The 41,975-nt window shown below is 40.3% G+C and carries 27 protein-coding genes; 7 read left to right on the top strand and 20 right to left on the bottom strand.

What is annotated here, in order from left to right; genetic code table 11:
* The 9 genes from RM368_RS29740 to RM368_RS38875 all read right to left on the bottom strand — a co-directional run.
* A partial coding sequence (locus tag RM368_RS29740) for a condensation domain-containing protein (protein WP_322697391.1) occupies positions 1-1,621 on the bottom strand: 1,621 nt, incomplete at its 3' end.
* A gap of 26 nt (positions 1,622-1,647) precedes the next feature.
* Positions 1,648-2,718, bottom strand: coding sequence for an HAD-IIIC family phosphatase (locus RM368_RS29735; protein WP_322697390.1), 1,071 nt, complete (start codon positions 2,716-2,718; stop codon positions 1,648-1,650).
* 3 nt (positions 2,719-2,721) lie between these two features.
* Positions 2,722-3,906 (bottom strand): acyl-CoA dehydrogenase family protein, encoded by a 1,185-nt coding sequence (locus tag RM368_RS29730; RefSeq protein WP_322697389.1) that lies wholly within the window; start codon positions 3,904-3,906, stop codon positions 2,722-2,724.
* Positions 3,903-4,154 (bottom strand): acyl carrier protein, encoded by a 252-nt coding sequence (locus tag RM368_RS29725; protein WP_322697388.1) that lies wholly within the window; start codon positions 4,152-4,154, stop codon positions 3,903-3,905. The genes RM368_RS29730 and RM368_RS29725 overlap by 4 nt, the downstream gene beginning before the upstream one ends.
* 17 nt (positions 4,155-4,171) lie before the next feature.
* Positions 4,172-5,026: a 3-hydroxyacyl-CoA dehydrogenase family protein gene (locus tag RM368_RS29720; protein ID WP_322697387.1), complete on the bottom strand. Its 855-nt coding sequence runs from the start codon at positions 5,024-5,026 to the stop codon at positions 4,172-4,174.
* Positions 5,027-5,090: 64 nt separating this feature from the next.
* The gene (locus tag RM368_RS29715; protein WP_322697386.1) at positions 5,091-10,955 is read right to left on the bottom strand and encodes a polyketide synthase; all 5,865 of its coding nucleotides are present in this window, start codon (positions 10,953-10,955) and stop codon (positions 5,091-5,093) included.
* Positions 10,948-16,296 (bottom strand): non-ribosomal peptide synthetase, encoded by a 5,349-nt coding sequence (locus RM368_RS29710; RefSeq protein ID WP_322697385.1) that lies wholly within the window; start codon positions 16,294-16,296, stop codon positions 10,948-10,950. Before RM368_RS29710 ends, RM368_RS29715 begins: the two co-directional genes overlap by 8 nt.
* Positions 16,297-17,437: 1,141 nt before the next feature.
* Entirely contained in the window at positions 17,438-17,653 is a 216-nt protein-coding gene (locus RM368_RS29705) for a hypothetical protein (protein ID WP_322697384.1), read from the bottom strand.
* Between the two features lie 481 nt (positions 17,654-18,134).
* Positions 18,135-18,359, bottom strand: a complete 225-nt coding sequence (locus RM368_RS38875) for a hypothetical protein (protein ID WP_416212264.1) — start codon at positions 18,357-18,359, stop codon at positions 18,135-18,137.
* A gap of 415 nt (positions 18,360-18,774) precedes the next feature.
* Between RM368_RS38875 and RM368_RS29695 the strand changes: the two genes are divergently transcribed.
* Both RM368_RS29695 and RM368_RS29690 read left to right on the top strand, forming a co-directional pair.
* Positions 18,775-19,002, top strand: a complete 228-nt coding sequence (locus RM368_RS29695) for an MbtH family protein (protein ID WP_322696199.1) — start codon at positions 18,775-18,777, stop codon at positions 19,000-19,002.
* Positions 19,003-19,277: 275 nt separating this feature from the next.
* Positions 19,278-20,084: a thioesterase II family protein gene (locus RM368_RS29690; protein ID WP_322697383.1), complete on the top strand. Its 807-nt coding sequence runs from the start codon at positions 19,278-19,280 to the stop codon at positions 20,082-20,084.
* A gap of 56 nt (positions 20,085-20,140) precedes the next feature.
* Here RM368_RS29690 and RM368_RS29685 read toward each other — a convergent pair whose 3' ends face one another.
* The 6 genes from RM368_RS29685 to RM368_RS29660 form a co-directional block, all read right to left on the bottom strand.
* Positions 20,141-20,659 carry a transposase gene (locus RM368_RS29685; RefSeq protein ID WP_322697382.1) on the bottom strand — a complete coding sequence of 173 codons (519 nt, stop codon included), beginning with the start codon at positions 20,657-20,659 and terminating at the stop codon, positions 20,141-20,143.
* Positions 20,660-21,276: 617 nt separating this feature from the next.
* Positions 21,277-23,088: an ABC transporter ATP-binding protein gene (locus RM368_RS29680; protein ID WP_322697381.1), complete on the bottom strand. Its 1,812-nt coding sequence runs from the start codon at positions 23,086-23,088 to the stop codon at positions 21,277-21,279.
* Positions 23,089-23,166: 78 nt separating this feature from the next.
* On the bottom strand, positions 23,167-23,967 hold the full coding sequence (locus RM368_RS29675; RefSeq protein WP_322697380.1) for an ABC transporter ATP-binding protein: 801 nt from the start codon (positions 23,965-23,967) through the stop codon (positions 23,167-23,169).
* Between the two features lie 18 nt (positions 23,968-23,985).
* Positions 23,986-25,026 carry an iron ABC transporter permease gene (locus tag RM368_RS29670; RefSeq protein ID WP_322697379.1) on the bottom strand — a complete coding sequence of 347 codons (1,041 nt, stop codon included), beginning with the start codon at positions 25,024-25,026 and terminating at the stop codon, positions 23,986-23,988.
* On the bottom strand, positions 25,023-26,054 hold the full coding sequence (locus RM368_RS29665; RefSeq protein WP_322697378.1) for an iron ABC transporter permease: 1,032 nt from the start codon (positions 26,052-26,054) through the stop codon (positions 25,023-25,025). Before RM368_RS29665 ends, RM368_RS29670 begins: the two co-directional genes overlap by 4 nt.
* A gap of 430 nt (positions 26,055-26,484) precedes the next feature.
* Positions 26,485-32,220 carry a PAS domain S-box protein gene (locus RM368_RS29660; RefSeq protein WP_322697392.1) on the bottom strand — a complete coding sequence of 1,912 codons (5,736 nt, stop codon included), beginning with the start codon at positions 32,218-32,220 and terminating at the stop codon, positions 26,485-26,487.
* An 877-nt stretch (positions 32,221-33,097) separates the two neighbouring features.
* On the opposite strand from RM368_RS29660, the gene RM368_RS29655 reads away from it, so the two are divergent.
* The 3 genes from RM368_RS29655 (at position 33,098) to RM368_RS29645 (ending at position 34,734) form a co-directional block, all read left to right on the top strand.
* A complete protein-coding gene (locus RM368_RS29655; protein WP_322697377.1) occupies positions 33,098-33,382 on the top strand; it encodes a hypothetical protein in 285 nt (94 codons plus the stop codon).
* 121 nt (positions 33,383-33,503) lie between these two features.
* Complete coding sequence (locus tag RM368_RS29650; RefSeq protein WP_322697376.1) at positions 33,504-33,899, top strand: hypothetical protein; 396 nt, start codon at positions 33,504-33,506, stop codon at positions 33,897-33,899.
* A 241-nt stretch (positions 33,900-34,140) separates the two neighbouring features.
* Entirely contained in the window at positions 34,141-34,734 is a 594-nt protein-coding gene (locus tag RM368_RS29645; RefSeq protein ID WP_322697375.1) for a Uma2 family endonuclease, read from the top strand.
* An 88-nt stretch (positions 34,735-34,822) separates the two neighbouring features.
* Here RM368_RS29645 and RM368_RS29640 read toward each other — a convergent pair whose 3' ends face one another.
* The gene (locus RM368_RS29640; protein WP_322697374.1) at positions 34,823-35,359 is read right to left on the bottom strand and encodes a methylglyoxal synthase; all 537 of its coding nucleotides are present in this window, start codon (positions 35,357-35,359) and stop codon (positions 34,823-34,825) included.
* 114 nt (positions 35,360-35,473) lie between these two features.
* Here RM368_RS29640 and RM368_RS29635 point away from each other — a divergent pair, with 114 nt between their 5' ends.
* Both RM368_RS29635 and RM368_RS29630 read left to right on the top strand, forming a co-directional pair.
* Positions 35,474-35,965, top strand: coding sequence for a hypothetical protein (locus tag RM368_RS29635; protein WP_322697373.1), 492 nt, complete (start codon positions 35,474-35,476; stop codon positions 35,963-35,965).
* A 508-nt stretch (positions 35,966-36,473) separates the two neighbouring features.
* Positions 36,474-36,887, top strand: coding sequence for an Imm1 family immunity protein (locus RM368_RS29630; protein WP_322697372.1), 414 nt, complete (start codon positions 36,474-36,476; stop codon positions 36,885-36,887).
* Between the two features lie 21 nt (positions 36,888-36,908).
* On the opposite strand, the gene urtD is transcribed toward RM368_RS29630, so the two are convergent.
* From urtD to urtA, 4 genes are all read right to left on the bottom strand, one after another.
* On the bottom strand, positions 36,909-37,655 hold the full coding sequence (gene urtD / locus RM368_RS29625; protein WP_322697371.1) for an urea ABC transporter ATP-binding protein UrtD: 747 nt from the start codon (positions 37,653-37,655) through the stop codon (positions 36,909-36,911).
* Entirely contained in the window at positions 37,630-38,751 is a 1,122-nt protein-coding gene (urtC, locus tag RM368_RS29620; RefSeq protein WP_322697370.1) for an urea ABC transporter permease subunit UrtC, read from the bottom strand. Before urtC ends, urtD begins: the two co-directional genes overlap by 26 nt.
* A gap of 82 nt (positions 38,752-38,833) precedes the next feature.
* Positions 38,834-39,994, bottom strand: a complete 1,161-nt coding sequence (locus RM368_RS29615; protein WP_322697369.1) for an ABC transporter permease subunit — start codon at positions 39,992-39,994, stop codon at positions 38,834-38,836.
* Positions 39,995-40,082: 88 nt separating this feature from the next.
* On the bottom strand, positions 40,083-41,399 hold the full coding sequence (urtA, locus tag RM368_RS29610) for an urea ABC transporter substrate-binding protein (protein ID WP_322697368.1): 1,317 nt from the start codon (positions 41,397-41,399) through the stop codon (positions 40,083-40,085).
* Positions 41,400-41,975: the final 576 nt, after the last annotated feature.

Genomic DNA, 41,975 nt, shown 5'->3' with positions numbered 1-41,975 from the left:
TGGCTCTGGTGTTGAGTTCACAATAGGTTAACTGTTCATGTTCAAATACTACTGCTACGGCGTTCGGCGTTCTTTCTACCTGCGCTTCAAACAATTCATGGATGCATTTATTCTCAGAATAATTGGTAGTGGTATCATTCCACTTAACTAACAGAGTCTGCTGCTCTGCAATTGTCAACAGTGGCAAATCTGATAAGCGCTGATCTGGATCGGTAACAATACCTTCTAGCAAATTAGTAAAATGCCCGATCATTCGGTCAATAGTGGCAGCATCAAACAGGTCGGTATTGTACTCCCAAAACCCCCAAAGTTGTGACTTGGCGTCCACCACAGACAGCGTTAAATCAAACTTAGCTGTTTCACTGTGGTTGTGAAGCCATTTGAGAGTCAAACCAGGCAGTTCCAAATCTTTTTTGCTATCTTCCTGCAAAACAAACATGACTTGAAACAGGGGTGTATGACTGAGATTCCGCTCAGGATGCAGTTCTCCCACCACTCGCTCGAAAGGTATATCAGTATGAGCATAAGCACCCACGCATACTTCACGCACTCGACCAAGCAATTCTAGAAAACTTGGGTTCCCAGAAAGGTCAGTACGCAGTACAAGGGTGTTGACAAAAAAACCAATTAATCCTTGAATATCAGGATGGTTGCGGTTAGCTATTGGGGAGCCAACGCAAATGTCTTCTTGATTTGTATAACGGTATAGTTGCGCCTGAAATGCCGTTAATAGGGTCATAAACAGGGTGACACCTTGCTGGTTGCTTAAAGACTTAAGCATACTAGTCAAGGGTGCTGATAGCTGAAAAGAGGCGATCGCTCCTCTGAAGCTTTGTACTGGCGATCGAGGACGTTCTGTAGGAAGGGACAAAGTGCTTGGAACATTTGCAAGTTGCTGCTTCCAATAGGAAAGTTGAGTTTTTTCTCGCTCACCTTGCAGCCACTGACGTTGCCAAATAGAAAAGTCTACATACTGGATGGGCAATTCTGAGAGTGGGGAGGGTTTTCCGGCAGAAAAAGCTGTGTATAATGTTGTTAATTCCTGGGTAAAAATTTGTACTGACCAACCATCACAGACAATATGGTGGATGGCGAATAAAAGTAGATGTTCCTCTTCGCTTGTCTGCAATAACGCCCCTCGCAGTAAAGGGCCCGATGCTAAGTCAAAGGGTTTTTTGACTATATCAGTAGTCAGTCGTTTAAGCTCAGATGCTTGCAATGCTGTTGGTAGTTCGCTCAAGTTCACCACTGGCAGGGTTACAGTTAAAGTGGAATTAATCACTTGAACTGGTTGCCCTTCCAACAATTCAAAGGTGGTACGCAGAGATTCATGCCGTCTGACAATCTCATTGATACTCTCCCTTAGCGCCACCAAATTCAACACACCTTTTAGGTGTATATTTACTAATTCGTTATAAGCAGAACTTTCTGGTTCTAGCTGCTGAAAAAGCCATAACCGTTGTTGAGGAAAGGAGAGAGAAACAGGATTCTGTTGAGAACGTTGAGCAATAACTATTGATGGAGTATCAGATTCACCCCGTAAACGCTTTTCTAAAATTGCTTGTTTAGCTGGTGAAAGCTGAGAACGTCGTTTAGATATATCATCTTTTTTGATATTCATAAAAATTAAAATTAAAACTAATTTACTTAATCAATTGCCTGAAATTTCACATATAAAGGTACTGGTTGAATTCGAGTTAAATCATTTTCAAAAGTTACTAAATCATCACTCTTTGCAATTTCCTTAAAATTTGCAAATTTATAAGCAATGTACATCATCCGATTGCGATTATTTGGCACAAACTCTGCAAGAAGCCGGACATTGTTGTTTTGTGCTAAACTCATAACATAGTTCAACATGATTGTGCCGACTCCTCTAGACATGACGCGACAAGACATCAGTAAGAGTTTTATTGTCCATAGGTTTGTTTGGCGCTCAATCAGAACTAGCCCTATTTGACCATAGCTTCCATACTTATCTTCTAAACTTGCAATTAGCAGTTTGTGGTTTTCCGACTGACAAAAATGACTTAGTTCGTTATAAGAGTAGGTGTAACCAGTTGTATTTAATTGATTAGTTCGGAGAGTTAATTCTTCTGCTCGCTGCAAATCCTCTTCTTTTGCAGAAGATATAGTGAAATTCATATTGAGAGTAGCTAAAAATTCCTCTGTTGTTCCTACAAAGTCTTTTTCTGCTTGCTGACGATTGATATCGCTAATATACATTAACCTTCTTATGCTAGAATCTTCCGTAATAAAACGGGGATTCATCACTGGCATATCTAAAATATGTGCTATTTTATCTGCGTTGATACAAAGGATATCTGGCAAAGAAAACTCGACTTCTTCTAGCTCAAATCTCTGATCGTCAATAAAGGCGATCGCATCAATACCAATATTAAGTGATTTAGCAATTTCTTGCAGAGAACTAACTTTAGAATTCCAATTAATCTGGGGATATAAAAAATACTCTTTTAAACCCAATTCTTCTAGTTTAGCTATAGCTGTAAACTCGTCATTTTTACTAGCGATAGATTGTAAAATACCACGACTATCTAAACTATAAATAATATTAGTTATCCCTTCTCGCAAACAAACTTTTTCATCCTCCAATAAAATTCCATGCCATAGTGTATTATCTAGATCCCAAACTACACATTTGATAATTTTTTTATCTTCTTGTTGGAGATTTGTAAGTTGGCTTGTACTACTAATCATATTTTAAATCCTCTCTGCCAATTTCTTGACCATGATATTAGGTAAGGTTGATACAAAATACTCCTGATAACCTGACTCAGCGATAGTAATTTCTTGAATTTGAGTGCTACCTTCGATGATTTCCATAATTTTAGAATCTCGTAAGTACCTTTCAACTGGGTACTCACTACTACATCCATTACCACCATGAATTTGTACAGCATCATTTGCTACTTTTGTAGCTGTTATGGAAGCAAAGTATTTAGCAATTGAAGTCTCTATAATAGAGTTAGGATCGTTAATATCTTTGAGATAACCAGCTTGATAACATAGCAATCTTGCTGCTTTCACATTGGCTATCATCTGAGTGATCATTTGCCGAATTAATTGATGCTCTTTCAGATAAACACCAAACTGTTTTCGCTCGCTTGTGTACTTAATACAAGCTTCTAGACAAGCTTGGGTAATACCGACACAACCCCAGGCCACACTATATCTACCGTAATCAAGTGCGGTGGCAGCAACGTAAGAAAACCCAAAGCCTAATTTACCAACTAAATTTTCTTGAGGAATTTGACAATTATTAAACTGCAATTCTGCTGACATTGAAGCCCTAACACCTAAAATGCCAGACATTGGTTTAATTGAAAATCCTGGACTATTTTTTTCAACTAAAAAGGCAGTAGGTTTATCTTCACATTTGGCAAATACCAAAAATACATCTGCTATTTGTCCATAGGTAATCCATTTCTTTTGCCCGTTTAAGATATAAGCATCTCCAGTAAGTGTTGCTGTTGTTTCTACACTTTTAGCGTCGCTACCTACATTCGGTTCACTTAATGCAAAAGCGGCTATAATTTCACCAGATGCTAACTTGGGAAGCCAATATTCTTTCTGAGACTTACTACCCCATTTACATAAAGCATGAGCAACCATGTTATGAACTGTCAGCAAACTCCGTACAGAAGAACATCCCCGGCCAATTTCTTCGTTGAGAATACCATAGGTAATCATGTCCATTCCCTGACCACCAAATGCTTCGGGTAATATGGCACCTAAAAAGCCATGTTGAGCTAATTTTTTAATAATTTCTGGCGGGGTAAATTCATTGCGATCGCATTCACTTGCATGAGGGCATATTTCCTCATTGGCAAATGCTCTAAATTCAGATTGATATTTTTTTTGTTGAGCAGATAATTCTAGTTTCATCTCGGCGCTAGCACAGGATTTTTTCGTTCAATTAAGTTGCCAATAGAGTTGATAGTTTTAAAATTATCAAACTCCAAATCTTCATTTTCAACAGTAATTTGAAACTCTTGCTCTATAAATAAAACAAGTTGCATGGCAAACATTGAATTCACAAAACCCAGAGCAAAAATATCTTCGTCTGACTGTAAGTCGTGATTACCAAAAAACCGCGAAAGGAATGTTTTTATTTTAGTTTTTATTTCGTTCATTTTTGTACATCTCCTATTTATTGATAAACGTAAAATCCTTTCCCACTTTTCTTACCATGCAATCCTGCATCCACCATTTTCTTCAGTAAAGTACATGGTCTGTATTTGCTATCATTAAAGCTTTCATACAAAACTTCAATTGAAAATAAAATGGTATCTAGTCCAATCAAATCTGCTGTTTCCAAAGGTCCCATTTTGTGACCAAAGCAAGTTTTAAATATTTTGTCAATATCTTCTGCTGTCGAAACTTGGTCTTGCAACAGAAAAACAGCTTCGTTAATGGTTAACATCAACACACGATTAGAAACAAAACCCGGTGAATCATTGACGATTATGCATTCTTTACCAATCTGAGCCAGAAATTTTTTGCCTATTTCAATTGTTTCCTCAGAAGTATGAAACCCACGAATCATCTCCACCATCGACTTCATAGGTACAGGATTCATAAAGTGCATACCGATAACTTTCTCGGCACGTTTAGTAACTGAAGCAATACGGGTGATGGGAATCGCTGATGTGTTAGCCGCAAATACACTATCTGCTGGACAAATAGAATCTAGCAGTGAGTACACCTGTTTTTTAATATCCCACTTTTCAGTGACATTTTCAAGTACAAAATCTGCCTTTTCTAGAAATTTATAGTTTGTCGAAAACTCAATTCGCTTGAGGACAGTATCTGGAGTTTCTGTAGTTTCACTTTTTTTGAAAAAACCCTGAAAGCGGATATTATTCCTAATTTCATGTTTAGCCTTATCCAGGATATATTCAGAAATATCTACTAGAATGACTTGATGACCTGTTTGAGCGAGGTTTTGTGCAACCCCTACTCCCATAACTCCTGCTCCAACTACGCCTACTGTTTGAATGTTCATAAATAATCCTGAAAGCGAATATTTTTTCTGGTTTTACGTTAAGCTTTTCAAAATTAAAATTAGCTTAAGCTTCAGATAATTTTTCTAATTCCTCTATGATGGTTTCTTCAATAACTACAGCCAATTCAGATACAGAGGGTGCTTCAAAGAGGGAACGAACAGATAGTTCTACCTGAAAGTTTTTACGAAGCTGAGAAATTAGTACGGTTCCTATTAAGGAGTCTCCTCCCAACTCAAAGAAGTTGTCATAAATGCCTATCTGCTCAATCCCTAGTAATTCTTGATAGATATCAGCAATCCTAGACTCACTCTCATTGGTAGGAGCAACATAAGCATTTCTCAGTTGGGGTCTTTGGTATATTGATTTAGATATGTTGGTCTTCTCTAGAACTTCTAAAGAAAATTTCTGCTCAACCTCAGTTAATAAATCCTGCGTTGATACAACTATCTGAGGCACCGTGCTACTGAACAGAATCCGTCTAAATGCTTCAATACCATCTTCTGATGTCATTGCTGGCGCAATCTCTTTTCCTGTTATAGCTCTATACTGTGTTTCAACAGCCACCGCTGTTCCTAAATTGCTCCATCTATCCCAGTCAATGGCTCTGGTAAATTTGCCGTATTTAGAGACACTGTAGTGAGCAAAGGCGTCAAGAAAGGCATTTTCAGCAATGTAGTCTACCATACCCGCTACAGGTTGAAATGTACTACTTGATGAACAGAGTACAAAGAAATCCAGTTTAGCATCCTTAAAGAGAGTATCGAGGATTCGTGTTCCCTTGACTTTCGGTGCAAAAGCATTTGCTGCTGCTGCTTTTGTTTTTAGTTGAATAAAACCTCCCCCTGGAACTACTGCGGCATGAATCACCCCATGAATCTCACCAAATCGATTATTGGCCTGAGCGATCGCTGCTGACATTTGTTCAAGGTTGGCAACATCGGCGCTGACTACCAATACCTCTGCACCCAATGCCTCGAGCGCTTGTAATTTTCGGATTTTATCGCTGATACTGTCGGATTCATCATGAGTGGATAGCCATTGCAACCACTCGTTGCGATCGGGAAAAGCTGAACGCCCAGTCAGTATCAGTTTTGCTTTTACGGTCTGTGCCAGATATTCAGCCAGCACTAGACCAATGCCTCCTAATCCACCTGTAATCAGATAGACTCCCCCTTCCCTTAAGCGTGGTTTTCCTTCAACAGTTTCATGCAGTCGGACTGGTTCAAAGGTCTGTACCCAGCGATGATTGCCACGGTAGGCGATAATCTGATCGGATGATTCAGTAGTGAGTTCTGTCAGTAACTGGTCTACTAGTTTATCCCCTTGCCAACTTTCTAGTTCGGGAATAACAACATCAATACTACGACAGTTTATATTTGGGTACTCTAGCGGAATAGTTTTACAGGGCCCAAGAACTAGTGCTTTCTCTGGAGACAGCACCTCTTCGCCTGTTAATTCCTGCATATTATTTGAAACAATGCCAATTTCAAGGGAATCTGCAAGATTTTGTTCTCCAATTGCCTGAGCTAGAAACAGCAGACTGTAAAAGTCTAAATCTTGAGAGTCTACCGATTCAAGTCCTAATTCTGTGCGATCCGGCGGTGTCACGCTCCATAAATAAACAATTGTTTTTGGGGTCAACTCCAGGGCACAAAGTTCTTTGAGCAGCGTATCGTAGTCATCCCGTTGTTGAGGATTGATCGTGTATACGTGTTGATCGAGTCCATCTGTAGAAGATTGGCTCTCGCTACTAAATTGCTCTCCCATCTTGACAGTAATAACATTCTGCTTCTCAAGTTTGAGTCGCTTCACTACTTGAGAACCCAAGCCACACTCATCGACAAAGACTAACCAACAACTGGCCTGAGTCAGTTTCAAAGGCTGGGGCGGCATTGAACGTTTCCAGGATGGGATATAGAACCAGTCAGCAATGTCCCGCTTTTCATGCGACAAGACTTGAGGCATCTTGTTAACATCTTTTTGATCGACTAAAGCTGTAAATGCTGCTGGTGCTGATAATGCTACTGACGAAGAAGCCTGAGCAACAAAGACATGTTCCCCAAAGGCTTCAAATTCAGAGAAAGCTGCCACCTGAATAAAACCAGAGGAGTTTAGTTCTTCCTGCCACTGCTCTTTTGATAAAAATGGATTAGCCATGTTACGGCTGCCTTTTTCATCTTCTATGGGATTCATGATTAGAGCATCAATCATGTCCGACTCTGGTCTAGGTTGAGTGATCTCCCATAGGAGTAAGAAGCCTCCAGGAGCTAATAAAGATTGAACATGTTGAAGGGTTTCTTTGATGTTGCGGGCTATATGCAATACATTGACAGCTACGACAACATCAAAACTGTGGCTATTGTATCCCTGCTCTTGAGGCGATCGCTCAATGTCTAGTAAGCCATATTGGACAAAAGGATAGGCACTAAACTTATTTTTGGCTTCTTTGACAAAAAAACCACCCACATCGGTAAAAGTATAGTTTGTTTGCTGGGATGCTAACACAGGTAATAATTCCACCGTGGCGATCCCAGTTCCACCGCCGATTTCTAAAATTTTTAGGTTCACGTCTGGTGGTAAAGTCATTGCCAGCTTTTCCACCATTGCCCGCATAATCCCTCTTAAATAAACCTCAGAGGGCAAGTATTGTCGAGAAATTTCTCCTTGCTTAACTAATGTAGCAACATGCAACTCTAATGGTTCTTTTTGACCAGTAAGCACAGCTACCAGATTTTCACCAAATATCTGGATCAGATTTATATTTTGAGGTGTATCTGTCCATCTGATTCTGACTTCTTCTAGAAGAGTGTCGATCTGATCTGTTGACGATGGTAAAAAGTTTGTAAATAGACCCTCCTCTTGCTGCAACTGACCTTGCTCTACCAGTACTTCCAGCCATCTACACAACAATTCACGATATTTAGGAATAATAGAACATTGCTCAAATAATTCCTCAATAGAATACTTTTTGGTTAAATTGCTAAATGCACCTAAACGCTTCAGGGCAAGACTCATGTAAGCAGTACATAAACGATCTAACCATTGTTTGTTTGCTCGATAAGCTCGATCGTCAAATTTTAAGCTGCCTTGAATCGCTTGCATCTGAGCAGCGTCTACCAGAGATATCCAAAGCTCAGATGCTGTTGGTCTTGGGTCGAACTGTCTGGGTAAGGGTGATGGTTTTTGTGGTTCAATCCAGTAACTTTGGCGCTCAAAGGGATAAGTTGGTAAGGGAAGGCGGTGACGGCGCTCCGCAGCATAAAAGCCTGACCAATCAATTTGGACTCCTGAGAGCCACAACTGACCTAATGTCTTAAGCAAGAAAGCCAAATCTGACTGTCGCTCGTAGGAATGCCGGAGTGAGGGTAGTACAACTCGATCTATATAAGAGCCGTTATCCAAACACTGTAAAGCTAAACTGCTCAATGTCTGTCCCGATCCAACCTCTAAAAGAATCGGATTTTGTTTTTTCCACAATTGTTGAACTCCATCTGCAAAACGCACAGTTTCGCATAGATGCCTTGTCCAGTATGTGGGATCTGTAGCTTCGGCTACTGTAATCCAAGTTCCAGTGACATTAGATAAATAGGGAATTTTGGGTGGATGGAGGGTGACAGTTTTTACCAAGTCGATGAAGGGTTGTGCGATCGCATCCATCATTTTTGAATGAAAGGCATGGGAAGTTTGCAAACGCCGACAGGCTAATCCCCTTTGAGCTAACTTGCTTTCTAATTCATCCACAGCTTCTATGACTCCAGCAACCACACACTGTTGTGAACTGTTGATTGCTGACAAAGAAAGGTTCTCACTCAACAGAGGATACACCTCTTCTTCCGAAAGGGGCATAGCCAACATTGCCCCAATTGGTAATTCCTGAATCATTTGCGCTCTTTTGGCGACGAGAGTCAGAGCGTCTTCAATAGACAACACCCCTGCTAGCGTAGCCGCGACATATTCACCAATGCTGTAGCCAATCATTGCCGCAGGACGAATTCCCCATTTTATCCACAACTGGGCCAAGGCGTACTCAATCACAAAAACAGCTGGCTGAGTGAGATGAGTTTGATTGAGTTTTTCAGTAGCTACATCTGCTTGTTCTGCCCCACGACCTAACATTTTTCGCAAATCTAGCCCAGCAGCAAGAGGGTTTTGTTTTTGCTGAGTGTCATTCTCACTGTTTCTATTGGGATATATGACATCTCGCAAATCTTGACCAAGAAGCGGTTTGAGAAATTCACAACAGTAGTCAATTTGTTGCTGAAATATCGGTTCAACGTGGTAAAGTTCACCAGCCATGTTGACATATTGAGTACCAAGCCCTGGAAACATGAAGGCTAGAGGACGTTCTTCAGTTTCTGGAACACTGGTAAGTAAGCGCTTTGGATCTTCAAGTGCAGCGATCGCATCTGCAATATCTTGACAAACAACTGTCTGCCGATGCTCAAAAGCTTGTCGTCCACACTGTAATGTATAAGCAACATCTGCAAGCTTTAAATCAGGGTGCTGTTTGAGGAAATCTGCAAGATTGACAGTAGCACTTTTTAATGCTGAGTCTGTTTTGGCTGAAAGTACTAATAATTGCCACGGACGAGAAGGGCTAGATTCTGGAAGTGTCGGGGCTTCTTCCAAAATTACGTGAGCATTAGTTCCACCTATACCCAAAGAACTCACACCAGCACGGCGAGGAGTATGAGTAGTTTTCCATTCTCTCAGCTTGGTGTTGACGTAAAAAGGACTGTTGGCAAAATCAATTTCAGGATTGGGTTCTTCAAAATTTAAGCTGGGGGGTATTTGTTGATGTTTGAGAGCCAAAACAGTTTTGATTAAACTTGTAACCCCTGCTGCTGCGTCCAAATGACCAATATTCGTTTTGACTGAACCAATTGCACAAAATCCCTTTTTATCGGTACTTTCACGAAAAACGTTAGTTAAAGCAGATATTTCAATGGGATCGCCTAAGACAGTGCCCGAACCGTGAGTTTCTATATAGCTAATGGTTTCAGGTTCCATGCCAGCCAAAGCCAGTGCTTCCGCTACTACATTTGCTTGTCCGTTAACGCTTGGGGCTGTATAACCAACTTTACCAAAACCATCATTATTGATGGCACTACCTTTAATCACAGCATAGATATTGTCACCATCTGCGATCGCGTCAGCTAACCGCTTTAAAACCACTATTCCGACACCATTACCAATAATCGTTCCTTTTGCTTTGGCATCAAAGGCGCGACAGTGACCGTCAGGTGATAAGATTCCCCCTTCTTGATACAAATACCCTGTTTTTTGGGGAATGCGAACAGATACTCCACCAGCCAAAGCCATATCGCATTGATAATTCAATAAGCTTTGACAAGCTAAAGAAGTTGCAACCAAAGAAGTAGAACAAGCTGTTTGTACCGTCAAACTTGGGCCAGTGAGATTTAATTTATAGGAAACACGAGTAGCAAGGAAATCTTTATCATTACCGATCATTTTTTGGAACGTGTTCACTGCCCCAATTTGATCGCGGTTTAAATTAAATGATTGATAATTATTTAAACTAGCACCAGCATAAACACCAATTCTACTTTCACAGCGTTGGGAAGCATAACCAGCATTTTCTAATGCTTCCCAAGCACACTCTAAAAACAACCGATGCTGCGGATCTGTAATTTCTGCTTCTTTAGGATTAAAGCCAAAGAATGAGGCATCAAATAAATCGATATTTTCTAATATTGCTCCAACTTTTAAATAATTAGGATTTTTGAGCAGTTCCGGTGAAACTCCAAAGGCAATTAACTCTTCATTTGTAAACGCAGAAGTTGACTCAACTCCATCACATAAATTCTGCCAAAAACTGGAAATATTCTTTGCACCAGGAAAGCGCCCAGTCATCCCAATAACAGCAATACCTTCTTCTAAGATATGATAATTTGTAGTGTTATTCATAATTTTTTTTCCCTTGTTTGCTCAATAACTGCCTTTGGCGGTTGATAGCCTCAATTTGCTTTTGAGCGCGATCGCGTGTTCCTGCAAAAGAAAGCTGTCGCTGTTGACTTAGATATTGCGCCAGTGAGTAAATAGTTGGGTTCTGAAACATGGTGACAACTGAGATATCTCGCTGCAAAATTGCACGCAGTTTATGATTAAGCTGAATCATCAGTAGTGAATGCCCACCAAGGTCAAAGAAATTATCATGAATACCCACTTTATCTAGATGTAGAACCTCTTGCCAAAGCTTTGCTATCTGCTGTTCCATTTCCGACTGAGGTACTTCATAGGTAGTCGTCAATGTTGGACGCAAGGCTTCTGGTACAGGTAAAGCACGGCGATCTACTTTTCCGTTAGGCAAAAGTGGTAAGGTATCTAAAAAGATAAAAACACCAGGAACCATATATTCAGGTAACAGTTCTTTGAGATAGCTTCGCAGTTCAGTAATTGTGGGTGTTTGGTCTATTAAAAGAACTATATAAGCCACCAATTGTTGAACACGTGGTTTATCTTCTCGCGCCAAAACTACAATTTCCCGCACTGCTGGATTTTTGAGAAATGCATTCTCAATTTCACCTAACTCAATCCGAAATCCTCTAATCTTGACCTGATGATCGATTCGCCCCAAGTACTCTAAATTCCTATCTGGTAGATAACGAGCTAAATCTCCAGTTTTATATAGTCGTGATTCAAGTTTATTATTGAACGGATTAGATATAAACCGCTCTTTTGTTAACTCTGGTCTGTTTAAATAGCCTCTAGCTAAACCAGCACCACCGATATAAATTTCTCCTGGTACACCAATTGGTACTGGTTGCAACTTAGTATCAAGCAGATAAATTTGTGTATTGGCAATGGGACTACCGATAGTTACATTGCTATCCCTATTTACTTGAGCAAATGTGGAATAGGTTGTATCTTCAGAGGGACCGTAAAGATTCAAAACTTTCTGAATCTGATCGTTTTGATAAATCTGCTGTACAAGTTGATTTTGCAGTGGTTCACCAGCAAGATTAACCGTCCTGACTGAAGGAGGTAAACCATCTACTTGCAGTAATTCTGCAATGATGCTTGGGACTGTATTAACCAAGCTGACGTCAGCAACCAACGAGGGTAAGTGCAAAGCATTCTCTACGAGAATCACTCTACCACCCCAACTGAGGGGAGCAAACAGTTCAAATACTGACAAATCAAAGCAAATGGAGGTTGATGCTAAAACTCCTGCAAGGTCATCATCTGTAAATACCTCTCTTGACCATGTTAAGAAAGCAACACAACTTTGATGCTCTATAGCAACACCTTTTGGTATACCTGTAGAACCAGAAGTATAAATGACATAAGCTAGGCTATTAGGTTGTACTTTACTAAACAGATTGTCTCTACTCTGTTGGCTAAGTAATTGTGAATCTCTATCGATACAGACAATATGCACATTCGATTTAGCAAACAATTCAACTAGATGGCTTTGAGTCAGCAGTACCTTGGTTTGACTGTCTTCTACCATGAAAGTTAAGCGTTCCTGGGGATAGGCTGGGTCTAGGGGTACATAAGCCCCGCCAGCTTTTAAAATAGCCAACAATGCAATCAACATTTCTGGGCTGCGCTTCATGCAGACACCTACAATTACTTCTGGCTTCACCCCTAGTTTTTGTAAATAATGTGCTAATTTATTCGCTTGGTCGTTTAACTCCTGGTAGGTTAATTTTTGATTTTCAAATATGACGGCAATGTCAGATGGTGTTTTCTCTACCTGTGCCTCAAACAATTCATGAATGCATTTATCTTGTGGGTAGTCTGTCTTGGTATTATTCCACTCAACTAATAACTGCTCTAGTTCCGATGGTGTGAGTAATTGCAAGTCTGAAATGCGTTGTTGGGGATCGCTAACTATGCTTCCCAATAAAGTCTGGAAATGCTCCAGCATTCGAGTAACAGTATCTGCATTAAATAAATCGGTGTTGTACTCGCAAGTTGCAACCAAACCTTGCTCAGAATCCTCCATGAACAATGTCAAATCAAACTTAGATGTCCCGTTGTAATCTTCTTTATAAGTAACTGATACATCCGATAGGTTTAGACTGGGTTTTGGAACATTTTGGAGAACAAACATCACTTGAAACAGGGGATTGTAACTCAAATCTCTATTTGGCTGGAGTTCTTCTACTAACTTCTCAAAAGGTAAGTCTTGATGAATGTATGCTTCTAAAGCTGTTGACTTCACCCGCGCTAGTAACTTCTGAAAACTCAGGTCGCCAGATAAGTCTGTACGCAACACCAAAACATTGACAAAAAATCCGATTAATGATTCAACTTCTGCTCTATTCCGATTGGCGATTGGCGAACCTACTACAATATCAGTCTGACCTGTATAGCGATACAGCAAGGTTTTGAAGGCTGTCAGCAAGGTCATAAACAGAGTTACTCCCGAATGACGGCTCAAATTCTTTAACTCTTTTGTCAGAGTTTGAGAAAGAATTAATTTTGCTTGAGCGCCTTTGAATGTTTGAACTGGCGATCGCGCCCGGTCTATTGGTAAATTCAGTACAGGTAGCTCACCTTGCAACTTTTGTTTCCAATAAGTCAATAAGGGTTGAATGCGTTCAAAACCGAGCCATTGTCGTTGCCAATTGACAAAATCTCTATACTGAATGGGTAATTCAGGAAGTGGTGATTTGTCCCTGGAGAATGCTTCATATAATGCAGCTAGTTCTTTAATGAGAATACCGATAGACCAACCATCTGCAATTATATGATGCAGAGTGACTAACAATTGATAATTTTTATCATTTAATTTTAAAATTTTAATCCGCAAAAGCGATTGAGCAGATAAGTCAAATGGCTGTTGTGCAAATTCTATAGTTAAACGTTGTGCTTCTTGAGCGCGTTCCTTATCAGAAAGAGAACGCAAATCTTCAACCGCCAAAGTTAAAGGTGGCGCTTGATTTATAACTTGGGCTGGTTGTCCATCAACCACTACAAAGCTTGTCCGTAATACTTCGTGTCGTCTGATAATTTCGTTAAGACTATCTTGTAAGACTGTTAAATCAATGCAACCTTTGAAGTTAATAACTATAGGAATGTTATATATAGGACTATCGGGAGTTAACTGATTGATAAACCATAATCCTTGCTGGGCAAAAGATAGAGGCTGAATGGATGTATTTTTCTCTGGTTGGGTAAGAGATATTGATGGTAGTGCATCTGTTGTCATTTGAGCGACGATCTTTGTAGCTAGCGCGAGCGTACTCATCCCTTCAAACAAGTCTGCTACCGATACTTCTACTTCTAAATCAACCTCAATCCGGTTTTTCAACTCAAATACTTTTAAAGAATCAAGTCCTAGAGTGCTTAATGGTTCTTCAGAACTGATATCATCGGGTGCAATTGAAAGTAATCCTGCCAAGAGTTCAATTAAATAAGATTCTAGAAGCGGTTGACACTCCCTTGGGGAAAGTGCCAAAAGTTCAGAACGCTGTAATTGAATTTCATTTCTGGTAATATCAATAATCTTGAGAATATCACTGACAACTACATTCAGTTCGCCATTGTGAAATTGAGTGCGAGTTGTACGTCGTTGAATCTTACCGCTGGAAGTTTTGGGGATACTACCTGGTTTTATCAAAACCACTGCATAAACTTGTACTTCATGCTCTTCAGTCACCGCTTGACGAATTGCAGAGATTACTTCTTCTAAATTTGGCTTGGCGCGAAACTCTAATTCTTGTACAACTACTAGTTTTTCTTCGTTATTAACTTCTATTGTAAATGCTGCATTCCCACCATAACGCAAGGATGGATGACTAGATTCTGCGGTTAATTCGATATCTTGGGGGTAAAGATTGCGACCACGAATAATAATTAAATCTTTAGCTCGACCTGTAATGAAGACTTCTCCATTGTGCAAAAAGCCTAAGTCCCCAGTCCGTAAAAAATGATCCGAACCTCGTCCCGCTTTGCTATTTTGATGCGTGGATTGCTGTAATATTGTGTCTTTGAGATAAGCGTGGAATGTTTGCTCTGTTTCTTCTTTCCGATTCCAATAACCCTGACCAACACTCGGCCCAGATACCCAGATTTCGCCAACTTCTGCTGATGAACAGGGAATTAATGTTTCCGGATTGACAATGAGAATCTGCTGTTGAGGAATGCTTTCACCGCAACTGACAAAGCTTTGGATATCTTGACTCTGGGCAGTTGCTTCAACTATCTGGTTCTGTGAAAGTGCAGATTTCTCTACAGTTGTTATTTGGGCTAAGGCTGTTTTGACCCCACCAGAAACGATCAAAGTTGCTTCTGCCATACCGTAACAGGGGTAAAATGCTTCTGAACGGAAGCCACACTCTGCAAAGGTGGTTGCAAATTGCTCAAGAGTATCTTGTCGGACTGGTTCAGCACCGTTAAACGCGACACTCCAACTACTTAAGTCAAGAGTTTCTTTTTGTTCTTTAGTAATCCTTTGAACACACAGTTCATAAGCAAAGTTGGGGCCACCGCTCGTTGTACCTTTGTAGCGGGAAATCGCCTGTAACCAGCGGTAAGGTCGTTGCAGAAAAGATGTTGGCGACATTAAGATGCAGCTAAACCCGCCATATAAAGGTTGCAAAATCCCACCAATCAATCCCATATCATGGTAAACAGGTAGCCACGAAACAAACTTACTGCTGGGTGAATGTTCCATCATTTGGTAAGTTACAGCAGCATTGTGCAGCAGGTTACCATGACTGAGCATGACTCCCTTTGGTGTGCCTGTAGAACCTGATGTGTATTGCAGAAAGGCTAGGGTATCGGCATTTATTGTCGGTTCTTGCCAAGAATCTTCTATACCTTGGGCGATGTTGTCAGTTGTCAGCCAGTGAAAATTCCCCTGTTTTGTTGCGGGTGTAAGTATTGATTCTAATGTGGGGAGCATTGCTGTGGTGGTGAGAGCAATACTTGCCTGTGCATCTATACTAATAGCTTGTATTCTGGGCGTTTTACGTTGATTGCGAGGTGGATAAGCTGGAACTGCCACTACTCCAGCATATAGACAACCAAAAAATGCTATTAGGTAATCGAGTCCTGGAGGATACAGTAATATGGCACGTTCTCCACTCAAACCAAGAGCTTGGAGTTGAGCTGCTACAGCCCGACTGCGCCGATCTAATTCATGGTAAGTCAGCGTTAATTCCTCAGTCTCTCCATCTTCAAGGAAAGTGAACGCTTGTGTGTGCTGCATCTTGAAACTGCGATCGCGCAGAATATCAACGATAGTCGCATACTGAGGGGGAATTTGTTGAAAATTATTGAGAATTTCAGTCATTATTATGCCTTAGTTAATCAGATGCAGGCAAACAATAGTTGCAAAATTAATATTACACTCACTCCGGCTGAACAGGCGTTGGAGTCAGTTTTTGTGGGTATCTTAGTTTAAAAATCCACTTAAATACAGCAAAGCTTAAACTGACATACCTCTTTCTGGCTCAAGGTGCTGCCTTTACAGGATTATTTAATTGAATTTGTAAAACTCAAAGAACAGACCTCAATGCTGCTCTAGGGAAGATAGGGCGAAATTAGTAAGTCAGTCATCTAAGCTTCTATATTGCTAATAATTTTCATTTAGACTTTCTTACATTACTAGTGATTGTAGCGTTTAGCAATACTTTACTTAATAAGTAATTATTATCAATAATCTAATATGTGTAACTCTAGACTATTACCAAAATATTCTATGACTTTCGATAGATGTCAAAACCTGGAAACAGTCCACGTCTTTCAAAAGCCTGATTCGATCTGAAGATGAAATTACATAGTTTAAGCCCACATTCCGCACTTCAATAAGTAGCACAAGTAAACTACATAAACAGAAAATGCAAAATTATAATTTCAGGACTTACGCAACTGGCACAGGGCGATCGCAAATTAGTAGTATTAATATATTGCATCAAACATAGTCCAGCAAAGAGTTTACATACAGCACTTTACTCTATTATTCTCTCATAAGAGTGGTGGAAGAGCGCTATCCCTGTTCTGTCACTCTCCGAAAACTTTTGCCATTTCTGAATTCTAGAGCTTTTGTATAGCAGGCGATTGCGCAATTATTTTCTAATAACAAATATAAGACCGATTTTTTTCTAATAGTATAGCTTGTATTGATTGCCTCATGGGGCTTTTAGCGATCGCCCTTCCGGAACGTGACAGAAGAGGGATAGCACATCGACTATTCCAGTCAGTAGCCAAGCTAAAATCTCTGTTAGATAGATTGCTAAATGATGGAGAACTCATTATTAAGTGGGGGCGAAAGATAAAAATAAGGGAAATGCTATTTGTGCAATTTAAAAGCGCGACAGCTTATTGTCCGCGATCAATCTTTTTCTAATCCATTTGCCTGATCGTGGATACCTGAATAACCGCCTACCCCGAATTATTGAGGGGATATGTGAGTAGCTTGATCTATTTCAAAATTAATGATAATCTTTTTTATTAAGTAAATTCAGTAGATCACAAAGTTTTCCAAAGGTCTTAACAAGCCTTGATTTGGGATGGGAAATACAATTCTCTAAAATCACCTTATAATCTACCTGTTGGCTAACTTTATTATGGATTGACTGAGGAGCGATCGCATATTGCGGGTGCTTTGCGCCATCGCAACCACTGATGATTGCCAGTTTTCCAAACATGGGCGCAAACCCTGATTCTTTTTTTAGTTTGCAAAATTTTTGGATCTAGTCAACTGACTTTATTGACAATGACAAAAAGTAAAAACTAGCTTCTAATACCAAAATTATGCATAGTTTAGAAGGAAAGGGACACCTTGAACCAGTGGAATCGTGAGAGTTCCCCATGCAGATTATTAAGGTTTATGGACTAGCATACATTGAGGAAAATAAGCCACCCATGTGAAATGCCTGAAACCCTTGCCACAAACTTAATTACTTAGTTTCCTTCTCCCCTTCACACGAGTATTAGGAATTACAGGCAGTTAGCATTAGTAATCTCCCAAGTGTGATTATGACAAGTTAAAACAAGTCGCAAATCGCAAGTCGCAAGTCGCAAGTAAGTTTTGTGACGGGGATTTAGACCCCGACACAAAACTTGCCGGTTATAGAACCGGGGGACTTAAACCCGCCGAATTTGTTAAACGAGTTAGTAGTAAGCACTTTATTGGCTTAAATGACGACTAGAGTCACCGACTGCCCAATAAATCAAGATAATCTTACTTTCTTGAGTTTGGACTAATTTGCATTTAGCAGCAATAGATAGAAAGTAAAAGAAAGTTAGATCCTCTAATACAGGCATTGTCTGACCCAACCAAGCCAGCCATAAGGGTTGGAACTTACGATTACATCCTACTGGTTTGATGACCTCGACGCGAATGATTTCCATTGCCCGGTTTGGGTATTGAAGGAAATGAAACCCACTCCAACGCATTACCCTAACTCGACCAACTTTCGGGTCTTCAACTTCTAAAGTTTCAGTTGCCTCTGGCCAAGTTTGGGGGTCATTGAGCTTAAACTTATGACCATGCTTACATGGTGCGCCTCGTCCTTTGTAAGCACCGGGTGTACCCCATACGCATCGGTTAGAAGTTAACTCGTGTACTGAAATTATGGGTTAAGAATAAATGATGCGTATCAAGATGACGCGATCACCCGATCAAAAATTCTGTTTCTAACTCCGATTTCAGCAATCCCTAAGTACTATTGCTTATTGACAAATGATATCTGATATATGTTGTAGTAAAATACTGGATTATCAAATCATTAGAAAGCATAGCCAATTAAATAGAAGGATACAAATTATGTACCAAGACGACAAAGAAGACACAACAATTTACAAAGTTGTAGTCAATCATGAAGAACAGTATTCGATTTGGCCTGCTAACCGAGAAAACGCACTCGGCTGGAAGGATGCTGGTAAAAGTGGTTTAAAACAAGAATGTCTAGATTACATCAAAGAAGTTTGGACTGATATGAGACCACTTAGCCTTCGCAAGAAAATGGAAGAAGCTGCCGGGGGGAAATCATAACGCATTTAATTTTTCGTAAAGGTTGTCTAAGGTCAAGAGTCAAAGATCAAAAAACTCTGGACTCTTGACCAGAGCAACGGAAACGTCTCCCGCTCCGCACGAGAATATCAAGTTCGCATAATCTACTTATTATTCAAAACTCTCCGCGTAAGAATGTCTCCGTGTCAGTCCTAATGATAAGTCTTCAACCGAACTTGATATGACAGTCTTCTCCTGTACGTAGCTTGCTTAAGAGGAGGAGTAAACGGAAAAAAGTGCAATTTCGACATGAAAATATGACAACCACACAAACATTTAACTCTTGGTTAACATATACCAAACCTAATCCTCAGGCTTCAGTGCGTTTATTCTGCTTCCCCTATGCAGGTGGTAGTTCTATCATTTTTCGCACATGGGCTGAGAGTCTACCTAAAACTGTCGAAGTTTGCTCTATTGAACTTCCTGGACGAGGAACCCAAATGAAGTCAGCCCCATTTTCGCGGCTAAAACCTCTTGTGGGTGCGATCGCCCAAGCGCTGACAAGGAATCAGTTTGCTCCCGCCTTGCTTCCACATTTAAACAAGCCATTCGCCTTCTTTGGTCACAGCATGGGAGCAGTTGTCAGTTTTGAGCTAGCCCGTTTACTCCGCAAACAGTATGGTCTTGAACCAGTACATATGTTTGTTTCCGGCCACCGTGCTCCACAAATTCCTGATCCAGATCCACCTATCCATGCTCTAAGTGAGCCTGAGTTCATAGAAGAACTACGCCGTCTCAATGGTACTCCTGAAGCACTGCTGGAAAATGCCGAATTAATGCAACTTCTTGTCCCAATTCTACGAGCAGACTTTGAAGTTCTAGAAACCTATGTATATACTACTGAGCCACCACTTGATTGTACTATTACTGCTTTCGGTGGCTTACAAGATCGGGAGGTCAATTGTGATGAACTTCAAGCTTGGCGCGAGCAGACAAATACTGCATTCTCACTACAGATGTTTAGGGGCGATCATTTCTTTTTACACTCAGCCCAATCACTCTTGCTACAGTCACTTTCTCAAGAACTACGGCAAATTACCAATAAAATAGACAGTCGACAGTAGGATTTCAATTCATGCTGAATGATGATTCCTGAATTCTGTTTTAATCGACCAAGAACCTATCCCACTAATAAAATTCTTTGAATCCAGATATGAATAGTAGCAAGGTCGATGAATGCATCAAAATATACTTTTTTACGTTCCCAGCGAACAACTAGGCGACGATATTTACGTTGATACCAAGCAAAACAACGTTCTTGCTGATATCTAGGAACAGAGATTTTAACAGGCCTACCTCTATTTTTCTTGGTTTTCCAAACTCGTTTTGGTATTTGGGGTCGAATGCCTCGCTTGCGTAGGGCAGCACGTTTTTCCTTTGAATCATAACCTTTATCAGTAGCCAGCACCTTAAGTTTTTTACGTGGTCTACCTCGTTTCAAAGTTTTCAGTTTTACTTTATCAAGTAGTGGTAATACCTGTTCTCTCTTGTTACCATTGGCGGCAGTTGTGAAGTTAGCTAGCGGCATTCCATTGCCTTCAGTCAGTGTATGAATAAGAACACCTTTACCCTTGCCACCATAAGCAATTTCCTCACCCCCTCCCTTTCCAGAGGGAAAAAGAGCTATCAACAGCTCCAAAATCCCAGTTTATAAGACCTTTCTCATTAGCGATCGCTAATATACGTGCTTGCAAATATTCAAATGTTCCATTTGAGCGCCATCGCTTTAACCATCGGTGGGACGAGCTTTTCGATGCCCACATATCACCACGAGGTAGGTCACACTATCGACACCCAGTAATTAGAATGTACAACAGACTATTTAATACATGACGATATGGCGCATGAGGCATTCCTTTGCCACGTTTAGATACCTCCTCAGAAAATATATCTTCAAACAACTTCCATTTCTTCGTCACTCAATCCTTCAAAACGTCCAGCCATAAAGTGATACACCCTTCTCAGATGAGAAGTAGATTACCACATTTTTATATTAGTGGGATAGGTTCATATAAATCTCTTGCATGAATCAGATTAGTTTTATTTCACTCTATAGGAATCCGATTTGATTCCTGAAACACTCGTAGAGACAGGGAACAGGGAACAGGTAATATCATGTTCGCTTGATCGCTTACAATATGTCATTGCGAGTGCAACGAAGTGGAACGAAGCAACCGCAAGGATTCGGAGATTGCTTCACTTCGTACCCTGCGGGAACGCCAAGGGCGGTACGCAATGACAACTAATCAGCCGTTTTTATTTCACCCCTGACTGCACGTTCCATAAACCAGCATAAATCCCATTCTTCTTCAACAATTTTTCATGTGTTCCCGACTCAACGAATTCTCCATATTCCATCACATAAATACAATCAGCATTGCGGATAGTGGAAAGACGATGGGCTATGGCTATTGTCGTTCGATTAACAGTAATCCGTTCCAAGGAACGTTGAATAGCAGCTTCAGTTTCATTATCCACCGCTGAAGTGGCTTCATCTAAAATCAAAATTGGCGGATTCTTTAAAACAGCTCTAGCGATCGCAATTCTTTGGCGTTGTCCACCAGATAATTTTTGACCCCGTTCTCCAACTATTGTCTCATAAGCTTGGGGTAGCCTCAAAATAAAATCATCAGCTTCAGCAATTTTTGCAGCTTCAATTATTTGTTCATCAATAGCATTAAAAGTACCATAGGCGATATTTTCAGCAATCGTACCATGAAATAAGAATACATCTTGGCTGACCAAGCCGATACTGCGACGCAAATCACCTAAATTTAATTTTTGGATATTTATACCATCAATTGCGATTATTCCAGAAGAAATATCATACAATCGCAATAATAATTTAACTAAAGTGCTTTTGCCAGAACCTGTAGAACCAACAATAGCAATAGTTTTACCTGCGGGGATATGTAAGGATAGTTTTTTAATTACTGGCTCTCTATCTTGATAAGCAAAAGTAACTTGTTTAAAGTCAATTTTACCACGGACTTGATCGATAGATAAAAATTTGTCTCCTGTAACAATGTTGATGGGAGTATCTAATAAATTCATCACACGCTTGGTAGAAGCCATTGACCTTTGATATTTGTCAAATATTTCTCCTAATGTTACTAAAGGCCACAACAATCTCTGTAATAAAACGAGTAAAACACTGTAACTCCCAATAGATATTTTTCCAGCATATGTCGCCATACCTCCCCAAAACAATAAAGCTGTAAACCCCACTAAAACTAGCATTCTAATTAAAGGATTGAATGCAGCAGAAAGTTTAATTGCTTTGGTATTACTTTTTCTATATGCTTCGCTTTCTCCTGCCAATCTAGCGCTTTCATAATTTTCAGCGGTAAAACTTTTAATTGTGGTAATACCACTGATGTTATTTGCTAGCCGTGAGTTCAGAAAGCCTACTTTTTCCCGCACCTCAGCATAACGAGCTTCCAGACGCTTTTGATAAGTAAAGGAACCCCAAATAATAAATGGTATTGGCAACATTGCTGCCAAGGTTATAGAAGGGGGTAAAATCAAGAATGCACCACTAGTTAAAATGATGAGTGAGGTGATAAGATTGATAATCTCATTAGCTCCATAATTTAAAAAATCTTCTAACTGGTTGATATCATCATTCAAAATTGATATCAAACCGCCAGTGCTACTTTCTTCAAAGTAAGCTGAATCTAATTTTTGTACATGATTGTAGGCATCTAAACGTAAATTATTCTGGATATTTTGGGCTAAATTACGCCAAAGTCTACTATATGAGTACTCAGAAATTGATTCTACTATCCAGATAATAATAGTGATAAATGTAAGCAGTAAAAATTGCCAAAATATATCTTTGATACCCAACTTGGAAAAGAAAGAATTTTGCTGTTCTACGAGAATATCTACCGCAATACCAATTAACCACGGTGGTGCTAAATCTAAAATCGTATTGATGATAGAACATGATGTTGCCTGCCAAATTTGTTGGCGATATTGGTTGCCATAGTTGAGCAAGCGTTGTAAAGGAGAGGCTGAATTTATAGGATTTTTAGATACTCTAGGAGATTTTGATGTGGTTGTCACGACTGTTTATTGTTTGTAGTTAGGTGATTGATAAGAGCGATATCTTTAGTAGAAATCTAATTAGGAATTTAAGTAAATTTATTTTGTATTTACTTTTCCCTTGCGTCCTATCGGTACACACATTGGCGTCTCCATCACTGGGTCAGGAATAATCCGACACTCCAACCCAAAAACCTCTTGAACCATTTCTTGAGTCATCACTCGCTTTGGTTCCCCAGCAGCAAAAATTCGACCATCTTTGACTGCAACTAAGTAATCAGCATAACGACACGCTTGATTTAAATCATGTAGCACCATCACAATTGTTCGTCCCTGATTTTGGTTCAACTCATACAACAAATCCAAAATCTCTATCTGGTGAGCCAAATCTAAAAAAGTAGTCGGTTCATCTAAAAGTAAAATATCTGTATCTTGCGCCAACGCCATTGCAATCCAAGCTCTTTGTCGTTGTCCACCAGACAAAGTATCTAATGCTCTATCTGCTAATTTCAACAAATCTGTAATTAAGAGTGCCTGCTGCACGATTTTTTCATCTTTTACTGACCATTGCTGTAACCAATTTTGATAAGGATAACGTCCTTGTGCTACTAAATCTTGCACTGTTAACCCTTCTGGTGCTACTGGTGCTTGGGGCAAAATACCTAACTGCTGTGCTACTTCTTTGGTAGAAAGATTGAAAATAGACGTTCCATCAAGATAGACTGTACCGCTACGGGGTTGAAGCAATCTTGCCAGACCTCGTAACAAAGTTGATTTCCCACAACCATTAGCACCAACTAAAGCACTAATTTGTCCAGCGGGGATTGCCAAATTTAGGTCACGGATAATCAGCGCCCCATCATAAGCTAAAGACAGACTTTTAGTTGAGAGTCCTTTCATAGGTGATATTTACCAGCTTTATTTTTTGCGATTACGAATTAATAAATAAAGAAAATAAGGAGCGCCAATAGCAGCAGTTACAATTCCACAAGGAAGTTCGATAGGTGCAAATAGTGTTCTTCCTAGCAAGTCTGCCATCACAACAATCACTCCCCCCAAGAGTGCGGAAGTAGGAATCAAGCCTTCATGGGTTGCACCTACCAACTGTCGTCCTAAATGGGGTGCGATTAAACCAATAAAACCAATATTTCCGGCGGTGGCGACTCCTGCACCTGCTAAGGCTACACCTACCAGCACGAGTAAACCACGTTGCCATTCCACTTGACTACCTAAACTTTTGGCAACATCATCTCCTAAATTTAAAGCGTTCAAATGCCTTGCTAGTGTCAAAGCCATAGGGATAAAAACAATTAACCAAGGTAACAAAGAAAAAACTTGTTCCCAAGTTCGGCCGTAAACGCTCCCAGCTAACCAAACCAAAGCATTACTAACATCAGAAATTTCGCCAAAGGTAATCATCAAGCTGGTTATGGCACTGGCGATCGCAGACAAGCCAACACCCATTAAAATTAATAAAATCGGAGAACTACCGTTATTCCAAGCCAGCGAGTAAATTAAAATCGCCATCAGCAATGCACCAGCAAAGGCTGATAGAGGTAATATATAAATCGCTGCTGATGGAAATAGTACAATTACTGTAACTGCCGCCAAGCTTGCCCCAGCATTGATGCCGATAATACCTGGGTCAGCCAATGGATTGCGTGTCAATCCTTGGAAGATAGTGCCAGAAATTGCCAGCGCCACTCCCACCATAAAAGCTACAAGGGTGCGGGGTAAACGCAGATTCTGAATCACGAATCGATGGTCTGGGTTTCCTGTATCTAAACCCAATATAGTTTTCACGATATCCAAAGGCGAGATTGGATATTCACCCCGCCCTATATTCATCACCATCGCCACTACAATCGCTACTGCCAAACATAACAGTATGACTGGTACACGTCGGTCGGTGCGGAAAGATATCGCTTGGGAACGAATGACTAGCCAATCAAAACTCATTTTTTCACCTTTGACTTAGCTAGGTAGACAAAAAAAGGAGCGCCAACTATTGCTGTCATTACACCTACAGGTAACTCCTGTGGTTTAAACAATATACGGGCAGCAATATCTGCAACCAACAGTAAAATAGCACCCAAAACTGCACAATAAGGTAAGATCCAACGATAATCGGTTTTAATGTAAAATCTCACTATATGGGGAACGACTAAACCAATGAAGCCGATTGGCCCTGCAAGGGCAACGGAACTTCCTGCTAGTAAAACTACGCTGATAGCGGTAAATATTTTGATCCAAGCTGTTTGTTGACCCAAGCCTTTAGCGACATCTTCACCTAAACTCATAGTGGTAATTTGTCTACCGAGGGTAAAAGCTAATACTAATCCCATACTGACGAAAGGCAGTAGTAGTAAGAATAAATTAAAATCTCGACCAGATAGTGAACCTGCTAACCAAAATCTCACTTGTTCGAGTGTTTGTTGACTGACAATCAGGATACCAGTGGTGAAGGAAGAAATCAGAGCAGTTAACGCCGCTCCCGCTACCGTCAAATTCAGTGGGGTGGCTCCTCCCCGTCCCAGAGAACCAAGAATGTAAACTAACACTGCTGTTAATCCCGCACCCAAAAAGGCCACAAGAGCGTAAATACTTGGCGATGAACTGCCAAAAACAAAAGTTGACACAACGACAAACAGGGCGGCTCCTGACTCAATACCTAAAATACCTGGGTCTGCTAAGGGGTTTCTTGTCAAACCCTGCATCAATGCTCCCGATACCGCAAGGGCTGAACCTACAACAATAGCAATTAGCGATCGCGGTAATCTCACGGTCTGAATAACTAAGCGATCGTAGGAACCATCAGAAGCTATAAAAGATGTCAAAATTTTGTCTAAAGGTATTTCTGTTGCACCTAGCGTCACACTGTACACCAAGCAAATTAGCAGCATACATAGCCCTAAAACCAGACCAAATAAGGCTGATGTTTGTGGCTGTTTCAATCCTCTAGGTGAGACTGTAGTCGCTTTTATCATGATCCTGCCGTAATTTGAAAATATTACGCTCTGCTTGGCTAGTTGTTTTTTCAATAGATAATATCAATATTTCACAGTATTTTAATCATCAAATTGATAATCTTTCTTGATAAATATATAGATTACATGATTGTGTAGCCTTTTAGCCATTTTTTAAACGGAATAAAGGATACTGTCACAATTTTGACATTATTTCTCAATAAAATGTTATTGTTAGATCGACTTAAATCTGCTATAACTCTCTTTATCTAGTAGTCTGCCAACCCAAAAATGCCTTGTGAGGACTGGGGAAAGGGGCAGAGGGAAAGAAAAAACCTTTAACCTAAACCCAGTAACTTTTTCCCCAAACCCAATTCCGAGTTAAAAATGCACAAAGCGAGCAGTATTGACTAAAGTCCTGATTACGAACTTACTAGTAAATCAATTTGTATTAATTGGATAATACTCCTGCAATACTCGTCAATTCCATAATTTTCTCAAACTGAAAATCATGAGCTAAATTTTTGATAAAATTTTGTAGTACAGCATTTTCTGAAGGGATTTGCTCAATTAATTCTAAAATCAGGTCATCACTACATTGAGCTGCGGCAGTATATAACTGTTTCACCCATTCAGGGGACATTTCAGATAATAGATTCACTAAATCCGTGAGCGTCAATATTGATTTTTGCTTTTGTTGCTTTAGGTTTGTTAGCTGATAGCTTTCTTTTTGATAAATATATTGAACTCCCAAATATTCGCTCAACTTTTCTAGTAATTCTTCCTCGCGGAAAGGCTTATTAATATAATCATCGCAACCCGCTTTGATTATTGCCTCTCGTTGTTCCTCAAAAGCATTAGCAGTTAAGGCAATAATAATTGTTTTCCAATTTGGAATTTGGGATTCGGTATGGTTTGAGGTTTCTTCTCTAGTTTTAATCAGGTTTGTGGCTTCGTAGCCGTCCATAATTGGCATCCGCATATCCATTAAGATTAGATGTGGTTGCCATGTTTGCCAAAGTGCGATCGCTTCAATGCCATTTATTGCTTCTTGGACTGCAAAACCGATAGATGTCAGAATTTTCTTTAACACTAAACGGCTGTCTGTGGAATCATCAACCACTAAAATACGGTATTCACTTTGAGCAGGCGCTAAACTAATAACTTGGGGTTTAGTTTGTTCAATCTGGATTTCGCTGGCTATGGCTAGACTAATTTGAATATCAAAAGTAAATTTACTTCCCTCGCCAATAATGCTGGTGACGCTAATATCTCCTCCCATTAGTTGCACATATTTGCGGCTAATTGCTAAACCTAGCCCTGTTCCCTGTTGCGATTTTCTTCCGGTTTCAGTTTGCCCAAAAGCTTCAAAGAGCAAGTCAATTTCTTGTGGGGCAATACCGCGGCCAGTATCTTGTACCTCGAAGGTTAGGAATTGGGCAGAAGAGGCAGAGGGGCAAGGAGCAGGGGGCAAGGGGGAGAATGAAAAATTACCTCTTTCCTCTTTGCTCCCCGCTCCCTGCTCGCCTGCTCCCCCTGCTCCCCCTGCTCCCCAGTCCCCACTCCCCATCCCCACCCGCAGCGTCACCCTGCCAGTATCGGTAAATTTGATTGCATTTCCCAGGAGGTTAAGTAAAACTTGACGCAGCTTACTTTCGTCAACTTGGATGTATTGGGGAAGGTGAGATGTATATTCAAAGATTAATTCCAATCCTTTGGAGGTGGCGCGGAAACGCAACATCTCTTCGAGGTTTTCTAAGAGGCGAATTAAGTCAAAGCTGTTGAGATTTAAGGTTATTCTGCCAGCTTCGATTTTAGACATTTCCAAAATGTCGTTGATTAAATTCAGGAGATGTTCGCCAGCACGATTGATGATTGCTAGATTTTGCTGATGTTCAGTTGATAAATCGCGATCGTGGCTCATGACTTGGGTAAAACCGAGGATGGCGTTAAGTGGAGTACGCAGTTCGTGACTCATGTTGGCCAGGAATTCGCTTTTGGCACGATTAGCAGCATCAGCAACGATCACAGCTTCTTGCAATGCTTGTGACTGCCTTTGAGTTTGTGCTAGCAATTGTGCCTGCTGTAAAGCAACACCCAACTGATTGCCAATTTGAACTACGATATTGATTTCTTCTGGTTTCCATTGGCGGGGATCGGAATTTTGATAACTCGCCAGCAACCCCCAAAGCTGACTACCGTGTAAAATCGGAACAATAATGTAGGCTTTAGCCTGAAAGCGCTCTAAAAGATTGATATAAGCAGGATGAAAATCAGCGTTGTAAATGTCTGGGACACAGATGAAACTTGCACCTGGGGTTACTTGCAGATCGGGATATTCCATCTGATTATTGGCGCTATCCAAAATTTTCGCTAGACAACGCCCATCTTGTAAAACACCTTCTGTGAGATGAGGATCGTTGTTGTGTTCTTCTATGAGAGAAATCCAACCGTTACCCACCGATTCCGAAACAAATTCGCCATTCCAGTTGGGATTGAAACGATAGACAACAACCCGATCGCAGTTTAGTACTTGGCGTAATTCTTCGGTTGTCGCTGCAAATATCGTTTCTAAATCCAGTGTTTGGCGCATTCTTTGAATCACTTGCGCGATCGCTCTTTCTCGCTCTGCACTCTCACGCAAGGCTTCTTCTGCCAATTTTCTATCGGTAATATCAGTAATTGTACCGATGTAGCCTTTAATTTCTCCATCATCTCTAAATTCTGGCAAAGCATGACAAATTACCCAGACAACTGTACTATCATCATGCAAAAAACGATGTTCGTATTTATAGGTTGACTTAGCAGCTGTTGCTTGATTCCATGCCAACAATAGCTGTTCGCGGTCGTCTGGATGTACGGCATTTGCCCAATGTGTTCCCAGAGAGCTTTCTAAGCTATATCCAGTAATTTCACTCCAGCGTTGATTAAAATATAAAACATTGCCATCTACATCAGTATGGAAGATACAAGCTGGTGAGGCTTCTGCGAGAAGTTGATATCGTTGCTGACCTGATTGCAAAGCTAGTTCTGCCAATTTGCGATCGTTTATGTCAGCCCAATAACCAACCCATTCGATCGGGGAATTTGCTTCGTCACGAATTAACTTCATCTCTTCGTAGAACCAGTGATAAGTTCCGTCAGCGTGTAACCAACGGTATTCGTAAGAAATGTACTCCTGCTTAATAAGGTGGGAAAATTTTTCCGAGATCGGTTCAATATCTTGTGGATGGACGCGATCGAGCCAAAAACTGGAGTTACCGATAAATTTTTGCGCTTCATAGCCTACCATTTCTTTAATGTTTTCACTGATAAAAGTGATGCTAAAATTCTCTGAGGTTTTGCTGCTATAAATGACTACAGGGCTAGAGGTGAGCAGATATTGTAGGCGTTCGTTGACTAAACGCAGTTCTTGTTCGACGTGTTTGCGTTCGCGTAGGGCTGCATGTAGTTCGCTAATTTCTACTAAAACTGTGCCAACACCAGAGGGGCGATCGCCTTCACCAACAATTGGAAAATAAGAAGCTAAGAAGTGGCGGATAATATTTGGTTGCTTGATTGATGCGCTGCTTAATTCTTGATTAATAATCGGTTGACCAGTTATCAGAACTTGTTGATAAATTGGTTCTACTAAAGGGGCGATGTCGGGTAAAACTTCATGGATAGTCTTACCAATATGAGCTTGTTGGGGTAGTCCATTAATCTCCGCTAACAGTTGGTTAATTTGCACAAATCGCAGCTGTTTATCTACAATATTCATGCCGACGGGAGCGCTGCTAAAAAAGGCATTGAGACGAGCTTCTCTGAGCGCTAATTCTTGTTCTAAAGTTTTGCGCTCAATCAACCCACCCAATTGAGCCGCAACAGCACTGACTAGCAACAGCAAACGCCGATCTACCAATACTGAGCTACGTTTAAAAAATACTAAAACAGCTAATACTTGGTTCCCAGCCAGTATGGGAACACCAAAGCCAGCTTTTAATCCCACCTTTGCGGCTTGTGGCGATCGCAAGAAAACTGGTTGTGTAACTTTAGAAACATCTTCTATCCATTCTGGTTTTTGAGTCTGCCAAACTCTTCCTGGTAATCCCACTCCCAGAGCAAATTTCAAAGTTTGGCTTTGCTGGCAGAATTCTTTTAAGCTGCTCTGTTCTCCGTACCAGCTTAAACTGTGTTTTAAAAGAGTCCCATCTTCATTAGGTATCCAGGCTTCACCAAAATCCCAGCCAATGGTGTGACAAATTAAGCGCAAGACCACTGCTAAGGCGCTGTTGACATCGCTAGCGCGAGTGATAGCTTGGGTTGTCAACAGCAACAAACGGCTTTCATTTTCTGCCTGCTTGCGTTCAGTAATATCTTTGGCGGTTCCCAGTACGTACCATTGCCCATCAATATCGCTCATTTCTGCACTCAACAGTGTTGTCCTGATTTCTCCTGTTGAGGTGCAGACATCAATTTCATAGTTGCGGATGGCTTTTGCTTGTTGCAGAATGTGGATGAGAAAATTATATTCTTCTGGATTCACCCAAATATGCAATTCTTCATCGGTGCGATCGAGCACTTGAGAGCGAGAATAACCAAAAAACCGACAAAAGCTGTCGTTTACTTCGATATAGCGTTTATTGGGAACAGTAATTAAGGCAATAGGATCGGGAGATGACCGGAAAGCTGATGCTAACTTTTCTTCAGAAGCTCGTCGTGCTGCTTCTGCGCGTTGGCGTTCTTTTGCTTCCAATACCAAGGATACTAAATTACCCAGAGAGCGAGCGAAATTTTGGTCTTCTAACGTCCAATGATGAGTAACTTCCACTGCCTCCAAACATAAAACTCCTACGGTCTTTCCCTCCAGCCTAATGGGTGTATTGAGGATAGAGGTGATGTTTAATTTTGAGTAAAAGCCAGAAAATTCTTTAATTCTGGGATCGTTATGAGCATCATCTGCGGCGATTGATTGGTTTTGCTGCAAAGCTGCAAAATAAATTGGATAGTCTGCCACTGATAAAGAAAGTCCTTCGCTATGTTGATTGCGACTGCCCTCAAATAGATCGAAACACTGGATTTTTATACCTGTTGCGTCATACAGCCAGACACTAGCTCGTTCCATGCCAATATTTTTGACAGCTGTTTCTGTGATTTTACTCAAGGCTGCTTTCAAATCACCTTGATAAAGTATTTGATTTTGTGCCAATTGTGTGAGTACGAGATTATGATTGCGGAGCTTAATCGCGCTTTCTTGGAGTAATTTTTCTACACCTCGACGCTGCGTAATATTACTAGCAGTGCCCGTCATGCCTATAACTTGACCCTCTTCATTGCATAATGCGATCGCATTCAACATGAGATAAAGTAAAGTACCATCTTTAGCTACACAAGTAGTTTCATGCTGAAAGATAGACTTTCCCTGAAGAACACGCTCAAAGGCTACTTTATCTTGAGCAACTTGTGTAGGTGAAATGAAATCAATTAAGGCACGCCCGATCATTTCTTGCGGTTCGTAACCATAAATCTGCTTCACTGCTGGATTGACAAAGGTAATTAATCCATCAATATCTACCGACCAGATCATGTCCTGGGATGTCTCCACTAAAAGCCGATACTGACTTTCACTCTTCTTCAGGGCGGCTTCCACTACCAGGCGTTCGCTTTGATAAACTTCTCTACAAAAGGCTTTGCTAATGCTAACAGGAATTTCTTTAAAAATATCTTCTATTTGTCTGTTGCAAATATTTAACTCAACTGTAAGCCGTTGACGCTCTTTAATTTCCTGTTGCAGTTGGGCATTTTTTTCTTTTAACTGTTTTTTCAGTCTTTGGACATTGAGTTGATTTTGGACGCGTAATAAAACTTCCTTAGTTTGGAATGGTTGAGTAATATAGTCAACATTGCCTAAATTTAAGAAGCTTATTTTTTCAAAAAAATCATCGGAAATTCCAAAAAAAATTATTGGAATATCTTGAGTTTTTTCGTTAGCTTTCAAATATTGACATACTTGATAATCATCTTTATCAATAATAAGAACATTTAGCAAAAGCAAATCCGGGGGAGAAACTAGTGCTGTCTTGATTGCCAATTGCCCAGAAATCACACTTTCTACCTGATAACCTTGGTGTTGAAGGATGTCTGATAAAAAATGTAAATTCTCTAAGTTGTCATCAACTAATAAAATTTTTATTTTTTGAGCATCCATATCAGTTACTAAGTTAATTTTCAATCAGAAAGAATTTCTGGAATAAAACTGAACATGAAATCAGAAAGCAAAACTCTGTCACCAGATTGTAAATAAAATCATCGTCGCTTACAAGCATACTTCAGCGCTTGGTGTATAGAAAAGTTGCAGATAAACCAGGATAACTGTTTATATCATGTCCGCTTCATTACTTAATTAAATCCGAATAATCTCAAACAGCCAATAGCAACGGTGTACATACAAGTCCTAAAAATCTGGATTGATGAGGCTTGAGTCGTTCCCAGTCTCCGACCATTCGTGACAAGTTAAGGCGAAACTAGTTTTGTCAATAGTAGTTATGCGATAAATAAGCCACTTAAGAAAGTATCAAATTAAGTCTTGTACTGAGTTTTTCGGGTAAGGATGAACGATGCTTTTAAATATGGCACGCTTGCTGACTTAGAAGTAGTGTTTTCTACCCTGATTTTCGGCAAAATTTTAAGCACTATTACTTATTGACAAATGCTTGATGACCTTAAGTTGTCACCAATGGTCTCCGACTGGGAATGCATTCATTGAATCTCTGACTTAATGTCTAACTGGAGACAGCAGCCGCTAATCAGCCATTGCCATGCTCTGTATGGGAACGAGATAAATCTGAGAACAATGGGAAATCGAGCTTTTTTCTACTTGTGTCCACACCGTACCCCTTCGCCTTGGGAGACGCCAAAAGCGTTAGCAAGTCTTAATACGGCAAGCTACGTCATTCTTGGTTTAATATCTGACTTATTTCTTCAGACAAGGACATCAGCATCCGCCTCAACCCTACTAGCTCAGGATCGGAGTATCGCTTCAAGTTTCCTACGATCTCCCGTAATTGGTGATCGGCGTAAAGCTCATGGGTACAGTCCTGGAGCAATCCGGTGATGGACTTGTTGAAAAAGCTAGCGGCTCGTCACTGTGTCGAATTAGCCTCTGGCAGTACGTCTTAACCGGCGTGGAAACTGGGAGACTACCAAACAATGACCTGACCGGGGAGTTGATTAACTACCGCGACTCACTCAAAGCTAACGTCACTGAACAAGGTGAGAAACTACTAAGTGGTAAGCACATCCAAGGAAAGCTGATGAGTAAAGTAGTAAACCTACTGTTTCAGGAATTGTGTAAAATTCCTTTGACCTGATGCGATCGCCCTTCATCTGCATGAAGGGTTTTTAAATCTAAACTTTTACTTATTACCCTGAACCGGAATCGGGTTTAATTGAGGCAAGCTGGTTTTAGAAATATCTTAAAAGAGAAAATTTATGTCTCGTCAAAAACGTACATCCCGCGTTTTAGAAAAAGCTGAATTAAGAGCATCTGGGATGAAATCGATTATTCCCAGCATTAAATTTGAAGAAGATTATACTTTAGAAAAACTGATTGATTCAATCGAACAGTTACGTAATAAAATTGATGTTCATAATAGCGCTCTGGCTATAGTTGACTCTACTTTAACAGAAGTTGAAGAGATGGAAAAAAATTTGAAGCAACTTTCTGAGAAAATGTTAATGGTGGTTGCTATCAAGTACGGCAAAGACAGCGCTGAATATGAAATGGCGGGTGGTGTTCGTAATAGCGATCGCCTCCGCAAAATGAGATCGAGCCGTTTAAAAAATATTGCAGAACAAGCATCAGATAAAAATGGGAAAACTGCATAGAAAATGAGGTAATTTGACTTGTGCATACATCGCAGCATTAGCAAGTCTTGTCTGCGACACCCTACACGAACGACCGTCACAGCCCCTTGTAGACATCGCTATGCAATATCCAAGCTGTGCATCAACTCATAAGCGCAAGAATGGAAAAAAATGTAGAGTTTCTTTTTCCAATCATTATGATGTACTTCTTCACCACACTATCATTTAGTGGTAGTCTATGTATGGTAAGAAGGCAAAGCAAATGACCCAAAGGACGAAAACTCAAAAACTGCTGACCTTTGAGGAATATCTTACCTATGACGATGGTACAGACACGCGCTATGAGTTGGTGGATGGAGAATTAGTCGAGATGCCACCAGAAAGTCAGGAAAATAGCAATCTGGGAAGATTTTTATTCGTTGAACTACTGAAACATTTCCCCTTTTATTTAGTTGCTTACAAGGATACAGAAATTGAGGTGGCGGGGCGACGGGCGAGATGTCGTTTACCTGACTTAATGATTCACACAGAAGAATCTTATGCTGCCCTTATCGGTGCTACTCGTGCTACCCTCACCCGTGATATGCCGCCGCCTGCGCTGGTGATAGAAATTGTTTCTCCGGGAACAGCAAACAGTGTTCGTGATTATCGCTATAAGCGGACGGAGTATGCTGCTAGGGAAATATTAGAGTATTGGATTGTTGACCCACAGATACAACAAATTACAATTTGCCAGTGGGTGGAGGGACAGTATGAGGATCGGGTATTTACAGGTGCGACTTGTATGGAATCAGTAGTAATTGCTGATTGGACGCTAACAGTAGAGCAGGTGTTTAACAGCGCAAACCGACCATAATTACTAGGGAAATAGGAAATGCGATCGCGCAGCTTAATGCACCCCTACATCCCCTAGAATTTAAAAATTCCCTAGCGACTTACTTGTTTTATGCTACGGCAGTAATTACTTGAGACTGCCCTAGTTTATACTTATTAACAATTGAATTTTCATCCGACTCCATTTGCCAATTAAGCCCCAATTCCTTCAGTGCCATAAGTAAACCAATTGCACTAGCTCGATTAGTAGCATAAGGAATTTGATGAACATCGCATAAACGCGTGAGTGCTTCAATATCTGCCGCGTGAGCATGGGAACTTAGCGGGTCTTTGAAAAAGAAAATTGCACTAATTCTATTCTCTGAAATTATACCTCCAATAGCCTGATCGCCTCCTAGCGGACCACTAGCAACGAGTTTTTCTACAGGTATCCCTAATCGCTGTTCTAAAGATTTTCCTGTACTTCCGGTTGTCACCAAGGGGACTTGTGAAAAGAAGTCATGTTGTTCTTCTACAAATTTGAGCAAAATACTCTTCATCTCATTGTGAGCAACCAGCGAAACAAAACGTGTACTTTCGTCTACAGGAATTGCATCTACTTTGTCATACTTGACCTTTTTTTTGGCAACCTGACTGATTTGAAGCATCTTATCCTCAAATTCTTTCACCATCCGTGACAGGTTAGGAAAAAGTATATTTTGTCAATCAGCTATCTAGATTCCATAAACTGGAACCTAATTCTGTTTAAAAGCTTTGTTGCAATGCCTCTTGAGTTACACAACTTTGAGTGGGAAGGAGAGCGTTTAGTCCAGAGAGAAACTGAACCTCATCATATTGTTGGTGTATTAACTGAAATTCGATGGGTGCTAGAAAACTCAGATTGCGATTGGGAAGATGTTTACTCAGCTTATTATGAGTGCGAAGAAGATGGAACGGTTACTTTTTATGAGGGTGAAAGTGCTGAAGCCGGTAATCCAGGAATATGGACTTATGTAGTTTATAGGTGTCCTGTTGGCTCAGAAGAGGTAGTAAAAAATCCAGATATAAACACTTTAGCTCCAGCATTGGAGATGCAACAGCTTAAATATAAGCTTATTTTTGAAGAATTAGCAGAGTATAGGCAACAGCTTGGTCTGACTCCAGCAGGTAGTGAGGACGATCGCGCTACAATCGCAAAGTTAGAGATAGGTGGTAACGTATTTTTTGGTATCAGTGCAGGCAGTAATCCCAATCGCAGTAAAGATTACACTTAAAGTAAATCCAATTAGTCGCACACACGCTGAAGCTGATGCTTTCCAACAAGCCTTTGATGCAGGATTAAGAGGAGAGAAAGCGCGTTTAATAGTTGACCGGGATCAATGCATGAGCGTGTGGTCAAAACGGAGGTGTGAAAGGAATGGCTAGACAGCTTGGCTTAGAAGAAATAGAAGTTATCCCTCTTTTGTCACTCTGGGGAAATAAAAATTGGAGCTAAATGATCAAACCTAGATTTAGTGGAAAGATTAGCGATCGCAAGCTAATAAGAACCTTCAAACAAGGCTCTACAATTAAAGTCTTATCTGGGCAAGGGTTATAAATTATTCTCTCCCTGAAGTAACAAAAGAGGGGTTATACCAATTTTAAAAAAGAATGCGACAGATACATACTCCCAAACCTTTGTTCTGTCTAGCTTCCCTAATTTTGAATTTTGAATTTTGAATTTTGAATTGGTATTATTAGCCCTAACGGTCGTCAGACAATTACATTGAAGTGAGGTTAATTATGTTCATAACAAAATTTTCAGTTGAAGATTGGATTGGAAATCAGAACAAGGGTTGTGTAGAGCAAGCGCATAGTTGGAAAGAAATAGAATCAGCTATTAGAGAGTTAGACGGGCATCACAAAACACTTGTAACCTTAGAAACAGATAGCGAAACTCACATGGCTATAGGTGGTGGCTTAGGAAAATATGTAGTGTATTTGACATTCGACAATGAAAGTTTTCATTATTTTGTTGACCCATCTAAATCAGATATAGATGAATTTGTGATAGTTGGGGGGCAAGAAGGTGTTTATCCGGCTTCGTCCTGCGTTGACTTGAATACAACCCTTAAAGCTGCCAAAGCTTTCGTGGAGCTTGGGACAATGGAAGAATCTGTTATTTGGGAAAAAGATGAAGTTGTTGAACGGGTATAAAAATGCATATTGCGAATTGTTTCATTCTTCCTGTTTTCCCAAATATACTTCAATCACACGAGAGTCATTTTGCACTTCTTCAAAATTTCCTTCACACAGTACCGAACCTTCATGTAATACTGTTACTTTCTTGGCAATTTGACGTACAAATTCCATATCATGTTCAATTACTAAAATTGAATGACTCTGCGCTAGTGCTAAAAGTAGTTCGCCAATGTTGTATGTTTCTTCATCTGTTAAACCAGCAACGGGTTCATCAACAAGTAATAAGTCAGGTGACTGTGCTACTAACATCCCAATCTCTAAACGTTGCTTTTCTCCATGAGAAAGTAAAGCTGCTTTGATATCGGCTTTGGACGTTAACCCGATAGTTTCTAATAATCCTTTAATATGATTCCTTTCCACAGCATGAGAACGTTCAAACAAAGTAGAAAAGACATTTTTCTTCTTATGACTGGTAATTTCTAAATTTTCACGGGGTGTTAAGTTTAAGTAAATTCGAGGTGTTTGAAACTTGCGTCCAATTCCCAATCGGGCAATTTTATATTCAGGTAAAGAACGCAGGTTTCTTCCTTTGAATAAAACTCGCCCCACGGTTGGCTGAACTTTCCCCGTAATCACATCTAGAAACGTTGTCTTTCCCGCACCATTGGGGCCAATTACGACTCGTAATTCCCCCACATCCATACTAAAGTTAAGCTGGTTTAAAGCCTTAAAACCGTCAAAGCTAACAGTTACATTTTCAGTTTCCAATATTTTCGCGTTCATGTTGCACTTCGGGGTCTTCTTCTAAGGTGGGATATGTAGCAATTTCTTGACGACGCTTGAAAAGAGAAATATTCTGACTGCGCAACCATCCCACAATGCCGTCAGGAAGGACTGTGACGACTATCAAAAATAGTGCGCCTTGGAAAAATAGCCAGATTTCAGCAAATTGTTCGCTTAAAAAAGTGCGGGCATAATTTACTAACAAAGTTCCGACAATCGCGCCAATTAAAGTAGCGCGTCCGCCTACTGCTACCCAAATCACCATTTCAATCGAAAAGGCAATATCCATTGCTCTGGGTGATACAGAACCACTTTGAATGGTGTAAAATGCTCCTGCTATACCTGCGATCGCACCGGAAACTGCAAACACCAACACCTTAAAATCTGTAGGGTCGTAGCCAGAAAATCTTACCCGACTTTCATCATCACGAATTGCTATCAACAACTTCCCAAAGCGTCCAGTTGTCAACCAGCGACAAATTCCGTAAGTGATTGCGAGAAACACTACCGTCAGCGTGTAGAAAACAAACTGCGTCTTGGCATCGCTGACCGTTGCGCCAAACAAAGTTGTAAAATCTATCAGTCCGTTCGTACCGTTGAAAAATTGCTGTTGACCGTTAAAGAAGTTGAAAAATACAATCGTTCCGGCTTGAGTCAAGATGGAAAAATAAACTCCCTTGATGCGATTTCGGAAAACCAAATATCCCAACAATCCCGCCAATAACCCCGGAATTAATACCACCAAAGCTATTGTCAAAGGAAACGAATAAAAAGGCTGCCAAAAGGCGGGAAGTTCTGTAACCCCATAAAGCCCCATGAAATCAGGCAATTCTCCAGTAGGGACTTGCAGCTTCAGGTACATTGCGATCGCATATCCACCCAAACCAAAGAAAATACCATGTCCCAAACTTAGTAAACCAGTATAACCCCAAATCAAATCGATACCCAAAGCTGCGATCGCCAGCGACAAAAATCGCCCCAACAAATTCAGACGAAACTCCGTAAGCAGCAGTGGCACGATCATTATAAGCAGGAGTGCGATCGCGACTACCACCCCCACTTCAATTAAAATTAACCTTCCCCCCTTCTTTTTCATTCTCTGCGTCCTCCCTTCGGGTTCACCAGTCGCCTGCGGAGGGAGACCCTCTTGCAGCGCTTGTTCACTGCGTCTTGGCGGTTTAAACATCAACAGTACGTCCCTTCTGCGGAAAAATTCCCCCAGGCTTCCACTGTAAAAACACAATAATCAGCGCAAATACCATCACCTTGGCCATACTTGTGGTGGCAAAAAAAGTAAAGAAATCTACCAAAGGCTTAACAGGAGTCAACAACAAAGCCAAAGTCCCAGAACCAATTAAAAAATTAGCCGTACCAATACCCAACGCCGCCACAATCGTCCCGGCTAAATTACCCACACCTCCAACGACAACCACCATAAAAGTATCAATAATATAGTTTTGTCCTGTATTTGGCCCCACAGAACCGAGTAAACTAATCGCACATCCCGCCACACCAGCTAAACCAGAACCCAGTGCAAAAGTAATCGCGTCCACCTTTTGAGTTGGGATACCCAAACAAGCACTCATACTCCGGTTTTGTGTCACCGACCGAATTCTTAAACCCCAGCTAGAACGCTGTAAAAATAAGTAAATTCCTGCCACACAGATGATTGTTAAAACAATAATAAATAATCTGGCAAAGGGTAATTGTACACCACCCAAAGATATCCCTGCTTGTAACCAAGTCGGTGCTGTTACATCCACATTTTGAGCGCCAAACCAAGGTTGAGTTACTGCTAACTGATAAGTTTGACTCAAGAAATTGCCCGTTGTGATTGTCACCCCCAGCGATAATAAAAATATCACCGCCACAATCCAGTTACGAACCCTTCCCAAATCAGTGCGGGAATTTAAAATCCATAAACCTCCAAAAAACAACAGAGAAAATAAGCCGATACCAATTATCAATACCCAATTCACACTGCGAACAAACTGCTGAAAAATTAAGCTTACTCCCCAAGTTGCTAATAGAGTTTCTAATGGGCGTCCATAGAGATAACGAATCACACCTTTTTCTAAAATTAATCCCACAGCAGCCGTGAATATAAATGCAATAATCAAAGCCAAAAATATATAGACTTCAAACCACACCCCACCCAATTGCTTGCAAACATTTTGCACAACAAATGTTGTATAAGCGCCGAACATCATCAATTCACCATGCGCCATATTGATGACACCCATCAATCCAAATATAATGGCTAGTCCCAACGCTGCGATTAATAATACTGCGCCAATACTAATACCATTAAATACAGCTTCTACAAATCCTGCTAACACTTATTTCTCCTTATTTGTCATTGGTCATTTGTCATTCGTCCTTTGTTATTCACCAATGACTAATGACTAATGACTAATGACTAATGAATTAAACTTTCTTGAACTTACCACCCTTAGCAGGGTCACTCCAATCACAAGCAAATCCCTTAGTTTCTTTCACAAATTGATTCCAAGGAACCGGCTCAACTGCTGTTGGAGTAGCATAGACAATATCAAATAAACCATCTAGCCTTACTTGACCAATCCGCACAATTTTGGATATGTGATGATTGGCATCCATTGTCACTTTACCTTCAGGCGCATCTAGAGTTTGACCATAAGCCGCAGCGCTTACCTTAGCTATATCTGTAGTACCAGCTTTTTGGACTGCTTGTTTCCACAAATAAACTGCAATATACGCAGCTTCCATTGGGTCATTTGTCACCCGATTTTCACCGTACTCTTTTTTGAAAGCTGCTACAAACTTCTTATTAGCAGGTGTGTCTATTGTTTGAAAATAGTTCCAAGCTGCATAATGACCTTTGAGATACTCTACACCAATTGCTTTCACTTCTTCTTCGGCAATACTTACAGACATAGAGGGATATTTATCTGGTGTCAATCCAGCCCCTTTTAATTGTTTGAAGAAAGCAACGTTGCTATCACCATTTAAAGTGTTGTAAATCACGCCGCCATTGGGCAAATTTTGCTTGATTTTAGTGATAATTGGTGTAACTTCTGTATTACCAAGAGGTAAATAATCTTCACCAACTGTTTTTCCGCCTAAAGCTTCCAGTTGAGCTTTAATGATGGTATTAGCTGTCCGGGGAAAAACGTAGTCAGAGCCAACTAAGAAGAATTCTTTGCCCTTATTTTTTAACAGCCAATCAACAGATGGTTCGATTTGTTGATTGGGTGCAGCGCCAGTGTAGAAAATATTTTTAGAACACTCTTGACCTTCGTATTGCACAGGATACCAGAGCATGTGGTTTTTGCTCTCGAATACTGGCTTAACGTTTTTGCGGCTAGCAGAAGTCCAACAACCGAAAACTACAGCGACTTTATCTTGATCGATTAGCTTAGTTGCTTTTTCTCTAAAAGTATCCCAGTTAGAAGCGCCATCTTCGGTAATTGCTTCAATTTGTTTACCTAAGACACCACCAGCTGCGTTAATTTCTTTGATTGCTAACTTTTCAGCATCAACAACGCTTTTTTCACTAATAGACATCGTACCACTCAAAGAGTGCAAAATACCTACTTTGATCGTGTCACCAGCAGTAGCCGCAGCTGGGGAAGCAGCAGGAGGTGCGGCTGGACTTTCTGTCGCAGTTGGAGAATTATTCGCGCAAGCTTTCAAAAAAAAGCTGCTACCAAAAGTTAAAGAACCGTAGATTATAAACTTGCGTCGGTTAAATTGTCTTCTCATCTTTGTATGAATTTTCCTGTAGATGAATCAGCTAACTTAATAGAAAGCTGACAATATCAAACTTTAAAGTGTGATAATAGTGCGATAGTTTACTAGTAAAAAGTGACGACTTATACAAAAATCTTTGTTTTTGTAATAAAAAACAAACTTTTTAAGATTAAGCTTTGTTAACTTTATAAAGATTCTCATATCTATGTAGCACGTTATGGAAGAACAAAACCTTTTTCTTCCACAAACGTGTTTGATTCTAGACAGTTAAAAACTGCTAAGTATCTAGGCATAAATAAATTTCAAGTTTGTAGTAAGGACTTTAGTCCTGATAATCCTTGCTCTGAGCGATAAATCGCTCACTACAAACTAGGAGTTTATTTTATTTATCTCTTTTCAAAATTTTGGTCTGTGCTGAACAGGTAGCTGGTTAACACAACAATAGTTTTAGAGATTGTTTGAAAAGTGGGTTGTTTGAAAAGTGGTTGGCTGTGATTTTAATCGAATTTTTACCCCCCTTAATCCCCCCTTGTAAAGCTTGTCATTACCAACATCTTTTAAAGTGAGGTAGGGATGTAATAGAGTCAG

Source organism: Nostoc sp. DedSLP03 (genome assembly GCF_034530815.1).
Taxonomy (GTDB): Bacteria; Cyanobacteriota; Cyanobacteriia; order Cyanobacteriales; family Nostocaceae; genus Nostoc.
Note: the sequence above shows the minus strand (reverse complement) of the source record. Positions and strands in the feature narration are given on the sequence as shown.

What these genes read in the sequence shown, in the direction of transcription:
- RM368_RS29735 (WP_322697390.1), bottom strand. Translation starts at nt 2,718, where the DNA reads ATGATTAGTAGTACAAGCCAACTTACAAATCTCCAACAAGAAGATAAA.
- RM368_RS29730 (WP_322697389.1), bottom strand. Translation starts at nt 3,906, where the DNA reads ATGAAACTAGAATTATCTGCTCAACAAAAAAAATATCAATCTGAATTT.
- RM368_RS29725 (WP_322697388.1), bottom strand. Translation starts at nt 4,154, where the DNA reads ATGAACGAAATAAAAACTAAAATAAAAACATTCCTTTCGCGGTTTTTT.
- RM368_RS29720 (WP_322697387.1), bottom strand. Translation starts at nt 5,026, where the DNA reads ATGAACATTCAAACAGTAGGCGTAGTTGGAGCAGGAGTTATGGGAGTA.
- RM368_RS29715 (WP_322697386.1), bottom strand. Translation starts at nt 10,955, where the DNA reads ATGAATAACACTACAAATTATCATATCTTAGAAGAAGGTATTGCTGTT.
- RM368_RS29710 (WP_322697385.1), bottom strand. Translation starts at nt 16,296, where the DNA reads ATGACTGAAATTCTCAATAATTTTCAACAAATTCCCCCTCAGTATGCG.
- RM368_RS29705 (WP_322697384.1), bottom strand. Translation starts at nt 17,653, where the DNA reads ATGTTTGGAAAACTGGCAATCATCAGTGGTTGCGATGGCGCAAAGCAC.
- RM368_RS38875 (WP_416212264.1), bottom strand. Translation starts at nt 18,359, where the DNA reads ATGGAAATCATTCGCGTCGAGGTCATCAAACCAGTAGGATGTAATCGT.
- RM368_RS29695 (WP_322696199.1), top strand. Translation starts at nt 18,775, where the DNA reads ATGTACCAAGACGACAAAGAAGACACAACAATTTACAAAGTTGTAGTC.
- RM368_RS29690 (WP_322697383.1), top strand. Translation starts at nt 19,278, where the DNA reads ATGACAACCACACAAACATTTAACTCTTGGTTAACATATACCAAACCT.
- RM368_RS29675 (WP_322697380.1), bottom strand. Translation starts at nt 23,967, where the DNA reads ATGAAAGGACTCTCAACTAAAAGTCTGTCTTTAGCTTATGATGGGGCG.
- RM368_RS29670 (WP_322697379.1), bottom strand. Translation starts at nt 25,026, where the DNA reads ATGAGTTTTGATTGGCTAGTCATTCGTTCCCAAGCGATATCTTTCCGC.
- RM368_RS29665 (WP_322697378.1), bottom strand. Translation starts at nt 26,054, where the DNA reads ATGATAAAAGCGACTACAGTCTCACCTAGAGGATTGAAACAGCCACAA.
- RM368_RS29660 (WP_322697392.1), bottom strand. Translation starts at nt 32,220, where the DNA reads ATGGATGCTCAAAAAATAAAAATTTTATTAGTTGATGACAACTTAGAG.
- RM368_RS29655 (WP_322697377.1), top strand. Translation starts at nt 33,098, where the DNA reads ATGGGTACAGTCCTGGAGCAATCCGGTGATGGACTTGTTGAAAAAGCT.
- RM368_RS29650 (WP_322697376.1), top strand. Translation starts at nt 33,504, where the DNA reads ATGTCTCGTCAAAAACGTACATCCCGCGTTTTAGAAAAAGCTGAATTA.
- RM368_RS29645 (WP_322697375.1), top strand. Translation starts at nt 34,141, where the DNA reads ATGACCCAAAGGACGAAAACTCAAAAACTGCTGACCTTTGAGGAATAT.
- RM368_RS29640 (WP_322697374.1), bottom strand. Translation starts at nt 35,359, where the DNA reads ATGCTTCAAATCAGTCAGGTTGCCAAAAAAAAGGTCAAGTATGACAAA.
- RM368_RS29635 (WP_322697373.1), top strand. Translation starts at nt 35,474, where the DNA reads ATGCCTCTTGAGTTACACAACTTTGAGTGGGAAGGAGAGCGTTTAGTC.
- RM368_RS29630 (WP_322697372.1), top strand. Translation starts at nt 36,474, where the DNA reads ATGTTCATAACAAAATTTTCAGTTGAAGATTGGATTGGAAATCAGAAC.
- urtD (WP_322697371.1), bottom strand. Translation starts at nt 37,655, where the DNA reads ATGAACGCGAAAATATTGGAAACTGAAAATGTAACTGTTAGCTTTGAC.
- urtC (WP_322697370.1), bottom strand. Translation starts at nt 38,751, where the DNA reads ATGAAAAAGAAGGGGGGAAGGTTAATTTTAATTGAAGTGGGGGTGGTA.
- urtA (WP_322697368.1), bottom strand. Translation starts at nt 41,399, where the DNA reads ATGAGAAGACAATTTAACCGACGCAAGTTTATAATCTACGGTTCTTTA.